Below are 54880 nucleotides of genomic sequence, written 5' to 3' on the forward strand. Positions count from 1 at the left end.
GTGCCGCGCGGCTTGGCCGACCCGGGCCTCTCCGCACCGGACTCGTCGGCCGGTGCGACGGCCTCGGCGACCCCGTCCGCCGCGTCGGCGACCTTGACCGCAGCCTCGTCGGCGGCGGCGGACGCCCGGGACTCGAAGGCCGCGCCCTTCTCCTCGATCTGCTTGGCCGTCTCCTTGCGGCTCCGGTCGACGACGACCTTGCCGCGCTCGGCCAGCTCGTCGTAGACCTCCTTGGCCTTGACCGCGAACTCCGCGGCCCGGCCCACCTGCTGGAGTGCAAAGCCCTGCGCCCGCTCCTGCAGCACCTTGAGGTCGGTCGGCAGCGTGGTCACCGTCTCGGTCACCTTCGCCTGCGCCTCGACCAGCCGGGCCTGGGCCTCCTGGAACCGGGCGGCGGCCTTCTCCTGCGCGGCCTTGCGGTCCGCGGTGATCTCCTCGACCTTCCCGGGGACCTCGCGCAGCTTCTCGTACGCCAGGTCGCCGGCGCCCGCGAGGGCGTAGAGCGGGGTGGGGTCGGTCAGGGTCTTCTTCAGTTCGTCGGTGATCGGCATGAGGGGTCCTCCCCTTGCGTCGTCGGCGGCGACCGCTCAGTCGCCCGTGGTCTGCACGGCCCCGTCGGGGCCCTGATCCTGCGCCTGGTCCGGCGCCTGGTCCTGGTTCCGGTCCTGCGCCTCGTCCTGCCCGTGCCACGACCCGTCCTTGGCGGTCCCCATCCCGGGGACCCGCATCTGCGCGGCCCTGGCACCGACGGCCTTGGCCGTCGCTATCGCCTTCTCCACCGCCCCGGCGGCCGCCGGCCCATCCGGCGCCGCCGCAGCGTTCTCCTTGAGGAAGGAGTCATATATCGCGAGCAGGACCTGCTTCTGCCGCTCGTTGATCAGCGGATCGGCCAGAATCCCGGCTCGCAGCTCCAGACCCGCCTCCTGCCGCTCATCGAGGATGCCGGCCTGCACATACAGGGTCTCCGCCGAGATCCGCAGCGCCCTGGCGATCTGCTGAAGGATCTCCGCGCTCGGCTTGCGCAGCCCGCGCTCGATCTGGCTGAGATACGGGTTGGACACGCCTGCGGCCTCGGCAAGCTGGCGCAGCGAGTACTGGGCGTTCCGCCGCTGCTCGCGGATGTACTCGCCCAGGGAGCCAACGTTCAGTGAGGCCATGGCTCCATCGTGCACCCGAGTGCTAACTATTGCAAGCACACTGCTTGCAAGTGTGTCGCGACACCCGGACCTTGGGCGCTCACGCGGCGCGGCGGCGAACTCATCCGTTCGCGACGGACGGCAAAAGACAAAGGCAAGGAGGTCACCCACTCCTTGCCACTCTCAACGTATAGCGCACCGGGGGGCTTGCGGCAAGGCCCCGGCCGTGCCGCAGAATGGTCGGCCAAGGCCAGAACCTGCGGAAATAACGGATTTGCGAAGTACGTGCGTTGTTGTCGGCATATGGATTACTCGCGGAGCGGCCGGCCGGCATGCAGCGTTGTTGAATGGGGGGTTTTCATGATTGACGTGATCGTGGTCGGCGGCGGACCGACCGGCTTGATGCTGGCCGGCGAGTTGCGGCTGCACGGCGTGCACGCGCTGGTGCTGGAGAAGGAGGCGGAGCCGACCGGGCAGTCCCGCGCGCTCGGCCTGCATGCGCGCAGCGTCGAGGTGATGGACCAGCGGGGTCTGCTGGAGCGGTTCCTTCCGCTCGGCCGGCAGTTCGCGGTCGGCGGTTTCTTCGCCGGTATCGGCAAGTCGTGGCCTGACCGGCTGGACACGGCGCATTCGTACGTCCTGGCCATCCCGCAGACCGTCACCGAGCGCCTGCTGACCGAGCACGCCACCGAGCTCGGTGCCGAGATCCGGCGCGGCTGCGAACTGGTCGGGCTGAGCCAGGACGAAACCGGGGTGACCGCCGAGCTGGCCGACGGCACCCGGCTGCGCTCGCGCTACCTCGTCGGCTGCGACGGCGGCCGCAGCACGGTGCGCAAGCTGCTCGGCGTCGGCTTCCCCGGTGAGCCCGCCAGGGTCGAGACACTGCTGGGCGAGGTGGAGGTGGCCGTGCCGCCGGAGACGCTCAACGCCGTCATCGCCGAAGTCCGCAAGACCCATCTGCGGTTCGGCGCCATGCCGCGAGGTGAAGGGGTGTACCGCCTCATCGTGCCCGCCGAAGGGGTGGCCGAGGACCGCGCGGTCCCGCCGACCCTGGAGGAGCTCAAGCAGCGGCTGCGGGCGTTCGCCGGCACCGACTTCGGCGCGCACTCACCACGCTGGCTCTCCCGCTTCGGCGACGCCACCCGGCTGGCCGAGCGCTACCGGACCGGCCGGGTCCTGCTGGCCGGAGACGCGGCGCACATCCACCCGCCGACCGGCGGGCAGGGGCTCAACCTCGGTGTCCAGGACGCGTTCAACCTCGGCTGGAAACTGGCCGCCGAGGTCAACGGCTGGGCACCGGAGGGGCTGCTGGACAGCTACCACGCCGAACGGCACCCGGTGGCCGCCGACGTACTGGACAACACCCGCGCGCAGATGCTGCTGCTGTCCCCCGAGCCGGGTCCCCGGTCGGTGCGCCGGCTGGTGTCGGAACTGATGGACTTCGAGGAGGTCAACCGGTACCTGATCGAGAAGCTCACGGCGATCGGGGTCCGCTACGACTTCGGCGAGGGGCATGAACTGCTCGGCCGGCGGATGCGGGACGTGGGGCTGAAGCAGGGTCGCCTCTACGGGCTGATGCACGGCGGTCGCGGGCTGCTGCTCGACCAGACCGGCCGGCTCTCGGTGGAGGGCTGGGCGGATCGGGTCGACCACGTGGTCGACGTCAGCGAGGAACTGGACGTGCCCGCAGCGCTGCTGCGGCCGGACGGCCATGTGGCGTGGGTCGGTGAAGATCAGCAGGCTCTGCTCAGCCGACTGCCCAACTGGTTCGGCGCTCCCGTCAGCTGAGCCGGGTTCGGCGCGGTCCGGTGCCGAACCACGAGACGGCCAGGCTGGTCGCGCCTGACGTGGGCAGCATCCCGGCGACATCGTGAACAGTCATACGGCGCATCCAAGCGGACACCACTGACACCGCCCCCGACCACCCGGCCGACCCTCGTCACACGCCTCCGATGCGCAAGCGCGCAAGTGCCGCTGCGTGCAGAGCAAATGAGCGGCAGCCGATTCCGCATCATGGACGCTGTCGTGGAGACCTACGACGCTGTGGACTTCGCACTGTGGCCCATCGCCGCCCCGCGCGCCTTTCCCTCTCCGGCCGGATGTCGCCGGAGGAAGTCGGCACGGCGATGGCGGTCCTGGCCGGCTACCACCCCGACGTACCGGACACCTCGGCCCCGGGCGCCACCGAATTCCAGCGCTGAAAAGCTCGTGGTCGGTCCACAGCGCGAAAGCCAGGGCTGTCAGTCTCCGGGCTACCAGGGAGGGCTGTTGACCTCTTCGGGGAGCGGACCACGGGGTGGATTGCCGGTCGGTGCGGGAGGCTTGCGCCAGACGAAGACCTCGGTGCTCGGCTGGCGTTCGGAGAAGCGGCCCGAGGGCGAGGTCTCCCGCAGTAGGTGTCCGAGGTCTGCCTCGAAGTCGCCGCGTCGCCTGCCGAAGAGGTGTGGCGCAGAGGAGGAGGTGGAGAACACCCACGCCACCACGTCACCGCAGGTGCGTTCCAGCGGCCGGCCCCCGGGGACGACATACCGCTGCGGGCCCGCAAAGCCTGCCCGGCCGAGTACAGCGGCCTCGCCGCCCGGCGTTCCGTTCGGCAGGACCCCGCGGCCTGCTCGTCGGACCGGTCCCAGGTACTGCCGGACCAGATCCTGGATGGCGGCATAGGGAACCGCCGGATGCGGGAGATCGGCGACGTCTCGCGTCTCCGTCTTCAGGTCCGAGATGTGTACCAGGGCACCCGCCGGCCGGAGCATGTCCTTGACGGTTGCCGCCACCAGATCGCGGTCCATCCAGTGGAAGGACTGGCCGAAGGTCGCGACGGTGAACGTCCCGAGACCTGCGGGCAGTTCCTCGGCGCGGAGCCGGACCCACCTCGTCTTCCGGGTCACGCCTGCCTCTTCGGCCCGGTGGCCGGCTTCGGCGAGCATCCCGCTGTCCGGGTCCACGCCGACGATCTCGCTGAACAGGTGCGCCAAGCCCAGAGCGAGGATGCCGGGCCCGCAGCCCACATCGATCAGACGTCCCCGGCCGTCGAGCGCCAGGGCCTCGGCGAGTACCTCCGCGAGTCCGGGTGCGTAGGGGAGCCGCCCCCGTCGGTAGTAGGGAGCCGAGCCCAGAAACAGCGTGTCGTCCCACTCCCAGCCCTCGGGCATACCGGCTACCGCCTTTCTTCCGCGCATCGCATGCCCCTCGCAGCGATGGCTCCACGGCTCATTGTCGGACCGGCGCGCTACGTTGCCGCCATGCCGGAATTCGTACTGGTCGCGGGCGCGTGGCTTGGGTCGTGGGCGTGGGACGAGGTGGTGCCGGAGTTGCGTGCGGCCGGGCATGGTGCCCATCCGGTGACGCTGTCCGGCCTCGGCGACAGACGGGGCGTACCGGCGGGGCAGCAGACCCATGTCCGGGACATCGTGGAGGAGGTGGAACGCCGCGATCTCCGTGAGGTCGTCCTCGTCGGGCACAGCTACTCGGGCATCCCGGTCGGCCAGGCTGCCGAGCGGATCGGCGACCGGCTGGCCCGCGTGGTCTTCGTCGACTCCAATGTCCCGGCCGACGGCGAGTCGTTCGCCTCCGCCTGGTGGCAGGGCCCGGCGGCGCTGGAGGCTTCGATCGCGGAGAACGGCGGCTTCTGGGCGCCGCTCACCGCAGCCGACTACGACGGCCAGGGCCTCACCGGCGAGCAGATCGCACGGATCGTGGGCGGCTCGACGCCGCACCCGGGTGCCACGCTGACCGAGCCGGCCGTGCTGACCCGCCCGCTCGGCGGGCTTCCGGCGACCTACGTCAAGTGCCTGCTCGACGGCCCCGAGCCGAGCGCCGATGTGGCCGAGCTGCTGACCAACGAGCACTGGCGGCTGGTCGAGATGGACACCGGCCACTGGCCGATGTTCTCCCGGCCAGGTGAGCTGGCACGGATCTTGCACCGGTCAGCCACGCAGTCCTGAGCCCGGGAGGGTCGGGGCGGTCAGTGGTCGAGGACGGCGAGGTCGAGCCGGTGCAGGCGGGCGGGGTCGGCGATCACCTCGTACCCGGCGATCAGCTCGCCCTCGATGGTGAAGGTGAGGGCGAGAAGCAACCGTCCATGCGGGGCCACGACCACTTCCACGGCCCCGTCCACCAGCGCCGGTGCCGCGAACCGCAGCGCTTCACCGCCGACGATCGGACGTTGGCCGACTACGACGCACTCATGGCGGAGCTCAACGGCCACCCCGTGGCCTATCTGCACCTGCGCGGCCCGGCACCCGCCTCACCGGGCGGCACCCCCGACTTCGACGCCATCGCCCGCTATCGGCGGCGCTTCGACGGCCCGCTGATCGCGAACCACGGCTTCGACCGCGAGTCCGGGAACGCCGTCATCGAGGCGGGCACCGCCGACGCCGTGTCGTCCGCCACCCACTTCATCGCCAACCCCGACCTGGTCAGCCGATTCGCCCTGGGCCGCGACCTGGCCACCGGGGACCCCGCCACGTACTACACCGGTGCGGCCGGCGGCTATGTCGACTACCCCGTGAGCGGCTGGCGGGACAGCGCGGCGCAGGGCGTCGGAGAGGCGGCAGCCGCCCGGGACCAGTCGTCCTGCTCGTAGTGCCGCGCCCGGCCGGGGTGTCGGGTCAGTTGCGGGCGCGAAGGCGGCGCAGCATGCGGGCGTCCTGGAAGCCGACCGCGCGGGCGGCGGCCTCGACGGTGGCGCCCCGGCCGATGAGGTGGTCGGCGCGCTCGGTGCGCAGCAGTTGCTGGTAGCGGAGCGGGGTCAGCCCGGTGGCGTCGGTGAAGCGCCGGGTGAGGGTGCGTTCGCTGACGCCGGCGGCGGCGGCCAGGTCGGCGAGGGAGAGGCGGTCGGCGAACCGGGTGTCGATGAGGTCCTGGACGCGGTGGACGGCGTCGCTGAGGTGGGCGCGGTGCCGGAGCATGGCGCTGGCCTGCTGCTCGTCGCCGTTGCGGCGGGCGTAGACCACCATGGCCCGGGCGATGCGGGCGGCGGCGCCGGGTCCGTGCCGTACGGCGATCAGATGGAGGGCCAGGTCGATGCCGCTGGCGATGCCGGCGGAGGTGATGACGCGGTCGTCCTCGACATAGAGCACATCGCGGACCACATGGGCGGCGGGGTGGCGGCGGGCGAGTTCGTCCTGCACATGGTGGTGGGTGGTGCAGCGGCGCCCGTCGAGCAGTCCGGCCCGGCCGAGGGCGTCGGCGCCGGCGCAGACGCTGGCGACGGTGCCGCCCGCCGCATGGTGCTCGGTGAGGCGGCGCAGGGTGGCGGGGTCCAGTGGGCCGTGGCCGTGCAGGGTGGGGGCCCGCCAGCCGGGGACGATGAGGAGGTCGTCGGGGGTGAGTTCGGGCCAGTCGAGCGAGGCCCGTACCGGCAGTCCCTGGGCGGTGGGGACGTCCTCCTGCTCGGCCGTGTAGTGCAGCCGGTAGCCGAGGCCGAGGTCCGCTGCGGTGGAGAACACCTGGGCGGGCCCGGCGAGGTCCAGCAGATGCAGGCCGGGGACGAGCAGAAGGACGACGAGGGTCACGATCCGGTCAGCCTCCGGGGTGGGCCGCGACGGGTTCGGTCAGCTCGGCCACGGTGGCGATGGCGGCGAAGCGGCCGGCCAGGGCGTACTCGGTGCGGGCGATGATGTCGGCGGTCCCCAGGGTTCGCGGGTCGGCCAGCAGCTCGGCCACCGTGCGGTCCTGCGGGGCGTCGCGGTGCGGGATGGGGAAGGTCGCGGTGGCGTCGACGGCGAAGACGACGTCGAAGCCGAGGTCGGCGGCCAGCCGGGCGGTGGTCTCGCAGCACTGCTCGGTCTGGATGCCGCAGACGGTCAGCCGGCGGATGCCCCGGGTGGTGAGCAGTTGCTGGAGGTTGGTGGTGGTGAAGGCGTTGCGGGAGGTCTTGGTGATCAGCGGCTCGCCCTCGCGCGGCTCCAGCCCGTCCATCAGCCGGACGTGCCCGGAGGCGGGGTCGAAGGCGGAGCCGCTGCCCGGATCGGTGTGCAGGACCCAGACCACCAGCTCGCCCCGGTCGCGGGCAGCGGCCACCAGGCGGCCCACCTGATCCGCGATGCCGGGGTCGGAGACTGCCTGCCAGAGCGGCCGCTGCCGGAAGGACTCCTGGACGTCGATGACGATGAGTGCGTTCTCCATGCCTTCGATCCTGGTCCGGCTCAGGGGGTTCCGGTAAGGCACCATCATGACCCGCTGCGGACCGATCCGGTCAGCCGCATGCCTCCGGGGCGGGGTCGTCAGGCTGCTGCGGACAGGTCGTTGTAGTCGGCGGTGCGCTCCTGGCCGGAGAGGGCGTGGATGGCGTCCATGACCTGGTCGGTGGCGACCCGGCGGGCCTGCGCCGCCCGCTGTGTGCCGGACGACGGCTGGGCGAAGTGCAGCGGGGTGCCGAACCGCACCGTGACCCGGCGGATCCTGGGCAGCCGGGTGCCGACCGGCTGGATGCGGTCGGTGCCGAGGACGGCCACCGGGACGACGGGTGCTCCGGAGGTCAGCGCGAGCCAGGCCACGCCGGTACGGCCCCGGTAGAGGCGGCCGTCGCGGGACCGGGTGCCTTCGGGGTAGATGCCGAACGCGCCGCCCCGGGCCAGGACGTCGCGCGCGGCCTCCAGCGACGCCTGGGCGGCGCGGTGGGTGCCGCGCTCCACCGGCACGGCGTCGATGGCGGTGAAGAACCGCCGCGTCAGCCATCCCTTGACGCCCCGGCCCTGGAAGTACTCCGCCTTGGCCAGGAAGGCCACCGGCCGGGGTGCCACCAGCGGGATGACCACGCTGTCGATGAAGGAGAGGTGGTTGGCGGCCAGGATGACCGGCCCGCTGCGCGGGACGTTCTCCCGGCCTTCGATCACGGGCCGGTAGACGAGCCGGGCCAGCGGGACGAGCACCAGACGTACGGTCGTGTGCAGCACAGGGGTTCCTCCGTGGGGTGTTGGGCGGGCCGGGGTCATCGCTGGGTGGAGCCGGAGCTGCGGCGGGTGCGCACCGCCATGGCGTCGGGGAGCAGTAGGGCGCTCTGGATCACTGCTCCTCGGGCTGCGGGAGCGGGAGCGGCTGGGGAAGCGGCTGCGGGAGCGGCTGGGGAAGCGGCTGCGGCATCCGGTCCAGGCCGAGCGTCCGGAGGGCGACGTCCAGGGCGTCCTCCAGGCGGTCCGCGCCGGCGGCCCGGGTGAGGGCGCCCATCAGCCACAGCTGGGTGAAGCCGTGCACGGCGGACCAGACGGAGGCGGCCAGCAGCCGGGTGTCCACGTCGGGCCGCCACCCCTCGGCCTGGCTCTGCGCGACCAGGTCCACCAGCGCCTCGAAGACCGGGCGGCTGGTACGGCGCAGCAGCGGGTCGGCCGGTACCAGCAGATCGGGGCGGGACATCAGCTCGAAGAGCCCCCGCCGCTCCACCGCGAAGTCGACGTACATCCGGGCGGCGGCATACAGCCGGTCGGTGGCGGGGACCTGCGGTCCGAGGTGCAGCAGTGCCTGCTCCCGGCGCCGGACGAGTTCGCGGTAGCCCTCGGCGGCCACGGCGGAGAGCAGGGCCGCCCGGCTGGGGAAGTGGCGCAGCGGCGCGCTGTGGGAGACCCCGGCCCGGCGGGCGATGGCGCGCAGGGTGAGGGCCGGTACGCCGCCCTCGTCGACCATGGCCAGGGCGCAGTCCAGCAGGCGTGCCCGGAGGTCGCCGTCCGCATCGGTCATGTAGACAGTGTCTACCGGCGTGTTGACACTGTCTACCAGGACCGAATCGGTCCTCATTGGCTCCTAGGGTCTTCCTGTCGAACCCAAGGACGAGAGGTGGCGGCCATGCCGGAGCTGGTGCGCGAGGTCACGGATGAGCGGGACGCCCTGCTGGCGTTTCTGGCGGCGCAGCGCGGGGGGCTGCGCCGCGCGCTGCTGGGGGTGGGCGAGGAGCAGGCGGCGGCCCGGCCGACCGCCGGCACGCTCTCGCTGGGCGGCCTGGTCAAGCATGTCGCCAGGACCGAGCAGGGCTGGGTCTCGGTGATCCTGGCGGGTCGGCCGGACCCCGACCCGGAGGGGTGGATGGCGCGGTGGCACGAGCAGTTCACCATGGGCCCCGGCGAGACCGTGGCGGGTCTGCTGGCGAGGTACGCGGAGGTGGCCCGGGAGACCGAGGAGATCGTGCGCGCGCTGCCGGACCTGGAGGGCACCGTGTCGCTGCCGCAGGCGCCCTGGTTCCCGCCGGACGGCACGCGGTCCGCCCGCTGGGTGCTGCTGCATGTGATCGAGGAGACGGCTCGCCACGCGGGCCACGCGGACATCGTCCGGGAGTCGCTGGACGGCGCCACCGCCTTCGCCCTGCTGGACGCGGCGAGCAAGGGCAAGGACGGGAACGCATAGGCCCGGCTCAGCGGCCGGCGCTGCGCAGGTCGAGCCGCCGCAGGATCCGGTCGACCAGTTCCGGGTCGGCGCCGGGCTCGCTGCGGGCGGCCTGCATCTCCCGCCGGGAGGCCGAGAGCATCTCCTGCTCCACCTCGCGGAACCGGCGGGCGTACGCCAGCCGCTCCCGGGCGGCGATGCGCTGGCTCTCGTCGTAGGTCTCGGGCAGCGCCCGGACCAGCCGGTCACGCTGGCGGCGGCGGAGTCGCTCCACCATCTCCTCGGGCAGCTCCTCGTCGGCGATCAGCTCTCTGAGCCGGTCCAGCCCGGCCCTGGTGGCCCGGTGCCACAGCTCCCGCTCGGTCCGCTCCTCGGCGTCGGTGTCGGCGCCGATGCCGAGGAGGCGGACCAGGAACGGCAGGGTGAGGCCCTGCACCAGCAGGGTGAAGAGGACGGTGCAGAAGGCGACGAAGAGGATGCGGTCGCGCTCCGGGAAGGCGCCGCCGCCATCGACGGTGCGGGGGATCGCCAGGGCGAGGGCCACCGAGGCGACGCCGCGCATACCGGACCACCACATCACCACCGTCTCCCGCCAGGTGACCGGCTCGTCCTCCCGGGTGTCGCGGTCGCGGTCCAGGTGGCGGGAGAGCCAGGCGGCGGGGAGCAGCCAGATCAGCCGGACCAGTACCACCACGGCCACGATCGCCGCCGCGTCGTCGAGCATCCCGCGCCAGTGGCCGCCGACCGAGGCCATCACGATGCGCAACTCCAGACCGATCAGGCCGAAGGCCATGCCGGTCACCAGCAGTTCGACGACCTCCCAGAAGGCGGTGCCGGTGAGGCGGTAGGTGACATCGTCCTCGCCGCTTGCGTGCTCGCCCAGGTGCAGGGCGCAGACCAGGACGGCGAGGACGCCGGAGCCGCCCAGTTCGTCGGCGACCACATAGGCGGCGAAGGGCACCAGCAGGGAGAGCCCCACCTGCAGGGTGGCGTCGCCGAGCAGGCCCATCAGCCGGGCGCTCCCCCAGCCGAGGAGCCAGCCGACGGCGAGCGCGATCACGGCGGAGAGCACCAGCCGCCCCAGCGCCCCGGGCGCGGAGAAGGAGCCGGAGACGACGGCGCCGATCGCGACTCCGTAGATCACCAGCGCGGTGACGTCGTTGAAGAGCCCCTCGCCCTCCAGCACCGAGACCAGGCGGCGGGGCAGGCCGACGCTGCCGGCCACGGCGGTGGCCGCGACCGGGTCGGGCGGCGAGATCAGGGCACCCAGCGCCACCGCCGCAGCGATCGGCACCCCGGGGGCCAGGTGCCGGAACACCGCCGCCACCACGGCGGTGGTGACCAGCACCAGCGCCACGGCGAGCAGCAGAATCGGGCGGGCGTTGGCCCGGAACTGGCGCCAGGAGGTGCGCTGTGCGGCGGCGTACAGCAGCGGCGGCAGCACCAGCGGCAGGATCAGCTCGGGTTCGAGGTGGACCTCGGGGACGAAGGGCAGCAGCGCCAGCACGATGCCCAGCACGGTCATCAGGACCGGCGGCGGCAGCTTCAGCCTGCTGCCCACCGGCACCGACAGGATGCTGGCCAGCAGCACGACGAACAGCAGGGTGAGCTGGTCCATGACGATCAACTTCCCCGTCAGCCTCTGCCGGATACCGCCTTGAACATGTTCAAAAACGGGTCTACAGTCCTGCCCAAGGCAGTTTTGAACACGTTCGAAACGGAGTGGTCCCCATGGACCTCACAGTGCTCAGCTATGCCATCTACCTGCCGGTCGGCACCGCGCTGACGGTCTGGGTGGCCCGGACGCTGAGCCGCAATGGACGGGTCTTCCTGGCCGATGTCTTCCAGGGCGACGAGAAGCTCGCCGACGCGGTCAACCAGTTGCTGGTCGTCGGCTTCTACCTGATCAACCTGGGCTTTGTCGCCCTCTGGATGAAGACCGACCAGCACATCGCCCGGGCCCAGGGCGTCTTCAACTCGCTCTCGGTGAAGCTGGGCACCGTACTGCTGGCACTCGGCGTGCTGCACCTGCTCAATGTGTACGTGCTGAGCCGCATCCGCCGCCGAGGGCTGATGGACCGCGCGCAGCGCCCGCCGGTGGACCCGCAGGGCTGGGCCGTCCAGGCCGCCCCGCAGGTCTGACGGGGAGCGGGCCGCCATGCCCCCCGACCCCGCCGGACCGGTCGCCGTACCCGGAGCGCGCCCGGCGTACCCGACGCACCGAGCGCACCCGGCGCACCGGGCCGCTGCTCCCCCGGTCCGTCTGCTCACCGTGCTGCACGACCCGGCCTGCCCGCTCTGCCGCCACCTCAGCGGCTGGCTGCGCCGCCAGCGCCAACTGGTGCCGCTGGAGTTCGTCGCCGTGGCGTCGGCCGAGGCCCGGGCGCGCTTCCCCGGCGTGGACCACGACGCGGCGCTGGGCGAGATCACCGTCGTCGCCGACACCGGAGAGGTGTGGACCGGCCACCACGCCTTCGTCACCTGCCTGTGGGCGCTGGCGGACCACCGCCCGCTCGCCCACCGGCTGAGTACCCCGGCCGGGCTGCCGCTCGCCCGCGCCGCCGCGTTCGCCGCCGCCAAGTACCGGGCGGCGACCCGGGGGAAGGCCGTACCGGGCGTCGAGGGGGCGCCCGGTCCGGCCTCCCGCCCCCGATCCGACCCCGGGGACCGGCCCGGCCCCGGGGAGTGGCCCGGCCCCGGCTGCGACGGCGGGGTCTGCCGAGTGCCCGGCTAGGCTCGACCACCGTGGAAGACGCAGTGGCCAAGGACTCAGTGGCCAAGGAGACGGTCGCCGCAGACCTCGTCAAGCAGGTCCGCGGCGGCCGAGCCCGCCCCAAGACCGACAAGAGCGAGCAGACCCGCGCGCTGATCCTGGAGACGGCCATGCGGCTCTTCCAGGAGCGCGGGTACGACAAGACGACCATGCGGGCCATCGCCACCGAGGCCGGGGTCTCGGTCGGCAATGCGTACTACTACTTCGCGTCCAAGGAGCACCTGATCCAGGGCTTCTACGACCGGATGACCCATGAGCACGCCGCAGCCGCCCGCGCCGCCCTGGCCGGCCGCACCGACTTCGCCGAGCGGCTGGACGTGGCGCTCACCAGCTGGCTGGACTGCGCGGCGCCGTACCACGAGTTCGCCGCCCAGTTCTTCCGCAACGCGGCCGACCCCGACAGCCCGCTGAGCCCCTTCTCCGACGAGTCCCACCCGGCGCGCGCCACCTCGGTCGCGCTCTTCCGCGAGGTGCTGCTCGGCTCCGATCTGGCGCCCAAGCTGGACGCCGAACTGGCCGAACTGCTGCCGGACATCCTCTGGCTGCACCAGATGGCGATCGTGCTCTTCTGGGTCTTCGACCGGACACCGGACACCACCCGCAGCCGCCAGTTCGTCAAGCGGTGCACGCCAATGGTCGCCCGGGTCGTCAACCTCTCCCGCTACCGGCTCTTCCGCCCCCTGGTGCGGGACGCCAAGCGGCTGATCCAAGACTTCATCGTGCCCAGCCTCGGCAGGACCCCCCCGCCCGGCGGCTGACCCGGGCGGGGCGGGTCCGGCTCGGCAGCTGTCACAGCCGGAACATGTCGGAGCCGGAATACATCGGCGTCAGAACATGTCCGGGCACCACGGCCGGTCGGGCGTCCGCAGCGTCAGGTCCGCCCGCACCGCCGCCCCCGGCACCAGTTCCTCGACCAGCCCGGCGGCAGTCAGCCGGGACACGGTCTCGCCGCCCAGGTAGAGCGAGGAGAGGGCACCCACGCCCAGCGCCAGGTCGGCCGGGTCGGCGGTGCGGGTGCAGCTGCCGCTGCCGTCGGGCGCGGTCTCCAGCGCCCAGCGGCCCTCGGCGTACCCGGCCGGGTCCGACACCGCGAAGACGACCCGGCCCGGCGCGCCGTAGGTCCGCGCGCCGAAGGCGGCCGTCATGTCCAGCACCCGCACCCACATGAAGTCGCCGCTGCGCTCGGTGGCGCGGGCGGCACGGGGGTCGTCCAGCAGCAGCGGCAGCGGGTCGTCGGGGGCGATGTCCCGGACCTCCACCCGGCGCACCCAGTCCACCGAGAAGGCGAACCGCCACAGCGCCACGGCCGTCGCCCGGTCCAGCGCCAGGTGGTCGTGGACCACCAGGGTGCAGTCGGGGCGCTTGCCCTCCCAGACGTCGGCCACGCTGTAGGTGAGCATGCCGGTCACCTGGTCGGCGGCGTCCCGGTGCAGGACGACAAAGGGCTCCTTCCAGTCGCCGATGGACCCGCGCAGGTCACCGGTCCGCAGCCGCCATGTCGCCTCCGAACGCTCGATCGCGCCGGGCTGGGTGCGGCGGTAGCGGTCGAAGAGCGCCGGGCCGACCTTGCGGACCTCCTCCATGGTGGCGAAGTCGATCCGGCCGCCCTCCGCGCCCGGCACCGACCGAAGGCCGCCCGCCCGCGTCAGGTCGATCTCCAGGCCGCCGCACCGGGTGGCCGGGCCGAAGCCGAAGCGCCCGTAGATCCGGTACTCGGCCGCGATCAGGATCGCGACCGCGTCGCCGCGCTCCGAGGCCGCCGCCAAATCGCGGGCCATCATCCGACTGAGCAGCCCGCGCCGCCGGTGGGTGGCGGAGACGGTGACATTGCTGATCGCGTCCGCCGGGACCACCGCGCCGCCGGGCACCGTCAGCTCCGTGGCGAAGCTGCGGAAGGTGCCGACGCACCGCTCGCCGTCGTACGCCCCGAGCGAGCGGCCCGGGTCGAAGACGGCTCGCCGGGCCTCGGGCGCCGGAGCCGCGTCCGGTCGCATGAACCCGAGGTCCAGCGCCCGGCCCCAACCTCCCAGCTCGTCCTCGGTGATCTCACGTATGTCGATGTCGGGCCGGCTGTCCGAGCCGGTTGTCTGCATGGCCATGGGGGCACCGTACGGGGCACCGGTCGACCCGGCACTCGAATTTCGGGCCCGGATTCCGGACCCGCTTCCGGCACCCCGTCCGGCACCCCGTCCAGGACGCCGGTCAGCCCCCCGCCAGCAGGTCCTCCACCCGGGCCTCGCCCTCGCGGTAGCGGCGGGTGATCTCCGCGCTGCACCCGTCCACCGTGCGCTGGAGCGCCTGCCGACGGTGCGAGACCTCCCGCTCATGGCGGGAGAGCCGCTCCAGCGCCGCCGCCAACTCGGCGTCGCCGTGCGCCGACAGGTCGGCCAGCTGCACATCGCCCATCAGCTCGTCCGCCTCGTCGCCGTAGCGCTCGCCGCGCGGGGTGCCGAGCGTGAGGTGGCGGGCGCTGCGGAACCGCGTCGGGCCGTCCGCCAGGATCTCCGGCAGCCGGTCGACCAGGTTCTCCGCCGGGGCCGGATGCCGCTCCCCGCCCGAGCGGCGGGCCAGCTCGGCCCGCAGGATGTCGATCCGGCCCTGGAGCAGCCGGCGCAGATAGGAGAGGTCCGCCTCGTCCTCCTGGGCGCTGCGGCGCAGTGCGCGCAGCTCGTCCAGCCCCAGGGCGGTCGGCGCGTACCCGCTCTGCGGATCCACCCCCGGGCCGGGCACCAGGGGCGCCTTGCCGCCGGCCGCGCTGTCGGGCCCGCTGTGCTCGTCCATCAGCCACCTGCTGTCTTGTGGTCGGTCCCCGGCTGCCCCTCCCCCTGGCCACGCACGACCGGGGCCGGCGGTTCCCCGCCGAAGCGTCCGGCAGCCCGTCCGAGCGACAGGCGGCGGCCGGGGCGGCCGTCGGCGGTTGGCCACGGGGCCCCTGCCCGGTGCCGGGCAGGGGGACGGTGCTCGATGCGGATGTACGGCCGCATCGTGCCGGATCCCCACCCGCTGTCCGCATCGTGCCACCCGGGACACGCCGTCTGCACCGCGCGTGCACTCGTTCGGAGTCCTGGCGAATACCCCTGGCTAATACGACCAACGCACTGCCCTGCGCCAATGGCCCACCGTGGGGCGCTCGGACGCCGGGTGGGGGCGCGTGCCCGGATTGCGCGCCCTGGTGCGTTCCGGCAGTGCGCGGTATAGGAGCCCGGCCGGTACGGCGACAATGGACCCATGCGAGCAGTGGTGCAGCGAGTGACCGAGGCCCAGGTGACCGTGGACGGCGAGACCGTGGGCTCCATCCTGGGGCCGGGGCTCTGCGTCCTGGTGGGGGTGACCCATGACGACACCCCGGAGAAGGCCGCCCAGCTGGCCCGCAAGCTGTGGTCGGTACGCATTCTGGAGGGCGAGAAGTCGTGCTCCGACCTGTCCGCGCCGCTGCTGGTGATCAGCCAGTTCACCCTCTACGGTGACGCCCGCAAGGGCCGCCGCCCCACCTGGAACGGCGCCGCGCCCGGCCCGGTCGCCGAGCCGCTGGTGGACGAGGTGGTGGCGCAGCTGCGCGCGCTGGGCGCGACGGTGGCCACCGGCAGGTTCGGCGCCGATATGAAGGTCTCGCTGGTGAACGACGGACCGTTCACGGTGCTGCTGGAGATGTAAGACTGGCGGCACGCCCTGTGTGTCCGCTGCGGAGCAGCCCGGGAGGCCGCCCATGACGTCCGCACCGCCGCCACTGCCCGCACCGCCGACATCCGCACCGCCGCCGCCCACCGTCGCCGTGCGCGGCGAGGCCGAGTTGGAGGTCGACCCGGAGCTGGCCCGGCTGCTGGTCACCGTCTCCGCCCGGGACAAGGACCGGGGCCGCACCCTCACCCGGCTGACCGAGCGGCTGGACGCGCTGCGCCACCGGATCGCCTCCTATGGCGCGGCGGTGGAGCGGACCGAGACCGGCGCGCTCTGGGTGCAGCCCGAGTACCAGGACACCAAGCGGGCCGGTGAGCGCATCACCGGCTACCGGGCCAGCGCCGAACTCCGGCTCACCGTGGTCGACTTCGGGGTGCTGGGCGAGCTGCTGCCGGCGGTCGCCGACCGGGAGCTGACGGTGGTGGCCGGACCCTGGTGGGGGCTGCGCACCGACAGCCCGGTACACCGGCAGGCCCGCGAGCAGGCGGTGCGCGCCTCCCTGGAACGGGCCCGGCAGTACGCGGCCGCCCTCGGCTCCACCCTCACCGGCCTGGTCGAACTGGCCGACCAGGGCCTCTCCGCCGGCGCCCAGGAGTACGCCCCCGCCCCCGGCGGCTTCCTGCGCTCCGCCGCCCTCGCCGGGGCCGCCGAGCCACCCCAGCTGGAGCTGGAACCGGTCAAGCAGCAGGTCCGCGCCACCGTGGAAGCCCGCTGGACCATGACCCCGCCCACCGACCTCTGACCCCGCCCGTACGAGGAACGACGCGCATACGCCACGGCCCGCAAGCTGTGGCCAGGCGTGGAGATCGTGAGCGCGTCCGTTGGTGACCGACTTGGGGGTGGGCGGCTGTCGGCTGACGGCGGGCACCGGACATACCTGAGCCGATGCGGCGGTCAGGGTTTGGCGTCGGCTCGCTCAGCCAGGGCCTTCAGCTCCGGCGATGCCGCCTTTCCGGCCACCAGCAGCAGTTCCCGGATGACGTTTCGAGCGGCGACATGGGTGTGGACCAACTCGGGGGCGAGTCGTTCTGCATGGAGCAGGCAGTCAACGGCCTCGCCGGACTGGCGTCTCTGCGCATAGGCCCGTCCCATGTCCATGAGCAAGCGGGCCTGACGTTCCGGAGAGAGACCTGCCGCGTCGATGTCCCGGCCGGTGTCCAGGGCTTCGCCCGCGTCGCCCAGTTCCACGGCGATGGACACGGCTTGGATCTCGACATTGGTGGGGCCGAACTCCAGGTTGAAGTCATTGCGGTCGTCACCGAGTCGGCGAGCGGCATCCCTGGCCCGGCCGATCTCGTCACGCGCCCTGGTGCGGTCTCCCGCTCGGGCGTGGACCAGAGCCAGCGAAAGGTGCAGCGAGCCCAGGACCGAGAGGGCCTCGGGCGTGTGGCCGGTGTCTTCGGTGTGCTGTCGGACCGCGTTGACGGCCGTCGTGGCTGCATGCTCGGCCTGGTCCAAGTGCTTGAGCCGAACGAAGGCTTGGCAGAGCCGGAACACGCCCGCGCATACGTGCAGGGGCTGGCCGGACTGCTCGGCTGAGTGGATGGCCCGATCTGCGGCGACCCATGCCGCGTCCGCTTCGTCCTGGCGAACGAAAGCCGCTGCCAGAGCCTGATAGGTCCGGCTGAGCAGAAGCCAGAGTTCGGGGCGCTGCTCGGCAGGCGCCGTGCGTGCGGCCCGCTCCAGACGGGGCACCAGGGGACCGAGCGCAGTGCTCATCTCGGCGTAGCGGTTTGCGTGGGTCAGCTCCCAGAGGCGATCGACAGCGGCTCGGAGTTCAGGCAGGTTGGCCGGCACGCCGGTGGTGCAATCCCCAAGGAGCACGTCGAGGGCCGGGTGCCCGGAGATGACGAGCCGAGCCTCATCGAGGTCATTGGGCTCCTCCGGCGCCTTGAGCTGATGAGCGGACAGCTGCGCGGGCGCGTCCGGGCTGAGAGCCTGGAGAGAGACGCCGAGACCATCGGCAAGCAGCCGCAGCACGTCGAGGCGGTTGACGGGCTGGATGCCGCGCTCCACCTGGGAGAGCCAACTCGCGGTCCGGCCGATCTCGGCTGCAAGCTCAGCCTGGTTGAAGCCGCGCTGCTTGCGCAGGTCGGCCACCCGGGCCCCGAACGCCCGGCGTTCCTCGGGATTCACGCGGACACCGGGCCCTTTCCCGCCTGCACCCGGAGCGCAGTGACCTGGACACCGCTCAGGTACTGCTCCCGCTCGGCCAGGAAGTGCTTGGTGTGCGGCTGCTGCTCGTGTGCCTCGAACGCTGCCCGGTCCGCGTACAGCTCGTAGAAGATCCGCACATTTGGCTCGTCCGGCACGGTGTGTACGACGTAGGCCAGGGTGCCGGGCTCATGAGCCGTGATACCCGCCAGGGTGCGCGACACCAGTTCATCGAACGCTGCCGCCGAGTCGTCACCGCGCAACTCGAAACGGACGATCAGGCCGAAGCCGCTGCTCATGGAGCCTCCCTCGTGGTCCGGCCCAGCTTCGCAGATACACAGGTTCCCTGCTAGCCACAGATCTTCTTGACTCGCAGTTTTTCTGTGAGTAGCTTCACAACGGCGAAGGGCGCCGTGCGTGCAGCGTGGCCCGACTGTGCCAGGCCCGGCGTGTCCCCGCATGTCTCAGCCAGACGAGAGGAAACCCATGCCCAAGCCGAGGCGCCTGATCACCGTTCCGTACATCACCGTCTGGAGCGGCGAGAGGCGAGCCTCCGTCCCGGCCCTGGTGGCGAACCCACGATCAGGTCGGATCGCCTACCGGCGGGAACTGCTCGCCGACCGTGACGAGCGCGGTGTCCTGTGGAACCGCACCGAGTCCCGCCCCGGCAAGGGACGGCCGCAGTACGCCCGTGTGCACCCTTACCGCCAGCGGTATGTGATGCGCCACCTGCGCTGCCAGATCTGCGCCTCGCCCGCCGACCGCAGCCACCTCGGCGTCCTCTGGCTCCTCCACGACGACCGCAGCGACTGGCCCGGCTGGCCCGAGCAGATGACCGTCACCCACCCCCCGGTCTGCCTCCCCTGTGCCCGGCTCGCCACCCGGCTCTGCCCTCACCTCGCCGACCGCCACGTTGCCGTACGCGTCAAGAACCCCCGGATCCACGGCGTCTACGGTTTCCTCTACACGCCCGTGCCCGGCTCCCCCCATCCCATGCCCACCACCGAAGTCACCGTCCCCTACACCGACCCCCAGGTCCGGCGCGTCCTCGCGGGCCAACTCGTCACCCTGCTCCGCGACTGCACCCTCGTGGACCTCGCCGACGAACTCGCCACCACAGCCACCGTCCGGTGAAAGTCCGCTCCACGTACCGCGGCCGGGCCGCAACGGCGGGCCACAGGCTCGGGAGTGGCAGGGGCACGGGTATGCGACCGAGGCGGTGCGTGCCGTACTGCGAGACCGCTTCAGGCGCGGCCTTCGGCGGGTGTCGGAGTGAGGCCGCCGCCTCATAGCGGGCAATCACCGGGTCCGAGTGGTATTCCGCCAACGCAGGCGCATCGCCATGCCGAGCGACGCAGAATGAGCCGAGGTGTTTCGCGGAGCACCCTGGACTATTTCACGCCAGGGGGAGGGAACGGTCAACGCCCCTCCCCCTTTCCGTCACATGCTGCGTGACCCTCAGCCGTCGTTGAGCGTCGCCGCCACGGCGGAACAGGACTTGATGACGTCGGTCGGCGAGTCATAGGTACACGCCTGGAAGACGATCTGGCTGCCCTTGGCGCCGTACGGGTTGGTGGTGGTGTTCTCGTAGAAGTCGTAGTTGCAGGTGGCCACCGTTCCGTTGCCGTTGGAATTCACACAGGCGCCGGCTCGATAGAGTACCCAGGCGGAGCCGTCCCAGAGATAGTTGTTCCACACGGCCACTGCCGAGTACCCGTCTGCGGAGGTGTCCTCCACCGTGAACTTGTCGCCGTACTTCACGAAGCAGACCCTGGCCCCGGTCACGGACGCGCAGACGGAGTCCGCCGAGAGCGCGGGAGACACCGCAGCGGGCCGGGGGATGACGGTGTTCCGCGGGGTCGGTGTCGCGGCGGAGGCTGTCGAGGTGAGGGCGGGGACGAGCAGAACCGCGCCGAATGCTGCGGCGGCGATGGAAGAGACACGCTTCATGTGCAACCCCTTTGTGAGCTCTGTCGGAATTTCGCAGATGCCGATCGGTCACCGAGACTGAAGCCGCCTGGTCTTCCTGGCGATTCCGCCGCGCGGCGATGAACCTTTGCCGTGAGGCGTGAAGATCAGGCGTTTGGAAGTCCATCACGTCGTCTGAACACGGTCAAGTCTGTTAATCGGGCGGGCCAATAGCTCCCCCAGGCTGTACCGAACCGGCAGCCACGCGGATGACCTGCAAGGACGCATGCACTTCCACTCCGGGCCAACAATCCGTGTAAGAAGCAGAGGTGCAATCCTTTTGACCGGATAGCCGCTCTCCGCCCGGATCGCGCCACCGCGAGAAGAAGCCATCCCTACTCTTCCGGAATGCCGGTCTCCGGATCGACGCCACCGGCCGGGTTCGCCACGGGGGGTAGGGAGCTGGTGGGATCTCTTCCATCCGGTACGGGAGGTGGTGCGAGCGTGCACAGGGAGCAGGGCGGTTGGGTCGCCACTGGGCTGAGCTGGCAGGACGGGCGGCCGGTGCTGGCTGCGAGCAACGGGCGGCGGGAGCATGTGCGGGTCGTTGCGGCGGGTGACCGGCTGGGGTGGCGGCTGGGTGGGCCGAGGCGGTGCATCGGGGTGTGGATCGCCGGGGAGCCGCAGCGCAGGCCGTGCCCGCACCACGCCACGGTGGAACCGGCGGGCGGCGCGGTGCAGTGCCCCGCCTGCCAGAGCGCCGACCAGGGCCTGGCGCTGGCCCGGGACCGCATCCTGGACGACGGCCGCAGCTACGCCCTGTACCTGGCCTGGTTCGGCCCCGGGCTGCTCAAGGTCGGCCTCACCGCAGAGCAGCGCGGCACCAGCCGCCTGCTGGAGCAGGCCGCGCTCGCCTTCACCTTCGCCGCGCGCGGGCCGCTCCCGGCCGTACGCCGCGCCGAACTCACCGTCGCGCAGGCGGGCCTCGCCCGCGAACGCATCGCCGTCCCCGCCAAGACCGAGCACTGGTGGGACCCGTCCACCCCCGAGCGGCGCCGACACGACCTGGCCGAGATCCGCACCGCCACGATGCGTGCCCTCCAGGGGCATGCCGTGCATCTGCTGCCCGACGGGCCGGTGGTCGACCAGGTGGAGGTGTTCGGCCTGACCGGCGGCGCACCCGCGCTCTACCACCGGACGGCAGGGCTGGCGGCCGGGGCCGTGGTCTCGGGGGTGGTCCGCTCCGTCGTCGGACGCCACCTCTTCCTGGACCAGCCGCCCGGCCACCCGCCGCTGCTGCTCGACACCCGGCAGCTCACCGGATGGACGCTGACCGCCGTCGGCGACGCCCACGACACCCCGACCACCGGTCTCGATCTGCGGGAACAGCGGCAGGAGGGCGGCGACCAGGCCGCGCTCTTCTGAGCCATCCCGATAAGCCCGCCCGAGTCGCCGCGCTACTGCGGGACGACGACCTCCTGGGAGGCAGGCACGGTACCGGCCAGCAGCACCGCGTCCAGCGGGGTGTTCCGCTTGACCAGGGCCAGCGCCACCGGGCCCAGCTCGAAGTGGCGGACGGCGGAGGTGACAAAGCCGACCGGGCGGCCGTCCGGTCCGTCCGTGGCCAGCCGGACCTCGGCGCCGTGCGCGGGCAGCGTCTCCTCGGTGCCGTCCAGGTGCAGGAAGACCAGGCGGCGCGGCGGCCGGCCAAGGTTGTGCACCCGGGCGACCGTCTCCTGGCCCCGGTAGCAGCCCTTCTGGAGGTGGACGGCGGTCTTCAGCCAGTCCACCTCGTGCGGGATGGTGCGGTGGTCGGTCTCGAAGCCCAGCCGGGGCCGGTGCGCCTCGATCCGCAGCGCCTCGTACGCCCAGACACCGGCCGGCTCGCCCCAGCCCTCGGCGAGCTTCGCCAGCTCGCCGCGCGGCACGAAGAGGTCGCGCCCATACGGCGTCTCGCGGACCGCCGCAGCCCCCGCCGCCTCCGCGATGGAACCGGCCGGGAGGTGGACCACCGCGTAGTCGGCGGTGGCGTCGGCGACCTCCACCCGGTAGAAGAACTTCATCGACTCCAGGTACCCGATCAGCGCCTGCTGGGTGCCCGGCTCCACATGCGCCCAGGTGGTGGTGCCGTCGTCCACCAGGTAGAGGGCGTGCTCCACATGCCCGTGCGGGGAGAGCACCAGCGCCTCGGTGGCCTGCTGCGGCGGCAGTTCGCTGACGTGCTGGGTGACCAGCAGGTGCAGCCAGCTCAGCCGGTCGTCGCCGGTGACGGTGACCACGCCTCGGTGCGAGAGGTCGACAAAGCCCTGGCCGGCGGCGAGTCGGCGCTGTTCGCGGAAGAGGTCGCCGTAGTGGGCGGCGACGCCCTCGTCGGCTCCTTCGGCGGGGACGGCACCGGGCAGGGACAGCAGCGGGCTCCTCATGGATTCCACCCTACGGGGGTGGCGGACCCTACGAGCCGTCGCCCTGTTCCCGACGGGCGGTGCAGTCGGCGCAGCGGCCGAAGATGGCGAAGTGCTTCATGTCGGTGTCGAAGCCGTGCTCGGTGCGGAGCCGGTCCACCAGCGGCGCGGCGACCGAGGTGTCGGTCTCGGTGACCTTGCCGCAGTCGCGGCAGACCAGGTGCAGGTGGTGGTGCCGGTCGGCGAGGTGGTAGGTCGGCGCCCCGTGGCCGAGGTGGGCGTGGGATACCAGGCCCAGCTCCTCCAGCAGCTCCAGGGTGCGGTAGACCGTGGAGATGTTGACCCCGCTGGCGGTGCGGCGCACCTCGGTGAGGATGTCGTCGGGTGTGGCGTGGTCCAGCGCGTCGACGGCCTCCAGCACCAGCTGGCGCTGTGGGGTGAGCCGGTAGCCACGCGTGCGCAGCTCCGTCTTCCAGTCGCTGGAGCCGGTCTCGGTGCTGGGCCTCACCACGGTTCTCCGTCCCTCACGCTCGGGATCCCGCGCACTCGGGCGTCCCGCCTCTCCCCAGTCTAGGGACCGGAGGCCGTGGGCGGGTCAGCGGAAGAAGGCGATGCCGTCGTCGGGGAGGTCGGCGATGTCCTCGATCAGCTTGGCCGGGTTGAGGACCTTCTTCAGCTGGGCGGACATGGTGGGCCGCAGCGGGATCTCGGGGGCGGCCTTCTCCCCCACCCACATCAGCTCGCCGTTGACCAGCCCGTACAGCCGCTTGCCGCCGCTGTAGGGCTCGGCGGACTGGGCGCGGGCCACCGCGTCGGTGGCGACGTCGATCTGCGGGCGGCCGTCGGCCAGCTCCCCGTACCAGATCTCGATGACGCCCTCGTCGCGGACCATGGCGATCTCGATGCCGCGCGCGCCGCTCGCGCCGTCGGCGTTGCTGGTGATCCGCCAGAAGCCGGACTCGTTCTCCAGGGGGCGGACCTTGTGGCCCTCGGCGTCCAGCACCCAGGTGCGGGAGCGGTATTCGAGGAAGGGGCGGCCGTCGTGGCGGAAGATGACCTCCTGGCCGAAGTTGCACTTCTCGCGGCCGGGCCTGCTCTCGTCCAGGGGCGCGTAGACTCCCGCGCCCTCCCAGGTGCCGAGCAGGAAGGCGAGCGGGACGACGTCCCGGTGGAGGTCTGAGGGGATCTCGATCATGGTCCTGGTCATGCCTCGGGGTGTCGCGGTACGGGGGGTGGCGGATGGCGCGGCGCCGCCCTCAACCGTACCCCGGGTCAGCGCTGGCCCTGGTACAGCTTCAGGACGGCGAAGACCGCGAACCAGACGATGGACACGGCCACCAGTGCCAGCAGGACGGTGTAAGCGGTCTCAAGCACCTCTGTGCTCCTCAGGGCTTCGACGGTTGAGCGGGATGCTGCAGCTGGCAGTCTAGTGGCCGGTGATCCGGGGTCGCCGTGAGGCCCACCACGTAGGCTGGCGCCGGCCGCCGTACGACGCGAGGAGCAGGCAGTGGCGAAGAAGCTGGTCATCAAGGTCACCGCAGGTGCGGATGGGCCGGAGCGCTGCTCGCAGGCGTTCACGGTGGCGGCGGTGGCGGTCGCCAGCGGGGTCGAGGTGTCGCTCTGGCTGACCGGGGAGTCGTCCTGGTTCGCGCTGCCGGGCCGGGCGGCGGAGTTCGAGCTGCCGCATGCCGCGCCGCTGCCGGACCTGCTGGAGGCGGTGCTGGCGGGCGGCTCGGTCACGCTCTGCACCCAGTGTGCGGCCCGCCGGGAGATCACCCAGGCCGATGTGGTGGAGGGCGTGCGGATCGCGGGGGCGCAGGTCTTCGTCAGCGAGGCGATGGCCGACGGCGCGCAGGCGCTGGTGTACTGAGCCGCTTGCTGTACCGGGGGCGCCTGCTGCACCCGGGGGGCGCTTGCTGTACCGGGGGGCGCTGGGCGCGTACCGGGCGCTACTTCTCGTCCCACCAGCGGTCGTCCGGGCCGCGCCGGTTGGCGACGATGGCGGCGCACGGCGGGATCACCATCGCCACCACGCACATGGCGATGGCGGCCGGGACCGACCAGATGCGCACCACCGCCCAGGCCAGCACGAAGAGGCCCACGCAGGTGCCCATCAGGGCGAAGTAGAGATGCCGTCGTCGCGCCTGCATAGCTCAACGGTACGGCGGAGGCGGGCATGCCGGAGCCCGGCCGCGGATCACTCGGCGGCCGGGCTCCCGTCGTCCGTCGTACCGGTCAGACGGCGATGGCGACCTCGGTGAAGGCGCCCTGCTGGGCGACGACCTTGCGGTCCACGGTCGCGCCCGGGATCAGGGCGCGCAGGGTCCAGGTGCCGGGGGCCGCGAAGAAGCGGAACTGCCCGGTCGCCGAGGTCGGGACCTCGGCGGTGAACTCGCCGCCCTCGTCGAGCAGGCGCACATAGCCGTTGACCGGCTCGCCGTCGCGGGTCACCGACCCCTGGATGATGGTCTCGCTCGCCACGTCAACTCCTGCCAGGTCGGGGCCGCCGGCCTTCGCACCGCACATGCGCTGGTTCTCCTTGTGGTGGGATGGTCGGGGTGGGGGGTTACTTGCCGGAGCCGAGCTCGATCGGCACGCCGACCAGGCTGCCGTACTCGGTCCAGGAGCCGTCGTAGTTCTTGACGTTCGGCTGGTCCAGCAGCTCGTGCAGCACAAACCAGGTGAGCGAGGAGCGCTCGCCGATCCGGCACAGCGCGATGGTGTCCTTGGCCAGGTCGACGCCCTCGTCCTCGTAGAGGGCCTTGAGGTCGGCGTCCGACTTGAAGGTGCCGTCGTCGTTGGCGTTCTTCGACCACGGGATGTTGCGCGAGGTCGGGATGTGGCCCGGGCGCTGCGACTGCTCCTGCGGGAGGTGGGCCGGGGCGAGCAGCTTGCCGGAGAACTCGTCGGGCGAGCGGACGTCGACCAGGTTCAGGGTGCCGATCGCGGCGACGACCTCGTCGCGGAAGGCGCGGATCGAGGTGTCCTGGGCCTTGGCCTTGTACTCGGTGGCGGCGCGCTGGGGCACCTCGGCGACCAGGTCGCGGGAGTCGAGCTCCCACTTCTTGCGGCCACCGTCGAGGAGCTTCACGGACTCGTGGCCGTAGAGCTTGAAGTACCAGTAGGCGTAGGCCGCGAACCAGTTGTTGTTGCCGCCGTAGAGGACGACGAGGTCGTCGTTGGCGATGCCCTTCTCGGACAGCAGCTTCTCGAAGCCGGCCTGGTCCACGAAGTCACGGCGCACCGGGTCCTGGAGGTCGGTCTTCCAGTCGATCCGGACCGCGTTGCGGATGTGGTTCTTGTCGTACGCAGAGGTGTCCTCGTCGACCTCGACGATGACCACCTTCGGGTCGTCCAGGTGGGCCTGGACCCAGTCGGCGTCGACCAGGACGTCGCTGCGGCTCATGGTGTGTTCTCCTCCGGGGCAGTTGCGGAAGGTGGGCGCACGGGCCGCGTCCGCTGCTGCGGTGTCCGGCGGACTGTCCGGATACCGGGACGGACGCGGGCGGGCTGGAATGCGTTCAGTGGTGCGATATGCCTGCGCGGTCGGGGGCTCGGCGCACCGGGGCGTGACCGGTCACCGGCTCGGACGGCAGGTCGGAGATACCGGGAAGTGCCGTCCGGTCAGGACATTCGACACAGGCAGGCGGAGACGCGGCACAGGTCGACCGCCCGCCGCTTGGTGAGATCCGCCTGTCGCTTCATGCCCCCGATGCTAGGGACTGGGGACGCCGCATGTCATCGGCGTATCGAATGGCGAGACATTCCCGTCCGCATAATGATATTCGGACCACAGAGGCCGGTATCGGACACTTGCTCGGGCGCGGAGGGTGCCGCTCCGAGGGCCGCCACCCGGGGAAACGGCACCGCTCCGCGAGCCGTGCTGGACACGGCGTCTCGCGGAGCGGACCGAAAGGCGGCAGCCAGGCGGAACGGACCCGGCCCGGGGTCAGCCCGCCAGGTCCACGTCATGGCCGGTGAAGTGGATGACAACACCCTCGGGCGTGGGCTCGACCGACTCCAGGCTGAGCCCGACCGGCAGCCCGCTGAGCTTCTGCGAGGTCGCGAAGAGCGCGCTGAACGCCTCGTTCAGGCCGGGCACGGAGCCGACGTCCACCCCGGTGCCGAGCGCGTTCACCGAGATGTCGCCCACCTTGATGGTGTCCCCGCTGCCGACCGTGAGCCGAGCGGTGGCGCTGCCCGCCACCTTCCCCAGGATGGTGTCGACCTTGCCCTCGATCTTGATCTTGCCGTTGCCGCCGTAGGCGACGGCCGCGTCCTTGTTGCCGATCAGCGAGGTGACGTCCGCGTAGGAGAGCAGCGCCGTGCCGTCCGCGCTGTCGGCGGTGGCGGAGGAGAAGCTGCTGTTCACCCGGACCCCGGTGATGTGCGCCGTGAAGGTCTGCAGGGTCGCGGTCTTGCCGCCGCCGCTCACCTCCAGGCCGTCGGCGGAGAGGTTGACGCTGTCCAGCTTCTTGGCGAGCACCTGGGTGAGGAAGGGGAACCCCTGGATGGAGACATCGGGCTTGGCGCTGAGGCCCTTGCGGCTCTGGATCTGCTCCGCCACCTTGTCATCCGCCACCCCGACGGCGAACCGGTCGGCAGCGACCAGCAGTCCGGCCAGGATCACAAGCGCGATCGTCAGTTTGTGCCAGGCGCGCATGGGGCTCCCTCAGAGGTGGGTTCCGTCGTCGTCGGCTTCAGACGCCCGGCCCGGAGGCACGGTTCCGCCGAGCGGACCATCATGCCGTACGACCGGACGGCCGCAGCCCGGCCACCTCAGCCGCCCGCGAAGGGCGGCAGCACCTCCACCGTGCCGCCCTCGGCCAGCGGGACAGACGCATGATCCCGCCCGCCCACCGGATCTCCGTCCACCAGGAACGAGCAGTGGCCGAGCACCCGGGCGAACCCCGGCCGGTCCGCATGGCGGGCCCGGACCTGCGCCAGCGCCTCGGCGAGGGTCGCCGCCCGGTACGCCTCCTCAGCCGTCCCGGCCTCGGCCCTGGCCGCCGCCCAGTAGCGGATGGTGCCGACGGCCACCGTCCGTGCAGCCATGGCCACCCTCTCCTCTCGCGCATCCGCAGTCGTCCCCCCGCAGTCGTCCCCCCATCATGGACCGCCCCACCGCACCCGGCCCGCCCGGCCCACCCCGGGTGCCAGGCTCAGCCGGTAGCGCCCCCGGCCGCCGCGCGGGCCGCCAGCCGGGCGCCGATCCGGTCCAGCAGCGGCTCCCCGGCGGCGTTCTCCGCATGGCCGAAGCCCGGCTCGATCCAGAGCTCGGAGTCCACCCCCGCCGCCTGCGCCGCCCGGTGCAGCGACCGGGGGTGGACCAGCGGGAAGTACGGGTCGCGGTCGCCGTGCACCACCAGCAGCGGGGTCCGTCCCAGCAGCCCGGCCGCCGCCACCGGCTCCAGCGGCACCTCGGCCCAGTCCCGGGGGTCGATCCGGGTGTGCAGCCCGTACCGCGCCACCACCCGACCCAGCGGCCGCATCACCACCCAGTGCAGCCGCCGCATCGGCGCCGTACCCCGGTAGTACCAGCGCGCCGGGGCACTCACAGCGGCCACCGCGGCGACCCCTCCGTGCAGCGCAGCGTGCCGGACGGCCACCGCGCCGCCCAGGGAGAAGCCGACCGTGGCGATCCGCCGGTACCCCAGCGAGCGGGCCCAGGCCACCGCCGCCTCCAGGTCCAGCACCTCGCGGTCGCCGACCGTGGAGAGCCCGCCCGAGCGGCCGTGCCCTCGGAACGAGAGGACCACCACCGCGCCATGGTGCGAGAGCACCCGGACCGCGCGCAGCACGGCCGGGCGCTCCACCGCACCGGTGAACCCGTGGGCCACCACGAACACCGTCCCGGACCCGCTGCGGCCAGGGGTGCGGCCAGGGGTGCGGCCAGGGGTGTGGACGGCGTGCACCCGGGTTCCGTCGGCGGCGGTCAGCAGCGCCTCGGCGGGCGCATTCCAGGCGGTGGCGGCCCCGGCGTCCGCCGTCCGGACCTTCGCGGTGGGTGTCATGTGGGCTATTCTCCTAACGTGGAGGATCCGGGCAGAGTCGCCCCCGGGTCCTTTTCTGCTTCGAGGACGCCGACACGGACGTCCGGAGGCCGGCACCCCACCCGTGCCGCCGCACCCGGACGGCCCGGCCGCCACCGCACGACGGAGTGCACCGGCGGTCGGACAACGAACCGACCCCCGCGCCGGGCCGCCGCCCGGCGCGAGGCGCCCCGCTCCCGCCCCCCGGGCGGGCCGGAGGGGCGGACACCGGAAAGGTCGCTCAATGGTGGGCAGGGCGGGTGCGGAACGCCGAGGGTCGCGGGACCTCCGGCACCCCATCGTCCCCGTCCCACGGCTGGGGCAACCCGCCGCCGTGCCCACCGGACCGCTCCGGCCGTCGGCCGTATCCACCACCCGCGTCCCCGCCCCTGTGTCCACCGGCTGCGGCGGCAGCGGCCCGGAAACGACCGCGACGACCCGGAAAGGGGACTGCCGGGTATGAGTTCACTGCTTCTGCTCACCAACGCCCTCCAGCCGTCCGCCGAAGTGCTGCCCGCCCTAGGTCTGCTGCTGCACAGCGTGCGGGTGGCGCCGGCCGAGGGAGCGGCCCTGGTCGACACCCCCGGCGCCGATGTGATCCTGGTCGACGGCCGGCGCGACCTGCCGCAGATCCGCAGCCTCTGCCAGCTGCTGCGCTCCACCGGCCCCGGCTGCCCGCTGATCCTGGTGGTCACCGAGGGCGGGCTGGCCGCCGTCACCGCCGAGTGGGGCATCGACGACGTCCTGCTCGACACCGCCGGACCGGCCGAGGTCGAGGCCCGGCTGCGGCTCGCCCTGGGGCGGATGCAGGTGGTGCCCGACGACAGCCCGATGGAGATCCGCAGCGGCGAGCTCTCGGTGGACGAGGCCACCTACTCGGCCAGGCTCAAGGGCCGGGTGCTGGACCTTACCTTCAAGGAGTTCGAGCTGCTGAAGTACCTCGCCCAGCACCCGGGCCGGGTCTTCACCCGGGCCCAGCTGCTCCAGGAGGTCTGGGGCTACGACTACTTCGGCGGCACCCGCACCGTGGACGTCCATGTGCGGCGGCTGCGGGCCAAGCTCGGCCCCGAGCACGAGCAGCTGATCGGCACCGTGCGCAATGTCGGGTACCGCTTTGTGATCCCCGACAAGAGCGAGAAGTCCGCCGCAACCGCGCCGGCCGATCCGGCGCCCACCAAGGCCGGGTCCCGCCGCCGGCCCTGAGCAAGGTCCCCGAGCGCCGACCTGAGCGCCGACCTGAGCGCGGTCTCGTCGGCCGGGCGTCCGCAGGGCGCCCGGCCGGCGCGGCACCCCTGGGAGTCACCCGTACGGCTCAACCCGCGGACTGTCCGGCGGCGGGCCGTGCCACCCGCGTAGACTCCCCCCGTGCCCAAGGTGACGCGTGACGATGTGGCCAGGCTGGCGGGGACCTCGACCGCGGTCGTCAGCTACGTCATCAACAACGGTCCGCGCCCGGTCGCGCCCGCGACCAAGGAGCGCGTGCTCGCCGCGATCGATCAGCTCGGCTACCGCCCCAACAGCGTGGCCCAGGCGATGGCCAGCCGCCGCACCAACCTCATCGGCATGGTCGTCCCCGACGCCCGCCAGCCGTTCTTCGCCGAGCTGGCGCACGCCGTGGAGCGGGTCGCCTCCGAGCGCGGCAAGCTGGTGCTGATCGGCAACTCCGACTATGTGGACGACCGCGAGGTGCACTACGTCCGCGCCTTCCTGGGCATGCGGGTCTCCGGCCTGATCCTGGTCAGCCAGGGCCCCTCGGAGCGGGCCGCAGAGGAGTTCGCCGCCATCGAGGGGGCCAGGGTGGTGCTGCTGCACCGCCGTCCGGAGGCCATAGACGACGTGGCGGTGGTCACCGACGACGTCAACGGCGCGGAGACCGCCGTACGCCATCTGCTGGAGGTCCACGGCCACCCGTACGTCGCCTGCTTCGGCGGCCCGGTGGCCTCCCCCGCCCCCGGCGACCCGGTGATCGACCACATCGAGGGCTGGGTGCGGGCGATGGAGGCGCATGGCGTCCCCGCCGCCCAGCAGCACCTGGTGGAGGTGCCCTTCGACCGGTACGGGTCCTACCGGGTGGCGCTCGACCTGCTGCGCTCCCCCGACCGCCCGCCGGCGATCTTCTGCTCCACCGACGACCAGGCGATCGGCCTGCTGCGCGCCGCCCGCGAGGCCGGGGTGCGGGTGCCGGAGGACCTGGCGGTGGCCGGCTTCGACGACATCCCGGAGGCGGCGTTCTGCGACCCGCCGCTGACCACCATCGCCTCCGACCGGGACGCCATGGCCCGGGCCGCCGTCGACCTGGTGCTGGACGACTCGCTGCTGGTTCCCGGATCGGGCACCGCGCGGGTCCGCCAGTTCCCGAACCGGCTGGTCGTACGGCGCTCCTGCGGCTGCGGCTGATCCGGCCCGCAGGGGCCCGGCCGCGACGACCAGGCTTTATGAGAAGCCAACAGGCTTCTCGGCGGCTTCTGAGGCCGCTCTCATCCGGTTCTCATGAACCGGGCGGAGCTTGGTGGCCATGAGCGAACAGCCGCAGCAGCAGAGCAGCAGCCCGGACCAGCCGCAGACCCCGCCGCAGGTGCTGGAGGGCACCGTCGTCGGGCACCCCCAGTCCACCTACGGCCAGTACGCCTACCGCGAGGACTTCGGCACTCCCACCGCCGCCACCGCCGAACCCGCGCCCGAGGAGACCGCAGCGCCGGCCGCCGGACACCGCGCCGGAAAGCCCCGGCTGCGCGGCCGGATGGTGCTGGCCGCCGCCGTGGCCACACTGGCCGCGCTGGCCGGCGGGGTCACCGGTGGGGTGGTCGCGGCCGACCACGGCACCACCACCGCCGCCGCCGGCTCCACGGTGGCGCGTACGGTCGCCGAGAAGACCTCGGCCGGCGCCTCCACCGTGGCCGCCATCGCCGCCGCCGTCTCCCCCAGCGTGGTCGAGATCTCGGTGAAGTCCGACAGCGGCTCCTCGACCGGCACCGGAGTGATCCTCACCTCGGGCGGCCAGATCCTCACCAACTACCACGTGATCTCCTCTGCGGTGGACGAGGGCGGCACCGTCACCGTCACCTTCTCCGACGGCTCCACCGCGAGTGCCCGGGTGACCGGCACCGACAAGGCGCTGGATGTGGCGGTGATCAAGGCGTCCGGTGTCAGCGGGCTGACCCCCGCCGCGCTCGGTGACTCCGATGCGGTGGCCGTCGGGGACGCGGTGGTCGCCATCGGCTCGCCCGAAGGACTCACCGGCACCGTCACCTCCGGCATCATCAGCGCCAGGAACCGCCAGGTCACCGTGCAGGTGGACGAGGAGTCCACGCGCGGCAACGGCGGCTTCGGCTTCCCCCGGCTGCCCGGCGGGGACGGCTTCCCGGGGTCCTCGGGGTCTGGGTCCTCGGGGTCGGGGTCCTCGGGATCGGGGTCCTCGGGATCGTCTGGCTCGTCCGGGTCCTCGGGCTCCACGGCGACGTACCAGGCGTTCCAGACCGACGCCGCGCTCAACCCCGGCAACTCCGGCGGCCCGCTGATCAACGCCTCCGGCCAGGTCATCGGCATCAACTCGGCGATGTACTCCTCCTCCGGCTCCAGCGCCGGCAGCAGCGACGCCGGCTCCATCGGCCTGGGCTTCGCCATCCCGATCAACGCCGTGCGGAAGGTGCTGCCCCAGCTCCAGTCCGGCCAGACGCTCTCCGCCTGACGCTGCTCCTTATCCCCGCCTCACCCGCCCGGGCGGACAATGGCCTGCACACAGGCCGCACCACAAACCGGCCATACCCACCCATGCCCGCCATACCAGATATCGCCGACATCGCCGATATCACGGACCCCGGAGAGCCAGCCCCCCATGACGCCCCCCGACGCCGACAGGACCCACCCCGAGGCGCCCGGAACCACCGCCCGCATCCTCGTGGTCGATGACGAACCGGCCCTGCGCGACGCACTGGAGAGCAGCCTCGCCTTCGAGGGCTATGACGTGTGCACCGCCACCGACGGCCTGGAGGCCCTGGACGCCGTCGCGCGGGAGAAGCCCGAGCTGGTGCTGCTCGACGTCATGATGCCGCGCATGGACGGCCTCACCGCCGTCCGCCGGATGCGGTCGCGGGGGGACGCCGTACCCGTCCTGATGCTCACCGCCCGCGATGCCGTGGGCGACCGCGTCACCGGACTCGACGTGGGCGCCGACGACTACCTCGCCAAACCCTTCGACCTCGACGAGCTGCTCGCCCGGGTCCGCGCCCTGCTACGCCGCAGCGCCCTCGCCACCGAGGCCGCCCGGCTGGAGGAGGCCGCCGACGACGAGGTGCTCGCCTTCGAGGGGCTGCGGATGAACACCGCCACCCGCGAGGTCACCCGTGACGGGCGGCCCGTGGAGCTGACCCGCACCGAGTTCATGCTGCTGGAGATGTTCCTGGCCCACCCCCGGCAGGTGCTCACCCGCGAGCAGATCCTCAAGGCGGTCTGGGGCTTCGACTTCGAGCCCTCCTCCAACTCACTGGACGTCTATGTGATGTACCTCCGCCGCAAGACCGAGGCCGGCGGCCTGCCCCGGCTCATCCAGACCGTGCGCGGCGTCGGCTACGCCCTGCGCGCCGCCGCCCGCGCCGCCTGACAGCGATGGACCGCAGCATCCGCCTCCGCATCACCGACTGGCTCCGCCGCATCCCGCTGCGCCGCCGCCTGGCGGTGCTCACGGCGGTGGCGGTGGCAGTGGCGGTGGCGGTCTCGGCGTTCTCCTGCTGGCTGCTGGTCCGCGACCAGCTCTCCCGCCAGCGCGATGAGCGGCTCAGGGCGTACATCACCGTCCCGCGCGCCCGTCCGATGGACCCGATCGCCGTGGTCCAGCAGTTCTGCGGCAACCATGGGCCACCGCCGGGCCTGCGGCAGTCCGACACGGTCGCCAGCGTGATCGGCCCCGACGGTCTGATCTGCACCACCAACGGCAGCGACACCGGCACCGCGCTCAATGTGACGGCGGCGGACGAGGCGGTCGCCATGGAGCCGGGCAGCGACAACTGGCGCGACGGCACCCTCGCCAAGGGCACCGAGGTCCGCGTCTACACCCGCAACCTGGGCATGGGCGTCGCCCTGGCCGTGGCCACCGACCGGATCGACGGACAGCTCGACCTGCTCGCCCTGCGCCTCGCCATCGTCGCCGCCTGCGGCGTGATCATGGCGTCCAGCGCCGGCCTGCTGGTCGCCCGCGCCTCCCTCAAGCCGGTGGACCGGCTCACCGATGTGGTGGAGCACATCGCCCGTACCGAGGAGGTCGGCGCCACCATCCCGGTCGCGGGCACCGACGAGATCGCCCGGCTCAGCGAGTCCTTCAACTCCATGAGCACCGCCCTCGCCCACTCCCGCGACCGGCAGACCCGCCTGATCGCCGACGCCGGCCATGAGCTGCGCACCCCGCTCACCTCGCTCCGTACCAATGTGGACCTGCTGGTCCGCAGCGACTCCACCGGCCGGGCGCTGCCCCCGGAGACCCGCACCCGGCTGCTGGGCAATATGCAGGCGCAGATGGGCGAGCTCTCCACACTCATCGGCGACCTGCTGGAGCTGTCCCGCCCCACCAACGGCCGCTCCGGCCAGGAGATCAGCGCGGTGGCGCTGCATGAGATCGCCGCCCGGGCGGTGGACCGGGGCCGGCTGCGCGGGCCGGGGCTCCGCTTCGAGGTGCGCCTCCAGCCCTGGTATGTGCGCGGCAGCGCCCACTCGCTGGAGCGGGCCGTGATCAACCTGCTGGACAACGCCGTCAAGTACAGCCCGCCCGGCGGCACCGTCGATGTCTCCCTCTCCGGCGGGCGGCTGACCGTACGCGACCGGGGGCCGGGCATCGCCCCCGATGAGCTGCCCTATGTCTTCGACCGGTTCTGGCGCTCGCCGTCCTCCCGGCAACTGCCCGGCTCCGGGCTGGGGCTCTCCATCGTCGCCCAGACGGTGCGGGACAGCGGTGGCGAGGTCACCCTGGGTCCGGCCGACGACGGCGGCCCCGGCACCCTCGCCTCGGTCCTGCTCCCGGGCTCCCCGAGCGCTGCGATCTCTCCGGCCGCTCCGATCCCTCCGGCCGCTCCAGCCGGAGAGCACGACGGCGGGCGGACCGCCTGAGCAGCCCGCCCGCCGATGCAGTGCCGACCGTGCGTCAGTTCAGGTCGCTGCCCGGGCCGACCACGGTGATCCGGTCCTGGGCCGGCGGGGCCAGCGGAGCCGCCGCGGAGGAGTGGGCGGTCAGATAGTCGGTGAAGACATCCAGGTCGGAGGCGCCGACCAGCTTGTTGGTGCCCCCGGCGAAGGCCGCGAAGCCGTCGCCGCCTCCCGCGAGGAACTCGTTCATCGCGACGCGGTAGGTCTTGGCCGGGTCGATCGGCTCACCGTTGAGCCTGACCGAGGAGACGACCACCCGGTCGGCGCCGGACTTGGTCAGGTCCAGGGTGTAGGTGAAGCCCCGGGAGACCTGGAGGATCTTCGGCGCGGCCTCGTTGGAGCCGCTGACCTGCTGCTGGAGGCCCGCGATGAGCTGAGCGCCGGTCAGGTCGATCACGTTCATCATGTTGGTGAACGGCTGTACGGCGAATGCCTCGGCGTAGGTCACCACGCCGTCGCCCTCACTGCCGGACGCCTGCTGCACCAGGTCCGCCCGGATGCCACCGGGGTTCATCAGGGCGAGCTGGGCGCCGCCCTTGTCGGCCGGGGCCAGACCGGTGAGCTGGGCGTCGGCGATGACATCGCCGAGCGGCTTCTCATAGGCGCTGCTGCCCCGGCCGTTGATGTCGGCGGAGATATAGCCGACGGTGCGGTTGGCGATCGGCTCGGCGATCTTCTGGTAGTAGGAGATCAGGTCGGTCAGGTCGGCGGCCTTGGGGACCGTCCGGCGGACCACATGGTTGGCGGCCGTCACCGAGCTGCGGATCACATCGCCGGTGGCGCGGTTGATCGGCAGGTAGATCTCGGTGTAGAGGCGGCCGAAGGAGGCGGCGCTGGTCACCCGGCGGGGCTTGCCGGCCGGGTCCGGGATGGTGCAGTTGTACGCGTTGTGGGTGTGGCCGGTGACGATCGCGTCGACCTCGGGGTCGATCTTCTTGGCGATGTCCACGATCGGGCCGGAGATGCCGGCGCCGGCACCCGGCGAGTCGCAGTCCGCGTCATAGGTGTTGCCGGCCGGGTAGCCGCCCTCGTGGATCAGCGCCACGATCGTCTTGACGCCCTGCTTCTTCAGCTGGGCGGTGTATTTGTTGACCGTCTCGACCTCGCCGCCGAACTTCAGGCCCTTGACGCCCGCCGCGGTGACGATGTCCGGGGTGCCCTTGAGGGTGACCCCGATGAAGCCGACCTTGATGCCGTTCACCTTCTTGACCCAGTACGGGGCCAGGATCGGCTTGCCGGTCTTCTCATTGGTGACATTGGCCGCCAGGTACTCGAAGTCGGCGCCCTTGAACTTGCGGCCCTTGGCGTAGCAGCCGTCGGTGGGGTGGCAGCCGCCGTTCTGGAGGCGCAGCAGCTCGGCCGAGCCCTCGTCGAACTCGTGGTTGCCCACGCTGGTGACATCGAGGCCGAGCTTGTTCATCGCCTCGATGGTCGGCTCGTCGTGGAAGAGACCGGAGAGCAGCGGGCTGGCGCCCACCACATCGCCGGCCGCCACGGTGAGCGAACTCCGGTGGCCCTTGCGGGCCTTGCGCAGCTCGGTGGCGAGGTACTCCACGCCGCCGGCCGGGGTGGAGACGACCGCGCCGGTGGCGTCCTTCTCCTGGATGGTGCCGGACGAGCCCGCCGGCGGCTCCAGGTTGCCGTGGAAGTCGTTGATGGCGAGCAGCTGGAGGTTCTCGACGTGCACCTTGGGAGGCTGGTGCTTCGGAGCCGGGTGGTGCACCGGGACGTGATGGTGCTTCGGGGCCGGGTGGTGCGCCGGGACGGAGGCGGCGGCGGCCGGTATCGCCAGGGCGACCAGGCCCACCGAGGCGGCCCCGGCGGTCAGCAGGCGGCGCCGGCGGGCGCGGGTGCGGGTGGACTCGGACAAAGGGTTCCCCTTCACCGTACGGAATGTGGCATGTGCGTGGCAGGGGAAGCCTAGAGTCAACGCGCGTAGCTGTCAGGGGCGCGCAGGTAACGGAGTGGTTTCCGCTCGCTGTACGTCCGGTGCCCGAGCAGCGCGAAGCCGGGCCGGTCGAGGGACCGGCCCGGCGTCGGCAGGGTGTGCGGGATCAGCAGCGGCGACCGCTGTTGATGCAGCTCACGACCTGGTTCATCAGGTTGGACGGCATGACGTTGACGAAGTCCCCGTGGTCGGTGACGGGCTTGTGCAACTCCTCCGGGAAGCTGTCGAGGGCGAACTTGCTGCCCGCCGGGACGCGGTAGCTGATCGTCATCCGCAGCTGCGGGATGGCCTTGAAGCCGTTCTGGCAGGAGCCGTCGGCGGCCGGGAAGACCACATGGGTGCGGTGGTTGGCGCTGTCCGTGTTCTGGCCGTCCCAGCAGCTGGGGAAGTCCAGGATGCGCACGGTCTGGCTGTTGCCGCAGAGCGGGTACTTGTCGGTCAGCCTGCGGTTGAGGGCATTGCTGCACGACCACTGGGCCTTGGCGTTGGCCGGGCCGTTGGTGACCGCCGCCTTGGCGTCGCCGGTGATGATCCGCAGGAACTGCGGCATCGCGGCGACCTTCGAGCGGGCGTTGCCCCGGAACTCCAGCCGGACGCTGCTGGCCCTGAGCTTGGTGCCGATGTTCTTGTCGCCCGCGCCGCCGAGCTCATTGGCGTCGCCCTGGTCGCCGGCCTGGGTGACGCGCAGCACCGGCCAGTAGTAGGCGGACTTGTCGTTCTTGGCGCAGCTGGTGCCGGCGGCGACCAGGCTGTCGTTGGTGGAGAAGCCGTCGCTGGTCTTGTTGCCCACGTAGTCGTGGACGTGGTGGGCGCCGTTCTCGACACCGGGGGCGACGATGAAGTTGGCGGGGTTGTTGTGGTCGCTCACCCCGCAGCGGGAGGTGAAGGTGCCACGGGAGGGGCTGCGGCGGAGGTTGGGGTCCTTGGCATTGGGGCGGACCGACTTGATGGAGACGAAGTCGGCGGCTGACAGGCCGTTGGCGAAGCCCTCGGGGCTGATCCCGGCGCTGCCGCTCTGGGTGTCGCCGCTGTTGTTCTGCTGGCCCTGATCCTGATCCTGATCCTGGCCCTGGCCCTGGCCTTGGTCCTGACCCTGGTCCTGGTCCTGACCCTGGCCCTGGCCTTGATCCTGGCTCTGGTCCTGGTTGCCGCCGTTGCCGTTGTCCTGGCTCTGGCCCGGGTCGCTGCTGCCGCTGCCGCCGCCGTTCTTCAGGGAGCAGGCCGCAAGGTCGTTCAGCCCCTGCGGACGCTGCCCGCCGGTCCGCTCCATGATGGTCCCGATCCGGTCGAACATGGCAACCCGCTGCTCACGCAGCGGCCCGAGGATCGCGTTCTGCACAAAGTTCGGGCCGCCCTGCCCATGGGACGCCGTCAGCCGCGCATTGGCGTCGCTGGTCAGGGCGTCCACCTGGACCAGATCACGGTCCACCTCGGCCTTGGCCTGGTCGGGCACACTGCCGAGCAGTTCGTTCACACGTGGACATTCGATGCTCGCCGCCGTCACATTGTCGTCCGCGTTGGCGCTGGCTGTGAAGGCGGCATAGCCTCCGCCACCGAGCGCCAGAGCGGCGGCCACGCCGATGGCCACCGTACGGCCCCGGCGCTGTGCGCGCTGGTGTTGGCTCATGGTGCTGTGCCCTCCGTCGGGGGTGTATGGGCAATGGCCCGCCGCGGTCAGCTGGTCCGCCGGGCGCTGCCGTCCTCTACGCACACAGGAGGGGGCCGGTTCAACAGCCCGACTCCGGGACAGCCGTATGGTCATGACCATGGACGCTGCTGCTGCGGGGACGAGCCCCGCCGAGGACCGCATCGAGACCGTCGCCGTGCCCGTTCCGGAGGACGCCCGGCTGATCGGCGCGCTGCTGGAGGCCGCCGCCCGCGAGGACGGCAGGGAGGCCGTCTCCGAGCAGGGCCGCCTGCATCTGCGGGCCGAGCGGGCAGGCGTACGGCATCTGCTCCAGCACGACGGCTACGGCACCCTGATCGGCTACGCCCAGCTGGACGGCTCGGCAGCCGGTGAGGCGCCCACCGCCGAGCTGGTGGTGGATCCGGCGCACCGGGGCCGGGGCCACGGCCGGCTGCTGGCCGAGGCGGTGCTGAAGGAGTCCGGCGGCGCCGTACGGGCGTGGGCGCACGGCGGTCACCCGGCCGCCCGCCACCTGGCCGACGTACTCGACCTGGAGCTCTTCCGCGAGCTGCGGCAGCTGCGGCGGCCGCTGCCCGACACCGCCGAGGAACTGGAGGCCGAGCTGCCGCAGCCGGCGCTGCCGGACGGGGTGGCGGTGCGGACGTTCCGGCCGGGCGCGGACGATCAGGCGTGGCTGCGCCTCAACGCCGCCGCCTTCGCCCACCACCCCGAGCAGGGCGCCTGGACGGAGCGCGATCTGGCCGAGCGGATCGCCGAGCCGTGGTTCGACCCGGCCGGGTTCTTCCTGGCCGTCCGCTCCACGGCCGGCGGCGAGGCGCTGGTGGGCTTCCACTGGACCAAGGTGCACCCGCGCACCCCCGGTCAGGAGCAGGTCGGCGAGGTGTATGTGCTGGGCGTCGACCCGGCCGAGCAGGGCAGCGGCCTCGGCCGGGCGCTGACCGCCGTCGGGCTGCGCCACCTGGCCGCCGACCGGGGGCTGCGGGCCGCGATCCTCTATGTCGACGCCGACAACCCGGCGGCGCTGCGGGTCTACGAGCGGATGGGGTTCTCCGTGCACGAGGTGGACCTGATGTACCGAACCAGGAGCGTGTGACCGGACGCTCACCGGCGGTGGCGGGCGACGACGGCACGACCGACTCAGCTTCCCTGCCCGCCACACGCTGTTTACCGTGGATTCAACCGCTGTTGCGAAGGTCGCGGAATGAAGTCAGCAGCGCCGCCCCCGCGCCTCGGTCGGCGCCCCCGGAGGGGCACGGCAGGAAGGGAGCCGGTACCGCCGGACGTCACCGTGCAGTCGGACGTCACCGTGCAGGAGGAGCTGAAGACCATGAGCAGCACCCCTCGATCCCCCCACGCCACCGAGCAGCCGCCGATCGGCGGTATGACCGCGACGCTGGGCCTTCCACTCCCGTCCGGTACGGCCCTGGTCGACGGTGCCGCGCCCGAGGAGGTCTTCCCGGAGTTCGAGGAGGAGCTGCCGGAGGGCCGCTTCCTGGACCGGGAGCGCAGTTGGCTGGCGTTCAACGAGCGGGTGCTGGAGCTCGCCGAGGACCCGGAGACCCCGCTGCTGGAGCGCGCCAAGTTCCTGGCGATCTTCGCGAGCAACATGGACGAGTTCTTCATGGTGCGGGTGGCCGGTCTCAAGCGCCGCATCGCCACCGGGGTCGCCCAGCGCTCCGCCTCCGGCCTCCAGCCGCGCGAGGTGCTGGACCTGATCTGGACCCGCTCCCGGGAGCTGATGGCCAGGCAGGCGGCGGCCTTCCATCAGGACCTGCTGCCGGAGCTGGCCGCCGAGGGCATCGAGCTGGTGCGCTGGTCCGACCTCACGGACAAGGAGCAGGCCCGGCTGCACACCCTCTTCCGGCAGCACATCTTCCCGGTGCTCACCCCGCTGGCGGTGGACCCGGCGCACCCCTTCCCGTACATATCGGGCCTCTCCCTCAACCTCGCGGTCGTGGTCCGCAACCCGCTCTCCGGCCACAAGCACTTCGCCCGGGTCAAGGTGCCGCAGTCGCTGAACCGCTTCCTGGAGGCGTCCCCGCAGCGGTATGTGCCGCTGGAGGACGTCATGGGGGCGCATCTGGAGGAGCTCTTCCCGGGTATGGAGGTGCTGGCCCACCACGCCTTCCGGGTCACCCGCAACGAGGACCTGGAGGTCGAGGAGGACGACGCCGAGAACATCCTCAAGGCGCTGGAGAAGGAGCTGATGCGGCGGCGCTTCGGCCCGCCGGTGCGCCTGGAGGTCGAGGAGTCGATCGACCCGTATGTGCTGGACCTACTGGTCCGCGAGCTGAACATCAGCGAGGCGGAGGTCTACCCGCTGCCCGGTCCGCTGGACCTGACCGGCCTCTTCGGGCTGGCCGACCAGGACCGGCCGGAGCTGCGGTACCCCAAGTTCGTGGCGGGCACCGCGCGCGGCCTCACCGACGTGGAGTCGGCGTCCGCGCCGGACATCTTCGCGGCGGTACGGGAGCGGGATGTGCTGCTGCACCACCCGTACGACTCCTTCTCCACCTCGGTACAGGCGTTCCTGGAGCAGGCCGCCGGCGACCCCCATGTGCTGGCCATCAAGCAGACCCTCTACCGGACCAGCGGCGACTCCCCGATCGTGGACGCCCTGATCGACGCCGCCGAGTCCGGCAAGCAGGTGCTGGTGCTGGTGGAGATCAAGGCCCGGTTCGACGAGCAGGCCAACATCAAGTGGGCCCGCAAGCTGGAGGAGGCCGGCTGCCATGTCGTCTACGGCCTGGTCGGGCTGAAGACCCACTGCAAGCTCTCCCTGGTGGTGCGGCAGGAGGGCGAGACGCTGCGCCGCTATGCGCATGTCGGCACCGGCAACTACCACCCCAAGACCGCCCGGCTCTATGAGGACCTGGGCCTGCTCACCTCCGACCCGCAGGTGGGCGCCGACCTCTCCGACCTCTTCAACCGGCTCTCCGGCTACTCCCGGCGGGAGTCCTACCGGCGGCTGCTGGTGGCGCCGCGCGGGCTGCGTACCGGCCTGGTGTCGCGCATCCACGACGAGATCGCGCACCACCGGGCGGGCCGCCCGGCCCGGGTCCAGATCAAGGTGAACTCGATCGTGGACGAGACGCTGGTGGACGCCCTCTACCGGGCGTCGCAGGCCGGGGTGCCGGTGGATGTGTGGGTGCGCGGCATCTGCGCGGTGCGGCCCGGAGTGCCGGGGCTGTCGGAGAACATCCGGGTGCGCAGCGTGCTGGGGCGCTTCCTGGAGCACTCGCGGGTCTTCGTCTTCGCCAACGGCGGCGATCCGGAGGTGTGGATCGGCAGCGCCGACATGATGCACCGCAATCTGGACCGCCGTATCGAGGCCCTGGTGCGGGTCACCGACCCGGCGCTGCGGGCCGAGCTCTCGGCGCTGATCGAGCTGGGCACCTCGGACGAGACGGCCTCCTGGCACCTGGGGCCGGACGGCACCTGGTACCGCCACTGGCATGACGCGGACGGGCACCGGCTGCGGCACGTCCAGGAACTCCTCATCGAGTCACGCAGGCGCCGACCCGGATCGGCCACCCGCTAGTGCCGCGCCCGCCGCACTAGCCCGCACACCTCCGCTCACCGCTCACCGCTCCCGGGGGACGGGGACCTCTTCAGATGACCGACGCGCTCTCGCCAGCCCCGCAGCCCGGGGCGCTCCCGACTGCGGTGGCCGTGACCACCGCCGTGACCCCGGCCGCGACGTCCACCGCGACCACCGTCGCGACCACCGCCGGTGAGGTGCTCACCGCGTACCTCACCGCGCAGGCGGCCACCTTTCTGCGCGCCCTGCCCGTGGTGCGGGGAGCGCCCGGCGGCAGCCCCGGAGCGGCCGGCGGGCAGGCCGCCGGGCAGACCGACGAGCTGCTGCGGACCGTACGGCGGGTCGGCGGGGCGCTGCACACCTTCGCGGCCATGGTCGAGCCCGGCTGGGCGCGGCAGCTCCGCGACGAGCTGCGCTGGCTGCGGGACCTGCTGACGCAGGAGCCCTCCTGCAACCGGCGGCTGGCCCGGCTGCTGGCCTCGCTGGACTCGCTCACCGGCACGGCGGCGGCCGACCGGCAGCCGCCGCGGCCCGGCGGGCCGCAGCCGGGGGCCACCGGGATGCTGGCCGGCCACCCGGGCGCCGCCAAGGCGCGGGCGCTGCTGGAGCGGCAGCTGACGGTGGCCCGCGCCCGCGTCCACACGGCGGCCCTCCAGGAGCTGCGATCCGCCCGGCTGCACGCACTGGCCGACCGGATGGCCCTGCTGACCGGCGAGGTGCCGCTGACGGCGGTCGCCGGGGGCCCGGCGGACGAGGTGCTGCCGCCGCAGGCGGCGACGGCGCTGCGGTCGCTGGTGGACGCGGTGGAGTCGCTGCCGCTGGTACGTGCCGGGGCGGCCTACAACGGGGACGCGCTGCACCGGCTGCGCGCGGCGGAGCGGGCCCTTCCGGACGCCGGCACCGCCGCCGATGCCGACGCCGACACCGCCCTGGGCTCGGACGACGCGCCCTGGCTGCTGGTGCGGACGCTGGCCGAGCGGGCTCGCTGCGCGCTGGAGGTGTGCGAACCGCTGCTGGGCGGGCAGGCGCCGGACACGGTGGTCCGGCTGGCGGCGCTGGGCCGCGTACTGGAGCGCCACCAGGATGCCTGCGACGCGGCCGCCACCGCCGCGACGGCCGCCCGCACCCCGCGGATCACCCCGGCCACGGCCTATGTGCTGGGGGTGGTCCACGCCGACCAGCGGCTGGAGGTGGAGGCGGCCCGCTACGCCTTCGGCCGCGCCTGGCCGGACGCTGCCGGGTCGGCGTGGACGCCGTGGCCAAAGGCGTAGCGGGCCGCCGCCGCGACCGCGGGCCGGGGAGCGGGCGGCCTGCGGGCGGGAAGGAGGGCCCGATGGAGACCGTACGGGCGGCCGGCGCCGTGCTGTGGCTGCCGGCGGTGTCGGGCGATGCCGCGCGGGAGGCGGCCGAGCCACGGTTCTGCTGGTTCGAGCCGCTGGTGGCGCTGGTCCACCGGCCCAAGTACGACGACTGGTCGCTGCCCAAGGGCAAGCTGGCGCCGGGCGAGGAGGCGAGGGCCGCCGCACTGCGCGAGGTACGCGAGGAGACCGGGCTGAGCTGTGTGCTGGGCGCCCCGCTGCCGACCCGGCGCTATCCGGTGCAGGGGCGGGTCAAGGAGGTCCGCTACTGGGCCGGGGTGCCGGTGGGAGGCTCCTTCGCCGCCAACCGGGAGGTCGACCGGCTGGAGTGGCTGCCCGCGTCGGTGGCCCGAGCCCGGCTGACCCACGACCATGACCGGGTGCTGGTCGACGCGCTGCTGGACGCGGTCTCCCACGACCAGGCGTGACATGGTACCGACATTCCCTTGACCGGGCCGTGTCCGCCCCGTGAGGAAACCGTTACTACCGACCGTGGTCCCCTGGTGTCCCTCCGAGGTTCACCACCCGTTCATGTGTGCCCGCCTGACGCTTCACCTGCCCGGCCTAACGTCAGGGTCACCGACGCCCGGCACGGTCGTCGCAACACCGTGAAGCCCCAGGTCAGGACAGTCGGGGCTGCCAGAAAGGGACACACAGTGAAGCTCCAGCGGAACGGCCGTTCCAAGGCCCTCGCAATCGGCGCCCTGGCGGTCGTCAGCTCGCTGTCGCTCGCAGCGTGCGGCTCTGACGACAACACCAAGGACGCGGGCGCGAACGCCTCCTCCTCCGCCTCCTCCCCCGCAGACCCCGCCACCGGCTCCACCACCGACGCCGCCGGCGGCACGACCGACTGCGGCAAGGGCGGCCAGCTGCTCGGTGCCGGCTCCACCGCTCAGGCCAACGCCATCGAGGTGTGGAAGGCCGCCTTCCAGGCCAAGTGCTCCGGCACCGTGATCAACTACAACGGCAACGGTTCCGGCGCGGGCATCGCCAACTTCAACCAGGGCAAGGTGGCCTTCGCCGGCTCCGACGCCGCCCTCAAGCCCGAAGAGGTCGACGCCTCCAAGAAGGTCTGCGTCGGCGGCCAGGGCATCGACCTGCCGATGGTCGGCGGCGCGGTGGCCATCGCGTACAACGTCGACGGTGTCGACAACCTGGTGCTGGACGCCCCCACCCTGGCCAAGATCTTCGACTCGAAGATCACCAAGTGGAACGACCCGGCGATTGCCAAGCTCAACCCGGGTGCCAAGCTGCCGAGCGCCAACATCCAGGCGTTCCACCGCTCCGACGACTCCGGCACCACCAAGAACGTCACCGCCTACTTCGCGGCCGCCGCCGGCAAGACCGCCTGGCCCTACGAGCCCGACAAGAAGTGGGCCGGCCAGGGCGGCCAGGCCGCCACCGGCAGCGCCGGCCTCGCGGGCCAGGTCAAGCAGCAGAAGAACTCGATCACCTATGTCGAGCTCTCCTACGCGCAGAACAACAGCCTGAAGACCGCCAAGATCGCCACCGGCGCTGCCGAGCCGGTCGAGGCCACCGCAGCCGCCGCCGCCAAGACCATCGGCCTCGCCACGGTCAAGGGCACCGGCAGCGACCTGGCCCTGGGCCTCGACTACGCCACCAAGGCCGACGGCGCCTACCCGCTGGTCCTGGTGACCTACGAGATCGTCTGCGACAAGGGCAACAAGGCGGAGACCCTGCCCGGCGTCAAGGCCTTCCTCGACTACACCATCAGCGACGAGGCGCAGCAGGCCATCGCCGACAAGGGCTATGTGCCGCTGCCCGCCGAGGTCGCCGCCAAGGTGAAGGCCGTCATCCCGACCCTCGCCTGACGGGCCGAGTCCGACCCTGGCACGTGCGGTCGGCCCCGAAGGGGGGCGGGGCCGGCCGCACGCCGTCCCGCCCCCCTCCCGCCGCCGCAACCGACAGTCCGGTGCACCGCCGCAAGGCGTGGATCCCCGCGCGGGTCCGCGCCCACAGACCGGAGACGACCATGGACACACCCTCGCCGACCGTCCCACAGGACCGGGACGACCCCGACGGCACCGCCCCCGACCCCCTCCCCGCCGCGTCGCCCGCCCCGTCCCGGGGCCAGAACCGGCTCCGAGCCCGAGCCCGGGCCCGCATCGGCGACACGCTCTTCCTCGCCGCCTCCCGAGGCTCCGGCATCCTGCTGCTGGTGATCATGGCCGCCATCGCGGTCTTCCTCGGCTGGCAGGCCGCCAAGGCGCTCGGCGCCAACCAGGGCAACTTCTTCACCACCTTCGAGTGGAACCCCGACGGCACCCCGCCGGTCTTCGGCATCGCCGTGCTGCTCTTCGGCACCGTCGTCAGCTCGGTCATCGCGATGGCCATCGCCGTACCGGTCGCCATCGGCATCGCGCTCTTCATCTCGCACTACGCGCCGCGCCGGCTGGCCCAGCCGATCGCCTACCTGGTCGACCTGCTCGCCGCCGTGCCCAGCATCGTCTACGGCCTCTGGGGCGCCCTCTTCCTGGTGCCGCACCTGGACGGCCTCACCGCCTGGATGAACGACTACCTCGGCTGGACGCACCTCCTCGGGCAGAGCGACGGCGTGGCCGGCAGCGCCCCGCGCAACCTCTTCACCGTCGGCGTCCTGCTGGCCATCATGATCCTGCCGATCATCACCGCGGTCAGCCGCGAGGTCTTCAAGCAGGCCCCCCGGATGCACGAGGAGGCCGCGCTGGCCCTCGGCGCCACCCGCTGGGAGATGATCCGCACCGCCGTCCTGCCGTTCGGCCGCCCCGGTGTGATCAGCGCCTCCATGCTGGGCCTGGGCCGCGCGCTCGGCGAGACCATGGCGGTCGCCACCGTGCTCTCCCCCTCGGAGAAGCTCGACCTGCACATCCTGGACCCCGGCGGCGGCACCTTCGCCCAGAACATCGCCGCCAAGTTCGGCGAGGCATTCGACAACGGCCGCAGCGCCCTGATCGCCTCCGGCCTGATGCTGTTTGTGATCACCCTGCTGGTCAACGCCGCCGCTCGCATGATCATCGCGCGGCGCAAGGAGTTCTCGGGGGCCAACGCATGAGCACCGACGCCACCCGCCCCGCCACCACCCCGCTGACCAGCCAGAGCCTCACCGGCGGCCGACTGCCCGGCTGGGCCCCCGCCGCCACCGCCGTCACCGCGGTCGCCCTCGGCTGCGCCATCGGCGCCGGCGCCGGGCTCTCCAGCCGCATCCAGTGGGGCCTGATCGCCGCCCTGCTCTTCGTGGCCGGCTCCTACGCCCTGGCCGCCAAGGTCGAGGGCACCCGCCAGGCCAAGGACCGGCTGGCCACCAGCCTGGTCTGGGTCTGCTTCGTGCTCGCCGTGATCCCGCTGGTCTCGCTGACCGCGTACACGATCCGGAAGGGCGCCGGGGTGGTCGATGCGACCTTCCTCACCCACTCCATGAACGGCGTGATCAGCTCCGAGCCCGGCGGCGGCATCTACCACGCCATCCTGGGCACCCTGGAGCAGGTCGGGCTGGCCACCCTGATCGCCGCCCCGATCGGCCTGCTCACCGCCGTCTACCTGGTGGAGTACGGCCGCGGCCGGCTCGCCAAGGCCGTCACCTTCTTCGTGGACGTGATGACCGGCGTGCCCTCGATCGTGGCCGGCCTCTTTGTCCTCTCCTTCTGGATCATCATCCTGGGCTTCAGCTTCTCCGGCTTCGCCGGCAGCATGGCGCTCTCGATCCTGATGATGCCGGTGGTCGTCCGCTCCACCGAGGAGATGCTCAAGCTCGTCCCCGGCGAGCTGCGCGAAGCCTCCTATGCACTGGGCGTCCCCAAGTGGAAGACCATCGTGCGGATCGTCATCCCCACCGCGATCGGCGGCATCACCACCGGCATCATGCTGGCCGTCGCCCGGATCACCGGCGAGACCGCCCCCGTCCTGCTGCTCTGCTTCACCACGGACGTGATCAACACCAATCCGTTCCAGGACGCGCAGGAGTCGCTGCCGCTCTACATCTGGCACCAGTACTCGCTGGGCAACGACCAGACCTACGCCCGCGCCTGGGGCGCCGCGCTGGTCCTGATCGCCATCGTGATGGGCCTGAACCTGATCGCGCGGGGCATCGCGCGGTGGCGTTCGCCCTCCCAGCGGGCGCACTGAGACCCCTGACGACGAGGAACGAGGAAGAACCACCATGGCCAAGCGCATCGACGTCAGCGGACTGTCCGCCTACTACGGATCCTTCAAGGGCATCGAGGACATCTCGATGACCATCGAGCCCCGCTCGGTGACGGCCTTCATCGGCCCCTCCGGCTGCGGCAAGTCCACCTTCCTGCGCACCCTCAACCGGATGCACGAGGTGACCCCCGGCGCCCGTGTCGAGGGCAAGGTGCTGCTGGACGACGAGAACCTCTACGACCCCGGGGTAGACCCGGTCGCCGTACGCCGCACCGTCGGCATGGTCTTCCAGCGGCCCAACCCGTTCCCCACCATGTCCATCTACGACAATGTGGTGGCCGGCCTCCGGCTCGCCGGGGTGCGCCGCAAGTCGCTGCTGGACGAGGTGGTGGAGAGGTCCCTCAAGGGCGCCAACCTCTGGAACGAGGTCAAGGACCGGCTGAACCGGCCCGGCGCCGGCCTCTCCGGCGGCCAGCAGCAGCGGCTCTGCATCGCCCGCGCCATCGCGGTCGAGCCGCAGGTGCTGCTGATGGACGAGCCCTGCTCCGCCCTGGACCCGATCTCCACCCTTGCCGTCGAGGACCTGATCGGCGAGCTGAAGTCGCAGTTCACCATCGTGATCGTGACCCACAATATGCAGCAGGCGGCCCGGGTCAGCGACCGCACCGCCTTCTTCAACCTGGCCGGCGTCGGCCGGCCCGGCCGACTGGTCGAGATCGACGACACCCAGCGGATCTTCTCCAACCCGTCGGTCCAGGCCACCGAGGACTACATCTCCGGCCGCTTCGGCTGACGCCCGGTCCCTCGGCGACCCGCAAGCTGTCCTGCGGTGCTGCATGGCGGTGCCACCGCAGGACATGGAAAAGGGCCCGCTCCCTCTGGGGGGCGGGCCCTCTCCGCTTCTCCGACTCTCCGCTTCTCCGACTCTCCGGCTCGCCGTACTGCGGCGAGCGGCCTGCGACGGTCAGTGGACCGCCAGCACGATGGCATGGGTGATCCAAAAGACCACCGCCGCGACAAGCGCCGCGGCGGGCATGGTGATGAACCAGCCCATCACGATGTTCTTCGCCACCCCCCAGCGCACCGCCCGCACCCGCTTGGTGGCCCCCACACCCATGATCGCCGAGGTGATCACATGGGTGGTCGAGACCGGCGCGCTGAAGACATAGGACGTGGTGTAGAGGATGCCGGCCGCAGTGGTCTCGGCGGCGAAGCCCTGCGGCGGATCCAGCTCGATGATCTTGCGGCCGAGGGTCCGCATGATGCGCCAGCCGCCCGCGTACGTCCCCAGCGAGAGCATCAGCGCACAGGAGATCTTCACCCAGACCGGGATGCCGTTGCCGTCCTGCGTCCCGGAGATGGTCAGCGCCAGCACCACCACACCCATGGTCTTCTGCGCGTCCTGGAGTCCATGGCCCAGCGCCATGGCCGCCGCAGAACCGGTCTGCGCGATCCGGAAGCCGCGCTTGGCCTTGTGCGGGTTGACCCGCCGGAAGAGCCAGAGGATCAGCAGCATCATCAGATAGCCGCAGACCAGGCCGACCACCGGGGAGAGGAACATCGGGATGATGATCTTCTCGACCACCCCGCTCCAGATCACATCGGTCCCCCCGGCCAGCGCAGCCCCCACCATGCCGCCGAAGAGGGCATGCGAGGAGGAGGACGGCAGACCGAAGTACCAGGTGGCCAGGTTCCAGGCGATGGCGCCCACCAGGGAGGCGAAGAGGATGGTCATGCCCTGGCTGCCGTGCGGCGTCTCGATGATCCCCTTGCTCACCGTCTCGGCCACCCCCTGGCCGAGGAAGGCACCCGCCAGGTTCATCACGGCGGCCATGGCCAGCGCGGCCCGGGGGGTGAGCGCCCGGGTGGAGACCGAGGTGGCGATGGCATTGGCGGAGTCGTGGAACCCGTTGGTGTACGTGAAGAAGAACGCGACGCCGACAACGACGACGAGTGCGGCGGTGTCCACCGTGTTCAGGACTCCTTGACGGCGATGGTCTCGACCGTGTTCGCCACATGTTCGAAAGCGTCGGCCGCCTCTTCCAGGACATCCACGATCTGCTTCAGCTTCAGCACCTCTATGGCCTCGTACTGTCCACTGAAGAGGTGGGCGAGCAGCTTGCGGTGGATCTGGTCCGCCTGGTTCTCCAGCCGGTTGATCTCGATCCAGTACTCGGTGAGATTGGCCATGGTCCGCAGGTTGGGCATCGCCTCGGCGGTGAGCTCGGCGGCCCGGGCCAGCACCTCGATCTGCTGCTCGATGCCCTGCGGAAGCTGCTGGATGTCATAGAGGACGACCAGGTCGACGGCCTCCTCCATGAAGTCCATGATGTCGTCCAGCGAGGACGCGAGGGAGTAGATGTCCTCGCGGTCGAAGGGCGTGATGAACGACGAGTTCAGCTGGTGGAAGATCGCGTGGGTGCTGTCGTCACCCGCGTGCTCGGCGGCGCGCATGCGCTCGGCGATCTCCGAGCGGGCTGCGACGTCGGAGCCGAGCAGTTCGAGCAGGAGCTTGGAGCCGGTCACGAGGTTCTCCGCGGCGGCGGCGAACATATCGTAGAAGCTCGTCTCCCGTGGGGTCAGACGAAAGCGCACAGAAATCTCCGGTGTGCAGGGTGCGGACTTGTCGATGCTAGGCGCTGGGGGCGCGGGACGCGCAAACCGGGGTGGCCGCACCCCTCCGGTGCACCCGATTGTGTTCCCGGTGCGCGACGGGGGACACGCGCCCCTCAGTGTGCCGGACGGCCCACCGGAATGCGCCCCTCATGCAGGGGTGGATACCGTCGCGTGACCTGCTGTCCCGTACCGCGCCTCTACCCTGGGAAGACCGAGAGGAGGGCGGCCGCATGACCGCTGTGGAGGAACTTCCGGAGTCGGCCGGGCACGGAGTGCACGGCTACAGCAAACGGAAGGACGAGCACCTGAAGAGGCTGCGCCGGATCGAGGGCCAGGTCCGCGGCCTCCAGAGGATGGTCGAGCAGGACGTCTACTGCATCGACATCCTCACCCAGGTCTCGGCGGGCACCAAGGCCCTCCAGGCTTTCGCACTGAGCCTGCTGGAGGAGCATCTGAAGCACTGCGTGGCCGCCGCCGTGGAGCAGGGCGGCCCGGAGGCGGACGCCAAGGTCGCGGAGGCCACCGCCGCCATCGCACGGCTGCTGCGCACCTGACCGCCGCCTCGGCCGCCCGCGCCCGCTCCGGGCCCTACCGGTTGCGCGGCATGGGCACCCGGGGCGCGTCGTCCTCACCCGGGCGGTCCACCTTGAGCACCTCGTCGATCAGGGCCGGTGCCAGCCGGTCCTCCCCGCTGGACGAGGCCGCGATCATCAGGTCGCCGCACATCTCGATCTCGTCGAGGGCCACGTGGTCATGGACACCCGCACCGCGCGGAGACGCCACGCACACCACCTCCTCGTCGTCGAGCCCTCATGCCGTTGCCACTGCCGGTACCGGTGGTGCGAAGGACCGCCGCGCGCCGCACGGCAGGCGCGGCCCGCCCCTACCAGAGTAGGGAGCGCACGCCCGCTCCACATGGCACGGACGGGCCATTTGCACCCCACCCGAAGGGCCCTCCCTCCATGGACCCTGCCCCGCAGAGAGCCCCGGACGGACGACCCTGGACGGACGACCCTGGACGGACCGAGCCCCGGCCCGCCGTCCGGACCGGGGCTCGGCAGACGACCCGTACAGATCACCGACCGCCGTTGCCGGCCTTCAACCGCACCACGTCGGACGCGGGAGGCTCGGCCGCCTCCACCGGGCTGCCGAAGTCCGACAGCGAGGTGGTGGAGACCACCACCACCTGGTCCTTCTTGTCGGTCGACCCCGGCACCGAGGCAAAGGTGAAGACCTCCACCACCTTGTGCAGCCGCCCCTGCTCGTCCAGCCACACGTCGTACGGGACCTGCTTGACCGTGAACGTCCCGGCCGCCATCCGCAGCCCGTCGGCCCCCGGGCCACCGGTGGCGTCGGCGGCCTTCGCCAGGTCCAGGGTGCCCCGGTAGTGCTTGAGGGCAGCACCGTCGACCGTCTCGGTACCGACCAGCTTCGCGGCCTGGGCGCCGCGCAGCGCACCGGCCGCAGTGGCCGGGTCGGTGGTGCCGCTGCTCACCAGGTTGCCGTCGGGGAGCTGCTTGACCTCCAGCTTGACCCACTTGCCGGCGGGCACCTTGGCTCCGCTGTTCTGGAGGTAGACGATGCCGGGCAGCACCACCTCGGTCATCCTGCCCTTGGTCGCCGCACCCGGCGGCAGCAGCACGGAGACGGTGCCGATGCGCTTGGCGTAGTCATAGACGCCGGTGCCGTGGAACTCCGCCTTCTTCCCCGGCGACGAGGTCACCACCTGGGTGACGGTGCGGGCGGATCCGGTGCGGCCGGTGATGTCGGCGGCGCTGCGGACGGCCGTGAGCGGGTCGTCGGCCAGCCGGTCCGCGGAGACCGGCGTCGACTGCCGTGCGTCCCCGCCGTCACCGCTGCCGACGCCGGTGCAGCCGGCCGTGGCAGCCAGCGCGGCGAGCAGGGCGGCGGTCGCCCCTGCGGAACCGATCGTGCGGCGCACCCGGATGGTGGTGCCGCGTACCCGACGCTTCATCAGCTCTGAGCCCCCTAAGGTCCTGGTGTCCGGTCGACCGCGAGGGCGTACGCCTGCGGCCGTCTCCGGTACGGCTGCCGTTCCCCGTGGCGAGGCCCGCCCGTGTGTACGGGGAGTCCCCTCCCGCATAACGAGACGGCCGGGCCCCGGTTACGACCCGATGGCCGTGCGCCGTCCGTCCGGCGTTAACGTGAGGCGCGTGTCCAGCGAGAAGCACCCCCGGCCGAACGCCGGACCGGCTGCCACCGGCTGCCCCGACCTCCCCCCTACCGCCCGGAGGACCACCCTGCCCCCGGAGCCCCCGGAGCCCCCGGAGCCTTCAGCGCCCCCAGCGCCCCCGTCGGGCGGCGACCGCCCCGTACCCGGACCGCTGCACCAGGTGGAGGTCAGCGAGAACGGCTCCTTCTGCACCGCCCGCTGCACCTGCGGCTGGTTCGCCCCCGCCCGCCGGTCCCGCGACCGGGCCCGGCGGGACGCGACCGAGCACACGGCGGCCTGACCCCGCCCTTCCGTCCCTCCGACAACCGTTCGGGCCCGGACGGCGTCCTCCACTCCGCAGAGGGTGCGCCGCGTGCACCGCCCGACCGGGGCGGACCGCCCACCAGGCGGGCCGCGCGTCGGCGCACAGCACAAAGAGGTGACCGGAGATGGCCGAGCCGCAGACCCCCGCAACCCCGCCCACCGAACCCACCCCGCCCGGGCGGCCCCCCGGGACCGGCCGCCGCAGCCTGCTGCTGGCCGGGACCGGCGCCGCCGCCACCGCCTGGCTGACCGCCTGCGGTACGGCCTCCGGCCACCGGGCCGTGGCGACCGGCACCGGCCCCGGCACCCTCACGCCGCACACCCCCACGCCGAACTCCGCGGCACCCAGCGCCCCGGCTCGTACCACCCCGGCCGCGCCCGCCACCGCCCGCCCCGGCGACTGGGCGGCCCTCGCCCGCGACCTGGACGGCACCCTGATCCGCCCCGGGGACAGCCGCTACGCCGTGGCCCGGCAGAGCTTCCAGCCCCGCTTCGACACCAGCCACCCGTCCGGCGTCGCCTATGTGGCGGGCCCGCAGGACATCGCCACCTGCCTGGCCTTCGCCCGCCGCCACCAGGTGCCGGTCGCGGTCCGCAGCGGCGGCCACTCCTACGCCGGCTGGTCCACCACCAGCGGCCTGCTGATCGACGTGGGCCGGCTCTCCACCGTCACCCCGTCCCAGGGCGCCGCCGCCGTCGGCTCCGGCGCCCGCCTGGTGGACGTCTACGCGGGCCTGGCCTCGCGCGGCGCCACCGTCCCCGCCGGCTCCTGCCCCAGCGTCGGGGTCGCCGGACTGACCCTGGGCGGCGGCGTCGGGGTCACCGGCCGCGCCTACGGGCTGACCTCCGACAACCTCACCGCCGCCCAGATCGTCACCGCCGACGGCCGGATACGCACCGTCGACGCCACGCACGACCCCGACCTCTTCTGGGCGCTGCGCGGCGGAGGCGGCGGCAACTTCGGGGTGGTCACCCGCTTCGACTTCCGCACCCACCCGGCACCGGCCTGCTCCTACGCCTTTCTGTCCTGGCCGTGGCGGCAGGCGGCCGCCGTACTCCGGGCCTGGCAGTCCTGGGCCCCGGCGGCGCCCGACCCGTACTGGTCGAGCCTGCACCTCACGGCCGACTACCGAGGACCGCAGCAGGTCGAAGTGACCGTCGTCAACCTGGGACCGGCCTCCTCTCTCCAGAACCAGATCGACCGGCTCGCGGCCTCGGCCGGCGCCTCGCCCTCCTCCGCCGTGGTGCGCAGCCGCAGCTATCCGGACACCATGCTGGCGATGGCGGGCAGCCTGGGCTGGACCGTCGCGCAGTGCCACCTGCCCGGCGACCTGCCCGGCCGGCGGCCCGCCGGCCGGGTCGTCCGCGCGTCCTACGGGGCGCGCTCCGACTTCTACACCCGCCGGCTGCCGGACGCCGGCATCGGCACCCTGCTGGCCGCCGTGGAGCGCTACGCCCGTACGGTCCCGGCCGGGGGCAGCGCGGCGGTGGCGCTGGACGCGCTGGGCGGGGCGGTCAACCGGGTCCGGCCGCAGGACACCGCCTTTGTGCACCGCGACGGGCTCTTCCTGGCCCAGTACATCGCCAACTGGCCGGCGGACGCCTCGGTGCCCCGGCACCAGGCATGGCTGGACGGCCTCTGGCAGTCCCTGCGCCCATATGCGAGCGGCCAGGCGTACCAGAACTACCCCGACCCGCAGCTGTCCGGCTGGCAGCAGTCCTACTACGGGGCCAACCTGCCCCGGCTGCGACGGGTCAAGGCGGCCTATGACCCGGAGCGGCTCTTCACCTTCCCGCAGGCGATCCCGAACTGAGGCGGCACTCCCCCGGGGCCGGGCATGCGCGACGGGCGCCCGCCGTCGGCGGGCGCCCGTCGCTTGCTCGGTCTGCGGGGGTCTGCGCGATCCGGGGAGTCTGCGGGGTCTCTCAGGCCGCGATGCCGGACCCCGGGTGCCCCGTGCCGCTGCCGCTGTCGTACGGGGCCTGCGCGGCCCCGTCCCGGCGGCCCCGGGCGGCCACCAGCGGGGCGGCCGCGGTGCGCGCCAGGGAACGGCAGAGCGGCACCAGGACGGCCGTGGCCGGCGGGGCCAGCAGCAGGACCACGGCGGTGCCCAGGGCGTAGCCGCCGAGCACATCGGTGGGGTAGTGCACGCCCATGTAGACGCGGCAGAAGCCCTGGAGGAGCGCGAACAGCACGGCCAGCACGCCGAGCCGCCGCTCGGCCAGCAGCAGTGCCACCGCGATGGCCATGGTGAGGGTGGCATGGTCGCTGGCGAAGGAGAAGTCGTCCTTGCCGCTGGCCAGGACGTCCAGCCCGGTGTGTTCCACAAAGGGGCGCGGTCTCGCCACCAGGGCCCGGATCGGGATGTTGAGGATCGCCGCGACGGCGGCGGCCAGCGGCGCCCAGGCCACTGCGGCCACGGCGACGGGCGCGTCCGGCTGGCGGCGGGCGCGCAGCCAGGCCGTGAGGCAGAGCAGTCCGAGGCCGAGCAGGATGCCGTACTCGCCGATCCAGGAGACGGCGCCGTCCACCCAGCTCGGGGCGTCCTTGGCCAGGCCGTTGACGTCATAGAGCAGGCTGAGGTCGGGGTTGGAGCCGTC

Annotated in this window: 58 protein-coding genes and 1 pseudogene (2 of these 59 cut by a window edge); 29 read left to right on the forward strand and 30 right to left on the reverse strand. The window is 72.2% G+C overall.

The window, feature by feature from the left end; all coding sequences use genetic code 11:
* Both C7M71_RS13310 and C7M71_RS13315 read right to left on the reverse strand, forming a co-directional pair.
* Positions 1–551: the 5' portion of a hypothetical protein gene (locus tag C7M71_RS13310; RefSeq protein ID WP_111489223.1), read on the reverse strand. Its footprint begins 40 nt before the window's first position; 551 of the gene's 591 nt are visible here — the first part of the coding sequence; its start codon is at positions 549–551; its stop codon lies beyond the left edge, outside the window.
* A 36-nt stretch (positions 552–587) separates the two neighbouring features.
* On the reverse strand, positions 588–1157 hold the full coding sequence (locus tag C7M71_RS13315; protein WP_111489224.1) for a helix-turn-helix domain-containing protein: 570 nt from the start codon (positions 1155–1157) through the stop codon (positions 588–590).
* Between the two features lie 339 nt (positions 1158–1496).
* On the opposite strand from C7M71_RS13315, the gene rox reads away from it, so the two are divergent.
* Positions 1497–2924 carry a rifampin monooxygenase gene (rox, locus tag C7M71_RS13320; RefSeq protein WP_111489225.1) on the forward strand — a complete coding sequence of 476 codons (1428 nt, stop codon included), beginning with the start codon at positions 1497–1499 and terminating at the stop codon, positions 2922–2924.
* Between the two features lie 464 nt (positions 2925–3388).
* Here the strand turns inward: rox and C7M71_RS13325 are convergent, their stop codons facing one another.
* Complete coding sequence (locus tag C7M71_RS13325; protein WP_111489226.1) at positions 3389–4288, reverse strand: class I SAM-dependent methyltransferase; 900 nt, start codon at positions 4286–4288, stop codon at positions 3389–3391.
* A 90-nt stretch (positions 4289–4378) separates the two neighbouring features.
* Between C7M71_RS13325 and C7M71_RS13330 the strand changes: the two genes are divergently transcribed.
* Positions 4379–5080 carry an alpha/beta fold hydrolase gene (locus C7M71_RS13330; RefSeq protein ID WP_111489227.1) on the forward strand — a complete coding sequence of 234 codons (702 nt, stop codon included), beginning with the start codon at positions 4379–4381 and terminating at the stop codon, positions 5078–5080.
* Between the two features lie 137 nt (positions 5081–5217).
* Positions 5218–5721 carry a beta/alpha barrel domain-containing protein gene (locus C7M71_RS13340; protein WP_111489263.1) on the forward strand — a complete coding sequence of 168 codons (504 nt, stop codon included), beginning with the start codon at positions 5218–5220 and terminating at the stop codon, positions 5719–5721.
* Positions 5722–5746: 25 nt separating this feature from the next.
* On the opposite strand, the gene C7M71_RS13345 is transcribed toward C7M71_RS13340, so the two are convergent.
* The 4 genes from C7M71_RS13345 to C7M71_RS13360 form a co-directional block, all read right to left on the reverse strand.
* Complete coding sequence (locus C7M71_RS13345) at positions 5747–6652, reverse strand: GlxA family transcriptional regulator (protein ID WP_111489228.1); 906 nt, start codon at positions 6650–6652, stop codon at positions 5747–5749.
* Between the two features lie 7 nt (positions 6653–6659).
* Positions 6660–7265: an isochorismatase family protein gene (locus tag C7M71_RS13350; RefSeq protein WP_111489229.1), complete on the reverse strand. Its 606-nt coding sequence runs from the start codon at positions 7263–7265 to the stop codon at positions 6660–6662.
* A 98-nt stretch (positions 7266–7363) separates the two neighbouring features.
* Positions 7364–8035, reverse strand: coding sequence for a lysophospholipid acyltransferase family protein (locus C7M71_RS13355; protein WP_111489230.1), 672 nt, complete (start codon positions 8033–8035; stop codon positions 7364–7366).
* 109 nt (positions 8036–8144) lie between these two features.
* A complete protein-coding gene (locus C7M71_RS13360; protein ID WP_111489231.1) occupies positions 8145–8813 on the reverse strand; it encodes a TetR/AcrR family transcriptional regulator in 669 nt (222 codons plus the stop codon).
* 105 nt (positions 8814–8918) lie between these two features.
* Here C7M71_RS13360 and C7M71_RS13365 point away from each other — a divergent pair, with 105 nt between their 5' ends.
* Positions 8919–9473: a DinB family protein gene (locus tag C7M71_RS13365; protein WP_111489264.1), complete on the forward strand. Its 555-nt coding sequence runs from the start codon at positions 8919–8921 to the stop codon at positions 9471–9473.
* A gap of 7 nt (positions 9474–9480) precedes the next feature.
* On the opposite strand, the gene C7M71_RS13370 is transcribed toward C7M71_RS13365, so the two are convergent.
* Positions 9481–11070: a Na+/H+ antiporter gene (locus C7M71_RS13370; RefSeq protein ID WP_111489232.1), complete on the reverse strand. Its 1590-nt coding sequence runs from the start codon at positions 11068–11070 to the stop codon at positions 9481–9483.
* A gap of 113 nt (positions 11071–11183) precedes the next feature.
* Here C7M71_RS13370 and C7M71_RS13375 point away from each other — a divergent pair, with 113 nt between their 5' ends.
* The 3 genes from C7M71_RS13375 (at position 11184) to C7M71_RS13385 (ending at position 12983) form a co-directional block, all read left to right on the forward strand.
* Positions 11184–11594 carry a hypothetical protein gene (locus tag C7M71_RS13375; protein ID WP_111489233.1) on the forward strand — a complete coding sequence of 137 codons (411 nt, stop codon included), beginning with the start codon at positions 11184–11186 and terminating at the stop codon, positions 11592–11594.
* 16 nt (positions 11595–11610) lie between these two features.
* Positions 11611–12186 (forward strand): thiol-disulfide oxidoreductase DCC family protein, encoded by a 576-nt coding sequence (locus C7M71_RS13380; protein ID WP_111489234.1) that lies wholly within the window; start codon positions 11611–11613, stop codon positions 12184–12186.
* A 131-nt stretch (positions 12187–12317) separates the two neighbouring features.
* Complete coding sequence (locus tag C7M71_RS13385) at positions 12318–12983, forward strand: TetR/AcrR family transcriptional regulator (RefSeq protein WP_229759117.1); 666 nt, start codon at positions 12318–12320, stop codon at positions 12981–12983.
* 69 nt (positions 12984–13052) lie between these two features.
* Here the strand turns inward: C7M71_RS13385 and C7M71_RS13390 are convergent, their stop codons facing one another.
* Both C7M71_RS13390 and C7M71_RS13395 read right to left on the reverse strand, forming a co-directional pair.
* Positions 13053–14324, reverse strand: coding sequence for a GNAT family N-acetyltransferase (locus C7M71_RS13390; RefSeq protein ID WP_229758702.1), 1272 nt, complete (start codon positions 14322–14324; stop codon positions 13053–13055).
* Positions 14325–14427: 103 nt separating this feature from the next.
* A complete protein-coding gene (locus C7M71_RS13395) occupies positions 14428–15006 on the reverse strand; it encodes an RsiG family protein (protein WP_229758703.1) in 579 nt (192 codons plus the stop codon).
* A 447-nt stretch (positions 15007–15453) separates the two neighbouring features.
* On the opposite strand from C7M71_RS13395, the gene dtd reads away from it, so the two are divergent.
* The 3 genes and pseudogenes from dtd to C7M71_RS31735 all read left to right on the forward strand — a co-directional run.
* Complete coding sequence (gene dtd, locus C7M71_RS13400; protein ID WP_111489235.1) at positions 15454–15879, forward strand: D-aminoacyl-tRNA deacylase; 426 nt, start codon at positions 15454–15456, stop codon at positions 15877–15879.
* A gap of 52 nt (positions 15880–15931) precedes the next feature.
* Positions 15932–16645 carry an SIMPL domain-containing protein gene (locus C7M71_RS13405; protein WP_111489236.1) on the forward strand — a complete coding sequence of 238 codons (714 nt, stop codon included), beginning with the start codon at positions 15932–15934 and terminating at the stop codon, positions 16643–16645.
* Positions 16646–16648: 3 nt separating this feature from the next.
* Positions 16649–16723, forward strand: a pseudogene (locus C7M71_RS31735) (YdcF family protein); the annotation flags it as partial.
* 74 nt (positions 16724–16797) lie between these two features.
* Here C7M71_RS31735 and C7M71_RS13415 read toward each other — a convergent pair.
* Together C7M71_RS13415 and C7M71_RS13420 are read right to left on the reverse strand one after the other, a co-directional pair.
* Positions 16798–18039, reverse strand: a complete 1242-nt coding sequence (locus tag C7M71_RS13415) for a helix-turn-helix domain-containing protein (RefSeq protein ID WP_111489237.1) — start codon at positions 18037–18039, stop codon at positions 16798–16800.
* The gene (locus C7M71_RS13420; RefSeq protein WP_111489238.1) at positions 18036–18356 is read right to left on the reverse strand and encodes a putative quinol monooxygenase; all 321 of its coding nucleotides are present in this window, start codon (positions 18354–18356) and stop codon (positions 18036–18038) included. The genes C7M71_RS13415 and C7M71_RS13420 overlap by 4 nt, the downstream gene beginning before the upstream one ends.
* A 187-nt stretch (positions 18357–18543) precedes the next feature.
* Here C7M71_RS13420 and C7M71_RS13425 point away from each other — a divergent pair, with 187 nt between their 5' ends.
* Positions 18544–19191, forward strand: a complete 648-nt coding sequence (locus C7M71_RS13425; RefSeq protein ID WP_111489239.1) for a hypothetical protein — start codon at positions 18544–18546, stop codon at positions 19189–19191.
* A gap of 324 nt (positions 19192–19515) precedes the next feature.
* On the opposite strand, the gene C7M71_RS13430 is transcribed toward C7M71_RS13425, so the two are convergent.
* Positions 19516–20007, reverse strand: coding sequence for a hypothetical protein (locus C7M71_RS13430; protein ID WP_111489240.1), 492 nt, complete (start codon positions 20005–20007; stop codon positions 19516–19518).
* 462 nt (positions 20008–20469) lie between these two features.
* Here C7M71_RS13430 and C7M71_RS13435 point away from each other — a divergent pair, with 462 nt between their 5' ends.
* Entirely contained in the window at positions 20470–21390 is a 921-nt protein-coding gene (locus C7M71_RS13435; protein ID WP_162824238.1) for a DUF2797 domain-containing protein, read from the forward strand.
* 32 nt (positions 21391–21422) lie between these two features.
* Here C7M71_RS13435 and ygfZ read toward each other — a convergent pair whose 3' ends face one another.
* The 3 genes from ygfZ to C7M71_RS13450 all read right to left on the reverse strand — a co-directional run bounded on the left by ygfZ (position 21423) and on the right by C7M71_RS13450 (position 23562).
* Positions 21423–22388 (reverse strand): CAF17-like 4Fe-4S cluster assembly/insertion protein YgfZ, encoded by a 966-nt coding sequence (gene ygfZ, locus C7M71_RS13440; protein ID WP_111489242.1) that lies wholly within the window; start codon positions 22386–22388, stop codon positions 21423–21425.
* Positions 22389–22416: 28 nt separating this feature from the next.
* On the reverse strand, positions 22417–22875 hold the full coding sequence (locus C7M71_RS13445; RefSeq protein WP_111489243.1) for a Fur family transcriptional regulator: 459 nt from the start codon (positions 22873–22875) through the stop codon (positions 22417–22419).
* Positions 22876–22962: 87 nt separating this feature from the next.
* Positions 22963–23562, reverse strand: a complete 600-nt coding sequence (locus tag C7M71_RS13450) for an FABP family protein (RefSeq protein WP_111489244.1) — start codon at positions 23560–23562, stop codon at positions 22963–22965.
* 312 nt (positions 23563–23874) lie between these two features.
* Here C7M71_RS13450 and C7M71_RS13455 point away from each other — a divergent pair, with 312 nt between their 5' ends.
* A complete protein-coding gene (locus C7M71_RS13455; RefSeq protein ID WP_111489245.1) occupies positions 23875–24237 on the forward strand; it encodes a DsrE family protein in 363 nt (120 codons plus the stop codon).
* Between the two features lie 79 nt (positions 24238–24316).
* Here C7M71_RS13455 and C7M71_RS13460 read toward each other — a convergent pair whose 3' ends face one another.
* The 7 genes from C7M71_RS13460 to C7M71_RS13485 all read right to left on the reverse strand — a co-directional run bounded on the left by C7M71_RS13460 (position 24317) and on the right by C7M71_RS13485 (position 28381).
* Positions 24317–24517: a DUF3099 domain-containing protein gene (locus tag C7M71_RS13460; protein ID WP_111489246.1), complete on the reverse strand. Its 201-nt coding sequence runs from the start codon at positions 24515–24517 to the stop codon at positions 24317–24319.
* A gap of 85 nt (positions 24518–24602) precedes the next feature.
* Complete coding sequence (locus C7M71_RS13465; RefSeq protein ID WP_111489247.1) at positions 24603–24893, reverse strand: DUF1416 domain-containing protein; 291 nt, start codon at positions 24891–24893, stop codon at positions 24603–24605.
* Between the two features lie 40 nt (positions 24894–24933).
* Positions 24934–25773, reverse strand: coding sequence for a sulfurtransferase (locus C7M71_RS13470; RefSeq protein ID WP_111489248.1), 840 nt, complete (start codon positions 25771–25773; stop codon positions 24934–24936).
* A 218-nt stretch (positions 25774–25991) separates the two neighbouring features.
* Entirely contained in the window at positions 25992–26072 is an 81-nt protein-coding gene (locus tag C7M71_RS33210) for an Ms5788A family Cys-rich leader peptide (protein ID WP_377274234.1), read from the reverse strand.
* Positions 26073–26316: 244 nt separating this feature from the next.
* Complete coding sequence (locus tag C7M71_RS13475) at positions 26317–27030, reverse strand: LmeA family phospholipid-binding protein (RefSeq protein WP_111489249.1); 714 nt, start codon at positions 27028–27030, stop codon at positions 26317–26319.
* Positions 27031–27146: 116 nt separating this feature from the next.
* Positions 27147–27422, reverse strand: a complete 276-nt coding sequence (locus C7M71_RS13480) for a MoaD/ThiS family protein (protein ID WP_111489250.1) — start codon at positions 27420–27422, stop codon at positions 27147–27149.
* 107 nt (positions 27423–27529) lie between these two features.
* On the reverse strand, positions 27530–28381 hold the full coding sequence (locus C7M71_RS13485; protein WP_111489251.1) for an alpha/beta hydrolase family protein: 852 nt from the start codon (positions 28379–28381) through the stop codon (positions 27530–27532).
* 477 nt (positions 28382–28858) lie between these two features.
* Here C7M71_RS13485 and C7M71_RS13490 point away from each other — a divergent pair, with 477 nt between their 5' ends.
* The 5 genes from C7M71_RS13490 to C7M71_RS13510 all read left to right on the forward strand — a co-directional run bounded on the left by C7M71_RS13490 (position 28859) and on the right by C7M71_RS13510 (position 34495).
* Positions 28859–29602, forward strand: a complete 744-nt coding sequence (locus tag C7M71_RS13490) for a response regulator transcription factor (RefSeq protein ID WP_111489252.1) — start codon at positions 28859–28861, stop codon at positions 29600–29602.
* Between the two features lie 162 nt (positions 29603–29764).
* Positions 29765–30796, forward strand: a complete 1032-nt coding sequence (locus C7M71_RS13495; RefSeq protein WP_111489253.1) for a LacI family DNA-binding transcriptional regulator — start codon at positions 29765–29767, stop codon at positions 30794–30796.
* Between the two features lie 118 nt (positions 30797–30914).
* Positions 30915–32087: a S1C family serine protease gene (locus C7M71_RS13500; protein WP_111489254.1), complete on the forward strand. Its 1173-nt coding sequence runs from the start codon at positions 30915–30917 to the stop codon at positions 32085–32087.
* 147 nt (positions 32088–32234) lie between these two features.
* On the forward strand, positions 32235–32999 hold the full coding sequence (locus tag C7M71_RS13505; RefSeq protein ID WP_111489255.1) for a response regulator transcription factor: 765 nt from the start codon (positions 32235–32237) through the stop codon (positions 32997–32999).
* A 5-nt stretch (positions 33000–33004) separates the two neighbouring features.
* Positions 33005–34495 carry a HAMP domain-containing sensor histidine kinase gene (locus tag C7M71_RS13510; protein ID WP_111489256.1) on the forward strand — a complete coding sequence of 497 codons (1491 nt, stop codon included), beginning with the start codon at positions 33005–33007 and terminating at the stop codon, positions 34493–34495.
* 34 nt (positions 34496–34529) lie between these two features.
* On the opposite strand, the gene C7M71_RS13515 is transcribed toward C7M71_RS13510, so the two are convergent.
* Both C7M71_RS13515 and C7M71_RS13520 read right to left on the reverse strand, forming a co-directional pair.
* Positions 34530–36401, reverse strand: a complete 1872-nt coding sequence (locus C7M71_RS13515) for a bifunctional metallophosphatase/5'-nucleotidase (protein WP_111489257.1) — start codon at positions 36399–36401, stop codon at positions 34530–34532.
* A 184-nt stretch (positions 36402–36585) separates the two neighbouring features.
* On the reverse strand, positions 36586–38106 hold the full coding sequence (locus tag C7M71_RS13520; RefSeq protein WP_111489258.1) for a DUF1996 domain-containing protein: 1521 nt from the start codon (positions 38104–38106) through the stop codon (positions 36586–36588).
* Positions 38107–38245: 139 nt separating this feature from the next.
* Here C7M71_RS13520 and mshD point away from each other — a divergent pair, with 139 nt between their 5' ends.
* The 8 genes from mshD to pstB all read left to right on the forward strand — a co-directional run bounded on the left by mshD (position 38246) and on the right by pstB (position 47959).
* The gene (gene mshD, locus C7M71_RS13525) at positions 38246–39220 is read left to right on the forward strand and encodes a mycothiol synthase (protein ID WP_229758704.1); all 975 of its coding nucleotides are present in this window, start codon (positions 38246–38248) and stop codon (positions 39218–39220) included.
* Positions 39221–39454: 234 nt separating this feature from the next.
* Positions 39455–41668, forward strand: a complete 2214-nt coding sequence (locus tag C7M71_RS13530; protein ID WP_111489269.1) for an RNA degradosome polyphosphate kinase — start codon at positions 39455–39457, stop codon at positions 41666–41668.
* Between the two features lie 74 nt (positions 41669–41742).
* Positions 41743–42939: a CHAD domain-containing protein gene (locus C7M71_RS13535; RefSeq protein WP_114914357.1), complete on the forward strand. Its 1197-nt coding sequence runs from the start codon at positions 41743–41745 to the stop codon at positions 42937–42939.
* A gap of 62 nt (positions 42940–43001) precedes the next feature.
* Positions 43002–43454, forward strand: coding sequence for an NUDIX hydrolase (locus tag C7M71_RS13540; protein WP_111491259.1), 453 nt, complete (start codon positions 43002–43004; stop codon positions 43452–43454).
* A gap of 228 nt (positions 43455–43682) precedes the next feature.
* Positions 43683–44858 carry a phosphate ABC transporter substrate-binding protein PstS gene (pstS, locus tag C7M71_RS13545; RefSeq protein WP_111491258.1) on the forward strand — a complete coding sequence of 392 codons (1176 nt, stop codon included), beginning with the start codon at positions 43683–43685 and terminating at the stop codon, positions 44856–44858.
* Between the two features lie 161 nt (positions 44859–45019).
* Positions 45020–46078, forward strand: coding sequence for a phosphate ABC transporter permease subunit PstC (gene pstC / locus C7M71_RS13550; protein WP_111491257.1), 1059 nt, complete (start codon positions 45020–45022; stop codon positions 46076–46078).
* A complete protein-coding gene (pstA, locus tag C7M71_RS13555) occupies positions 46075–47148 on the forward strand; it encodes a phosphate ABC transporter permease PstA (RefSeq protein WP_111491256.1) in 1074 nt (357 codons plus the stop codon). The genes pstC and pstA overlap by 4 nt, the downstream gene beginning before the upstream one ends.
* Positions 47149–47182: 34 nt before the next feature.
* A complete protein-coding gene (pstB, locus tag C7M71_RS13560) occupies positions 47183–47959 on the forward strand; it encodes a phosphate ABC transporter ATP-binding protein PstB (protein WP_111491255.1) in 777 nt (258 codons plus the stop codon).
* 171 nt (positions 47960–48130) lie between these two features.
* On the opposite strand, the gene C7M71_RS13565 is transcribed toward pstB, so the two are convergent.
* Both C7M71_RS13565 and C7M71_RS13570 read right to left on the reverse strand, forming a co-directional pair.
* A complete protein-coding gene (locus tag C7M71_RS13565) occupies positions 48131–49135 on the reverse strand; it encodes an inorganic phosphate transporter (RefSeq protein WP_111491254.1) in 1005 nt (334 codons plus the stop codon).
* Positions 49136–49140: 5 nt separating this feature from the next.
* Entirely contained in the window at positions 49141–49761 is a 621-nt protein-coding gene (locus tag C7M71_RS13570) for a DUF47 domain-containing protein (RefSeq protein ID WP_111491253.1), read from the reverse strand.
* Positions 49762–50012: 251 nt separating this feature from the next.
* Here C7M71_RS13570 and C7M71_RS13575 point away from each other — a divergent pair, with 251 nt between their 5' ends.
* Positions 50013–50336, forward strand: coding sequence for a metal-sensitive transcriptional regulator (locus tag C7M71_RS13575; RefSeq protein WP_111491252.1), 324 nt, complete (start codon positions 50013–50015; stop codon positions 50334–50336).
* A 34-nt stretch (positions 50337–50370) separates the two neighbouring features.
* Here C7M71_RS13575 and C7M71_RS13580 read toward each other — a convergent pair whose 3' ends face one another.
* Both C7M71_RS13580 and C7M71_RS13585 read right to left on the reverse strand, forming a co-directional pair.
* Positions 50371–50565, reverse strand: a complete 195-nt coding sequence (locus C7M71_RS13580; RefSeq protein ID WP_111491251.1) for a hypothetical protein — start codon at positions 50563–50565, stop codon at positions 50371–50373.
* A 292-nt stretch (positions 50566–50857) separates the two neighbouring features.
* Positions 50858–51757, reverse strand: a complete 900-nt coding sequence (locus C7M71_RS13585; protein WP_111491250.1) for a LolA-like protein — start codon at positions 51755–51757, stop codon at positions 50858–50860.
* A 199-nt stretch (positions 51758–51956) separates the two neighbouring features.
* Between C7M71_RS13585 and C7M71_RS13590 the strand changes: the two genes are divergently transcribed.
* Positions 51957–52256, forward strand: coding sequence for a hypothetical protein (locus C7M71_RS13590; RefSeq protein WP_111491249.1), 300 nt, complete (start codon positions 51957–51959; stop codon positions 52254–52256).
* 148 nt (positions 52257–52404) lie between these two features.
* On the forward strand, positions 52405–54093 hold the full coding sequence (locus C7M71_RS13595; RefSeq protein ID WP_111491248.1) for an FAD-binding oxidoreductase: 1689 nt from the start codon (positions 52405–52407) through the stop codon (positions 54091–54093).
* 112 nt (positions 54094–54205) lie between these two features.
* Here the strand turns inward: C7M71_RS13595 and C7M71_RS13600 are convergent, their stop codons facing one another.
* Positions 54206–54880 carry the 3' portion of a phosphatase PAP2 family protein gene (locus C7M71_RS13600; RefSeq protein WP_111491247.1) on the reverse strand. Its footprint extends 18 nt past the window's final position, so only the last 675 of its 693 coding nucleotides appear in the window; its start codon lies beyond the right edge, outside the window — the gene reads right to left on this strand; the stop codon is at positions 54206–54208.

Source organism: Peterkaempfera bronchialis (genome assembly GCF_003258605.2).
GTDB classification, from domain to species: Bacteria; Actinomycetota; Actinomycetes; order Streptomycetales; family Streptomycetaceae; genus Peterkaempfera; species Peterkaempfera bronchialis.

Coding starts and splice junctions, on each gene's coding strand:
- C7M71_RS13315 (WP_111489224.1), bottom strand. CDS start 1,157: ATGGCCTCACTGAACGTTGGCTCCCTGGGCGAGTACATCCGCGAGCAG.
- rox (WP_111489225.1), top strand. CDS start 1,497: ATGATTGACGTGATCGTGGTCGGCGGCGGACCGACCGGCTTGATGCTG.
- C7M71_RS13325 (WP_111489226.1), bottom strand. CDS start 4,288: ATGCCCGAGGGCTGGGAGTGGGACGACACGCTGTTTCTGGGCTCGGCT.
- C7M71_RS13330 (WP_111489227.1), top strand. CDS start 4,379: ATGCCGGAATTCGTACTGGTCGCGGGCGCGTGGCTTGGGTCGTGGGCG.
- C7M71_RS13340 (WP_111489263.1), top strand. CDS start 5,218: ATGCGGGGCCACGACCACTTCCACGGCCCCGTCCACCAGCGCCGGTGC.
- C7M71_RS13350 (WP_111489229.1), bottom strand. CDS start 7,265: ATGGAGAACGCACTCATCGTCATCGACGTCCAGGAGTCCTTCCGGCAG.
- C7M71_RS13360 (WP_111489231.1), bottom strand. CDS start 8,813: ATGACCGATGCGGACGGCGACCTCCGGGCACGCCTGCTGGACTGCGCC.
- C7M71_RS13365 (WP_111489264.1), top strand. CDS start 8,919: ATGCCGGAGCTGGTGCGCGAGGTCACGGATGAGCGGGACGCCCTGCTG.
- C7M71_RS13370 (WP_111489232.1), bottom strand. CDS start 11,070: ATGGACCAGCTCACCCTGCTGTTCGTCGTGCTGCTGGCCAGCATCCTG.
- C7M71_RS13375 (WP_111489233.1), top strand. CDS start 11,184: ATGGACCTCACAGTGCTCAGCTATGCCATCTACCTGCCGGTCGGCACC.
- C7M71_RS13380 (WP_111489234.1), top strand. CDS start 11,611: ATGCCCCCCGACCCCGCCGGACCGGTCGCCGTACCCGGAGCGCGCCCG.
- C7M71_RS13390 (WP_229758702.1), bottom strand. CDS start 14,324: ATGGCCATGCAGACAACCGGCTCGGACAGCCGGCCCGACATCGACATA.
- C7M71_RS13395 (WP_229758703.1), bottom strand. CDS start 15,006: ATGGACGAGCACAGCGGGCCCGACAGCGCGGCCGGCGGCAAGGCGCCC.
- dtd (WP_111489235.1), top strand. CDS start 15,454: ATGCGAGCAGTGGTGCAGCGAGTGACCGAGGCCCAGGTGACCGTGGAC.
- C7M71_RS13405 (WP_111489236.1), top strand. CDS start 15,932: ATGACGTCCGCACCGCCGCCACTGCCCGCACCGCCGACATCCGCACCG.
- C7M71_RS13420 (WP_111489238.1), bottom strand. CDS start 18,356: ATGAGCAGCGGCTTCGGCCTGATCGTCCGTTTCGAGTTGCGCGGTGAC.
- C7M71_RS13425 (WP_111489239.1), top strand. CDS start 18,544: ATGCCCAAGCCGAGGCGCCTGATCACCGTTCCGTACATCACCGTCTGG.
- C7M71_RS13430 (WP_111489240.1), bottom strand. CDS start 20,007: ATGAAGCGTGTCTCTTCCATCGCCGCCGCAGCATTCGGCGCGGTTCTG.
- ygfZ (WP_111489242.1), bottom strand. CDS start 22,388: ATGAGGAGCCCGCTGCTGTCCCTGCCCGGTGCCGTCCCCGCCGAAGGA.
- C7M71_RS13450 (WP_111489244.1), bottom strand. CDS start 23,562: ATGATCGAGATCCCCTCAGACCTCCACCGGGACGTCGTCCCGCTCGCC.
- C7M71_RS13460 (WP_111489246.1), bottom strand. CDS start 24,517: ATGCAGGCGCGACGACGGCATCTCTACTTCGCCCTGATGGGCACCTGC.
- C7M71_RS13465 (WP_111489247.1), bottom strand. CDS start 24,893: ATGTGCGGTGCGAAGGCCGGCGGCCCCGACCTGGCAGGAGTTGACGTG.
- C7M71_RS13470 (WP_111489248.1), bottom strand. CDS start 25,773: ATGAGCCGCAGCGACGTCCTGGTCGACGCCGACTGGGTCCAGGCCCAC.
- C7M71_RS33210 (WP_377274234.1), bottom strand. CDS start 26,072: ATGAAGCGACAGGCGGATCTCACCAAGCGGCGGGCGGTCGACCTGTGC.
- C7M71_RS13475 (WP_111489249.1), bottom strand. CDS start 27,030: ATGCGCGCCTGGCACAAACTGACGATCGCGCTTGTGATCCTGGCCGGA.
- C7M71_RS13480 (WP_111489250.1), bottom strand. CDS start 27,422: ATGGCTGCACGGACGGTGGCCGTCGGCACCATCCGCTACTGGGCGGCG.
- C7M71_RS13485 (WP_111489251.1), bottom strand. CDS start 28,381: ATGACACCCACCGCGAAGGTCCGGACGGCGGACGCCGGGGCCGCCACC.
- C7M71_RS13490 (WP_111489252.1), top strand. CDS start 28,859: ATGAGTTCACTGCTTCTGCTCACCAACGCCCTCCAGCCGTCCGCCGAA.
- C7M71_RS13500 (WP_111489254.1), top strand. CDS start 30,915: ATGAGCGAACAGCCGCAGCAGCAGAGCAGCAGCCCGGACCAGCCGCAG.
- C7M71_RS13505 (WP_111489255.1), top strand. CDS start 32,235: ATGACGCCCCCCGACGCCGACAGGACCCACCCCGAGGCGCCCGGAACC.
- C7M71_RS13510 (WP_111489256.1), top strand. CDS start 33,005: ATGGACCGCAGCATCCGCCTCCGCATCACCGACTGGCTCCGCCGCATC.
- C7M71_RS13520 (WP_111489258.1), bottom strand. CDS start 38,106: ATGAGCCAACACCAGCGCGCACAGCGCCGGGGCCGTACGGTGGCCATC.
- mshD (WP_229758704.1), top strand. CDS start 38,246: ATGGACGCTGCTGCTGCGGGGACGAGCCCCGCCGAGGACCGCATCGAG.
- C7M71_RS13530 (WP_111489269.1), top strand. CDS start 39,455: ATGAGCAGCACCCCTCGATCCCCCCACGCCACCGAGCAGCCGCCGATC.
- C7M71_RS13535 (WP_114914357.1), top strand. CDS start 41,743: ATGACCGACGCGCTCTCGCCAGCCCCGCAGCCCGGGGCGCTCCCGACT.
- C7M71_RS13540 (WP_111491259.1), top strand. CDS start 43,002: ATGGAGACCGTACGGGCGGCCGGCGCCGTGCTGTGGCTGCCGGCGGTG.
- pstC (WP_111491257.1), top strand. CDS start 45,020: ATGGACACACCCTCGCCGACCGTCCCACAGGACCGGGACGACCCCGAC.
- pstA (WP_111491256.1), top strand. CDS start 46,075: ATGAGCACCGACGCCACCCGCCCCGCCACCACCCCGCTGACCAGCCAG.
- pstB (WP_111491255.1), top strand. CDS start 47,183: ATGGCCAAGCGCATCGACGTCAGCGGACTGTCCGCCTACTACGGATCC.
- C7M71_RS13575 (WP_111491252.1), top strand. CDS start 50,013: ATGACCGCTGTGGAGGAACTTCCGGAGTCGGCCGGGCACGGAGTGCAC.
- C7M71_RS13585 (WP_111491250.1), bottom strand. CDS start 51,757: ATGAAGCGTCGGGTACGCGGCACCACCATCCGGGTGCGCCGCACGATC.
- C7M71_RS13595 (WP_111491248.1), top strand. CDS start 52,405: ATGGCCGAGCCGCAGACCCCCGCAACCCCGCCCACCGAACCCACCCCG.